Below are 56831 nucleotides of genomic sequence, written 5' to 3' on the forward strand. Positions count from 1 at the left end.
TCAGACTGTTTTTTAATCGATGAATCGAGTGTGTGCAACAGAAATTAAAAGAAGAGAAAATTTTTGGGCATTTTTTACGAGTCCATTTATTCCTGACAGGGGCGGTGAAAGGCGGGTAAAAGCAGCCGCGTTTTCTTCCACGAGTAGGTCCATCCAGCTGAAGCTGGCTTTCAGTTCTTTGCTCTGAAACTGTCGAAAGGCGGCTTCGGGCTTGGGCGTGAAGTTGTTACTGAGTTCGAAGAAGTTGTAGATGTCGATTGGCATATAAAAGCTCCTGTGATGTTAGGAGCTTGATTGTTTTGATAGGGTTTAATCATTCAGGAATGTTCCGTTATGACCGGAAGTGCTGACGAACCATTTTGTTTCCGATCATATTGGTCAGGATGCTGTAGTTTTTATCCTCGTGACGGATACGCCCAGCAACAATAGCCGGGTTAATCTTTAGCTCTCTTGCTAACGATTTGCAATCACGTTCGCTTTTACTTTGACGCACCTTGGCTTTAGACCAAATGCTCTTTTCAATTAAAGCCTCAGCTGCAGCGCTGTCTGCCTCATGTTCACAATCGTCCTTTTCAGCTGAGTCAGTATCATCAAAAAATGCAGTTGTGTCAGACTTTAAATGCAGTGCGACGTGAGCAAGTTCATGCATCAACGTAAACCAGAAGTTATCCAAGCGATCATACCGCAGAGTCATTCCGATGACGGGATAATCTGATTTACTCATCATAGCTGCACCATCAAGATAAGTTTTACCAAAGTGAGGTTCGATAACTAACTTGACCCCCAGATGTGATAAGAATTCCTGAGCAAGTTTTGGCCCTTGAGCTGACCAACTCAGTCTTGCAAGCTCTTTCATCACTTCTGGTGTAATACTGCCAGGAATGTAAGGGCTGTCAGTTTTCGTTTTTTCTGCCTCTTGTAAAACTTTCACTTGCCAGGCAAGCAAGGCGAACTGATCAACCTCTTTGTCTGAAACATAGTGAGCAGATGTCCGGCAAAGAGCAGGTTCAATATAGCTGGAGTCCACACTCCCTAAAAAACGGCGCAGGTGCTCTTCTGCATAGGTTTTTAATTCATTAATCGAGCCAGAAAAGCCCGGAAAGCAGCCTCTTTTCTTCATCTCTGCCAGTGGGAAATTTTCCCAAATGATGCCATTTGATTCAGGTAAAGAGGCACCTCGCTCCTTAATCAGAACATCCGCAGGTATGCCGAGCCCACTGTGCAGTTTGCGAATCATTGTAAGACTCAGATCACGGTTTCCATTCAGTATCTCGGACACCTTACTGGCAGAACCAAAATAAAGCTTCATATCACTTCGGGCCAGACCCTCTTGCTCCATACGAAACTTAATGGCTTCAATAGGGTCTGGCAGGTTTGCAGGAAACTTTTCTGTTTCGTATTTCTCAATAAGGAGGGCCAATACTTCCAGTTCGTTATCTTCTTTTGATCCTTCTTCCGGACAGCTATCCATTAGGAACATCAGGCGCTCCATGGCATCCGCATGATCTTTTTCTGTCTTAATGACTTTGATCTCAGACATCATTCACCTCCTGAAGTTTTGTTTATTATAATCTGCATGAGTGCCGACCCACTCGATTGCAACGCATTGGCGTTAGGGAAGTTCCATTCTGTGAGCCATTTGATGACTTGCTGGTTAAGGCTCTCACACACCAGGTCTGCATCACTTTTGATAACAGAGCGAGCCACTTCTTGATGGACTTCGGCTTGGCTGTGACTGCTGCCGTCGTCAGTGGTCATTGTCTGGCTGAGAATCACCTTGCTGATGGCTTTGTCCATACGCTGGCACAGCACGTCATAGTCTGCGGTCCCGGATCGAGCCGCCTCGATCAGCTCGATAACGTATAAGCTTTGGCCATGCGTATGCCATGGTCGGCCTTTGCGATTTCTCCAAGAGTTGCTTTCCCTGCCATGACAGTATCCTACTTGGTACGGCTGTTAGTGATATTATATTGCGTGTGCTGTATATCCCCATGTTATGTTGCAGCAAGCAGGATCATCACAAATCTCAGGGAACGGTTTTTAATACCCTGAACTCTCTGCCGTTGAGATCCTGAGCGTGTTTCTTGAACTTCCGTTCTACTTTAGTCAGCTCTTGGTCGAAATAGGCCGCCAGATCCAAGTCAAGATTAACACTGGTTTGAACCATGGCATCCGGGAAGAAATCTCTGACCGATGCCCGGTTACTTTTATATCGAAGGTTGTACTTGTTGAGATCAGGCAAGTTGTATTGGCTGGCGGTATTTTTGACATGAGCCTTGAGTCCACCGGAGTATTTTACCAGCCGGTTTCTTCTGCGCAGGAGGTTTCTGGTAGCACGCATGGTTTCAGGAAATTCATAGGCTATGGGAAAATTGCCTCCCCGCAAGAGTTTGGCAATCTTGTAGGAATCAATTTTATCATTCTTTGCTTTTCCGCCGTGAATCGCTTTCATATAGAGGGCATGACCCAGAACAAAATCAATGCCCTGATGACGACACCAGGTAGAGAGCCGATACCAGCAATGCATGCATTCAACGCCCACGACAATATTGTTCTGACAGGGTTCGATAAAAGCCTGAAGAGCCGATGGATCAGCCGCTATTTTCTGATGAACCAACGTGTCGCCTTGCTGGTCAAGAATACAAACGAAGAGCATTCGGGCATAGAGATCAATACCACAGTAATGAGGATGCAAGTTGGTGTAGAATCTCATTGGGTCTTCTCCTTTTTGGTTTCGTTGCCTACCGGCTTACTCAGTAAGCTGGGGAGAAGGCTCATTAAGTATCAAATGCTTCCAGTTCGTTCCGGGTCTTCGCCCCTCCATCCGACGTGCCTGGTGGCTCGATTTAAGCAGGCGGCATTCTGTAAATAAAACTAGCTGTCGTTGTCTCTATGGCTCTGTCTGAGCCTTGTTCCTGTCTCTGTTGCTGTCTCTGTCTCTGTTGCTGTCTGAGTCTCTGTTGCTGTCTGAGTCTCTGTCTCTATTGCTGTCTGAGTCTCTGTCTTTGCCTCGCTTGCTTTATCCATGAGCGTTTGAAAAACTTCTACTGATTTCCACCGATCTGCTTCGCTTAACTCTGAAAAACGCTGAAAGAACAAATCAGTTAACGTTCTGTATAAACTTCTATCAGTATCATTTTTTGGTGGGTAATCGAGTTGTGATTTTACAAATGGAGCTGCACACGCCAGAAGTTCAGGATCCGCCGGCTCGTTTTGTAGTTTGGCTATCATTCTTGCCTGAAACTCTGGTCTGGAAAGTGCCTGTGAAAGAGGTTCTTGCTCAAAACAAATTCTATGATCTCCTGAACTTGCACCATGGTGTACTCGGGATCGCTGCTTGCAAACCGGGCATAATAGATCACGATTTGATCGTAATGTATCTAAACATCCCTCATGAAAATTATGTCCGCAGCAAAGGGCAGTACTTTGCTGACAGCTGTTAATTTCAAGTTGACAAATTGTACATATGTCAGCGTATCCTGTGCCGATTGTTAAACTTAAGTTGAAAACTAAAAAAATAAACAAGCGCATATACAGCTACACCATTTTGATTTTAATCAAGAGAACAAGCATTAAAAAATTTCCCAAGGAATGCATCTACTTCGCAGTCCCTGAGTTTGTGACTAAGTGCCGCTTTGAGATTTGTACTTTATGTACAGAGGGCATTGTCATGTTCGTACAGATCGGACTTCATCTTAGTCCATCAGTTCACAACCTTCATGACAAATGCTGAATCTTACGCCACTTCGGATAGGGCATCCCCTTAATGTTCTCACCACGTTCCAGAAAAGCCAGAGCCTCCAGAGCTTCGTACTTCTCTTTGAACTTCCCAATGGTGCAGTACCAGGCTCTGAAGTTCATGTCCCTTATCATGAATGCTGAGTCCAGATCCGTGGCCTCTATCAATTCATCAAATGTCATTCTGGTTCAAAAGTCAGGCAGAAATCATCAACATCACAGAATACACTGGTTGTAGACATGGGAGCCTCTGGTTAGCTATCTGAGAGCTTTAACCGAAAGGTAGTTAAATTACAGGGGCTTGATTGTCTTTTTTTTGCATCGAACTCACGTTGGTTACCCAGTAATAGCTGCGTCATGCTGCTCAATAGGAAGGTCAAAGAAGGCTATTTTTTTAAGCGATTATTTTGAAAAAATATTTTGCTTCTGATTTGAGATGCTTTTTCTGGCGGGCTTGTGTTTTCGGAGTAAGTATAAAAGGGTTGAGGCCTATAATAGGGCGGGTCTATATTTTTTAACAGCAATGACCCCCATCCTGATGTGGCTATCAGCCGATGACTACAAACAGGCGGTCTATGGCTGTGTCAGCTGATTTTGTGATAGTCTCGATTGTCTACTATGCTCAACGCTCACGCAACAAACGGTAAAGGTAAATGTATGAGCCTTGAGGCAAGAGTTGAGAAACTTGAGGAGCAACATAGACAGATGGACGCTAACATGCACAGTCTGGCGAGGGTTTGCGCAGACACACAAAACATCACACTGACTAACCAGCGTGATATTGCAGACTTAAAGTCAGATATTGCTGGGGTCAGATCTGAGGTTATCAGGGTTAAATCTGATCTTGCGGCGTTGACACAGGCGACACTTGCAGGTTTCAAGAGGGTTGATGAACGTTTTGAAGAACATGATAAGCGCTTTGACGAACACGATAAGCGCTTTGACAAGGTTGATAAACGCTTTGACGAGCACGATAAACGCTTTGACGAGCACGATAAGCGCTTTGACAAGATTGATAAACGCTTTGACGAACACGATAAGCGCTTTGACAAGATTGAAGATACACTCGTCATCATCGTGAACCATCTCAAAAAATAACCACGTCACCTAATAATAAAATCCAGTGGATTGTCTATGGCAGCCGCTGATTTGCGCGTTTCTTTTCTGGGGGGACTGGTCTTGCGGGCGAAGAGCGTTTGCCTTTGCCGGGGTTCGAGATAACAAAAAGGAAGAGAGATTAAAGATAATACCACCGGGCAACTGTCCGGCTTTCTTACTACGAATCACATGACAAAATTTTGAGGGTTGGTGCCCAGGAGAAGACTCGAACTTCCACGCCCTTTCGGACACTAGCACCTGAAGCTAGCGCGTCTACCAATTCCGCCACCTGGGCCTATCACTTATATTGTACGGACTTTGTGTCCGGCCCAATCACTATTGAATGATTGGTGCCCAGGAGAAGACTCGAACTTCCACGCCCTTTCGGACACTAGCACCTGAAGCTAGCGCGTCTACCAATTCCGCCACCTGGGCCCTGCGATCAGCAATGTGCTGCTCAACAAGTGCGGCGAATATTAGGGATATAAGGCAAAAGTGTCAACACCCAGTAGAAAATTAAGGGTTCGGAAAATACGCTATATTGCTTAAAAATGAAAGGCTTACCCAGATCTGGCGGACGTTGAACACGCGTTCTGGGCGTATTGAACAATGATGGCAACTGAATGGTTTTTTGGTGCACACTCAGAATGATAGGGGCTACTCATCATAATGCATTAAAAGACACATCAGATTCTACAGGTTATCTCAGGGAGACATTATGAAAGTGAATGGAAGACAGTTCCGTTTTCTGCAAGAAACACTCAAGAGCTGGTCCCGGGATGGTCTTCTGGATGAAGGCAAAAAAGAAGCCCTGCTGAACTCTCTGGATGTGCAATCCTTTCAATGGCGCATCCTGGCCCAGTACGCTTGCTGGGCGGCGCTATTTTCCATGGTGCTATCACTGTTAGCAGTGGTTACGGATAAGGCTCTGATTGCATGGCTGGAGCGTTTATTTACTCTTCAGGACGGCACCCGAAGCTTGTTTTTCGCTGCATTGTCGGTTGGCATTTATCTGTTTGGCGGTTGGTTCAAGTCACGCCAGACAGGCCGTGTGTTTAGTCAGGAGCTTATTTTTTTCCTGGGCGCTATATCGACAGCGGCTTCCATTTACTACCTGTACAAGGTCTTTTATACAGTTAATGGTCACTATTCGCTGTTATTGCTTCTTGGAGCTGCGATTTATCTGTTAGTCGCGATAGTGCTGGAATCACTGTTGCTCTGGGTATTGGGATTACTGGTATTGGCTTGCTGGTTTTTTTTCGAAACGATTTACTGGACTAGTGATGGTAATCTGCCGCTTTTCGGGAAGAGCTTTCCAGTGCAATTTCTTGTCTTCAGTTTGGTGGTTCTTTTGCTGGGCTACGGCCTGCCAGTCTTTAAACGGACCAGAGCCTTTTTTGATGCGACTCAGTTTTTCTCGTTAACGATACTCTTCGGGTGTTTGTGGGTTTTGTCCATGATAGGTGATTATGACTATACATCTGAGCCCTTCAGTGCGTCACAAATGGAGCTTTGGTTATGGCGACTGGCCATGCTGGCAGCGTCATGTTTGGCTATTTTTGTTGGTTTTCGCAGAGATGACTCTATTCTAAGAATCCTGGGAGTCGGCTTTCTGTTGTTGAATCTGTATACCCTGTTCTTTCAATATGGCTGGGACACAATGCACAAAGCACTGTTCTACGCATTGCTGGCGCTTAGTTTCTGGTTGCTGGGAAGATACTCGGAATGGCTGTGGCTGGGACTGGCAGGAAAGAGGAAGTTTTAAATAAATGAGGTCGTTCTGTTAGCAGAACAACCTCGGGAACTCGAGGGTTTAGCAGGTATCAGCTGTTAACGGCTTCTTTCAGGGATTTACCTGGCTTGAAGGCTACTGTATTGCTGGCAGCGATTTCTATCGGCTCACCGGTTTGTGGGTTTTTGCCTGTGCGTGCGGCTCTGCTGCGTTGCAGGAATGTACCAAAGCCCACAAGACTGACAGTGTCTTCTTCTTTCAGAGCGGAGGTAATGACCTCGATCAAGGCATTGAGTGCCTGGTTGGCTTGTTCTTTTGTCAGATCTGCCTGATCGGCAATAGCGTTGACGAGTTCTGGTTTACGCATGATGTCATGCACTCCTTCTTTTTTTTTTTCTTCCGATGGATAAGCGGTCACCAACAGACTAAAACACTGTAGAGGTGAGAGCAATAGCCTTTCTCGCGAAAAAACCGGGAATCTGTTTATTTCGACAAAATTAGCCGATTTTGACCATTTCAAAGTCCTCTTTGCCGACACCGCAGTCAGGACAGTGCCAGTCTTCTGGAACATCTTCCCAGCGAGTACCTGGCTCAATCCCCTCATCAGGCCAACCTTGTTCCTCGTCATAGATAAAACCGCAAACAATACACTGCCATTTTTTCATGTATGTCTCCAAAGGATCTTAGCCATTTAAAAGTCAGTGACGACAGTCTCAATTTTATACAACGAAAGCCAGTCGGGGAGGAAAAAGGGTTTGAAAAAACGCACTGGAACAACAGTAATATATCGGGCTCTGCCTCTGGCAGGGCCCGATCCTCGATCAGTTCATGGAAGCTTTGATCGACTTGTCCTATTCAGATTTCAGCTGATGATACCACTGCCCCAGAATCTGGCGTTCTTCTTCAGTCATCTCGGTGCGGTTTGCCAGAGGCATGACTTGTGTCTGAACGGCCTGACTATAGATCTTGTCCGCTTTGCTAGCTATGGAATCATAATCATCAAAGATCAAGCCGCCCGGCGCTGCCTGAAAGAGAGGGTCGGTTGGCTTGGCCCCATGACAGGTAGAACAGCGACTGGTGACAATCTCGACAATTTCCTTTTCGTCAAAAGCGGGTGCTTTTGCAACCCCCGACATTGGCGCTGTCTGTGGCCGGATGACAAAAGCCAGGCTCAACATCACTACGGCAGCGGCAGGCCATAGCCAGGTTAATACAGTACCCTGGTTGCGACGGTTAAAGAAGTGTCGGATCAGAATCGCAGCCAGTGACACGGCAGCAAGAATCGCCCAGCTCAAGTCATGACCATAAGTCATCGGGTAATGGCCACTGATCATGATAAACAACAGTGGCAGGGTGAAGTAGTTGTTGTGCCTTGAGCGTAGCAATGCATGTCGGGCAATGGCCGGATCAAAGCTGCTGTCACCGCTCTGGGCTGCATCCACCAGCTTCCTCTGGGACGGGATGATAATCTGGAAGACATTACCCACCATCAGGGTGCCAATCAGTGCACCTACGTGGATATAAGCTGCTCTGTCGCTGAACAGTTGAGTGTATCCCCAGGCTGCAATAACAATCAGTCCAAAGAGTACCGCACTGAACAGTTTCTCATTGGAAAACAATGGAGTCCGACAAAGTAAATCGTATACCAGCCAGCTCACGAACAGGCTGAATGCACTGATTGCGATGGCTGAGGCCGGTGACAGTGGAGAGTCTGACGCAAGCAGATAACTTTCTGCGCCCCAGTAGTAAATAATGGCCAGCAGGGCAAAGCCACTCAGCCAGGTGACATAGGCTTCCCATTTAAACCAGTGCAGGGTTTCCGGCATTTTCTCCGGTGCCAGGTGGTATTTGTTCACTTCATAGAAGCCACCACCGTGCACAGCCCATAACTCCCCTTTAATGCCTTTTTTCTGTTTTGCCTGAGGGGCGTTTTCCAGTCGCCCTTCCAGCCAGTTGAAGTAAAAGGAGGCACCGATCCAGGCAATACCTGCCGTGACGTGCAACCATCGAAAAATCAGGTTCAACCAGTCTTGTATATAGGATTCCATACTCAGTTTCTTCCTCGGGTTTCCTGACCCATGATGATGGCTTTTTCAATGACCCGGTCGTCACCCATCACCATGAGAACACCCAGCAACTCTTCCAGTGTTTTTGTTTTTTCTGTTCTGAATTTCAACAAAGGTGTGGCTTCGGGGTTAAGCACCAGAAAGTCTGCCTCGTTGCCGATCTTGAAACTGCCGATGCGGTCGTCGAGATGCAGGGCTCTGGCCCCCCCCAGCGTGGCCAGGTAGAAAGCTTGAAGAGGAGATATCGTATTCTCACTCAACTGAGATACCTGATAAGCGTCTTTCATCGTGTTCAGCAGACAAAGACTGGTGCCACCACCCACGTCTGTACCCAGCCCGACACGAATATTCTTGTTTTGTGCGTTAGAGAAACTGAATAAACCGCTGCCCAGAAAAAGGTTGGAGCCCGGACAGCAGGCAATGGATGAGTCGCTTTCGGCCATTCGGTCCCAACTTTGCTCGCACAGATGGATGGAGTGGGCAAAGACCGATCGTGAGCCCAGCAGACCATGCTGGTCATAAACATCCAGATAATGTTTGCTGTCAGGAAACAGTTCCTGAACCCATGCTATTTCTTTGGGGTTTTCAGACAGATGGGTATGCAGGTAAAGGCCTTCATGTTCTCTGAGCAGTCTTCCGGCCAGGGTGAGCTGCTCGGAAGAAGAGGTCGGAGCAAAGCGGGGAGTGACGGCATAGGACAATCGGCCTTTGTTGTGCCAGCGATTGATCAGTTTTTTTGAGTCTTCATAACTGCTTTGTGGGGTGTCCAGCAGATAGTCCGGCGCGTTGCGGTCCATCATGACCTTGCCGCCAATCATACGCATATTGCGCTTGTGCGCAGCTTCAAAGAAAGCATCTACCGATTGAGGCGCCACTGTGCCGAACACCAGTGCTGTAGTGGTTCCATTGTTCAGGCATTGATCCAGAAACAATTCTGCAATGTCTCTGGCGTATTCAGGATCTGAAAAGCGGGCTTCAGCAGGAAAAGTATACTGTTCCAGCCAGTCCAGCAGTTGTACTCCGCAGCCTGCCATGACTTCCAGTTGGGGGTAATGCACATGCGTGTCTATAAATCCTGGAACTATCAGCTTGCCAGAGAGGTCTCTGATTTCACAGCCTTCCGGCAGCTGTTTCAATAACGTTTCGGCAGGGCCGCAGGCCTTGATACAACCTGACTCAACCAGTAATCCACCGTCGTCAAAGTATTCCCAGCTTTGTGCTCCCTTATCGGGATCATCCAGAAAGTGGAGTACGCAAGCGCGCCAGAAAACAGGAGGTGTATTGACAGTGCTCGTCATAGCGGGTCTCCCACGGTCAGAGAAAGGTGGGTCGGGATTAGAACCTCGTCACAGTTGTGTCCCGGCCCGGCCCGGTCAACCACCAGATAGGAGATTCCGTTACCGGCTGAGAGTAGCGGATGATGCCAGGTGCCCGGATGGTAATTAATACCTTGAGAGCCATCAGCTGCAAAGCAGCGAATATGATCAAAATCCGGCTCCAGATGGTTGTCAGGGGCGACAACTATCAAAAATGGCTGTTTCTCCAGAGGCATAAAGGTTTGGCTGCCCAGAGGATGACGTTCCAGTAAGTCCAGTCGGTAGGGCTGTTTGATGGCTTGCGTGTGGTAAATGTGAATGGCCACCTCACCTTCGGCATCGGTTTGAACCCGGGTGAGGTCGTTGAACTTACGACAGCGGCCCTGATTGATGATCATGGCGTCACCACAGGCTTCGATCACATCGCCGAAAGGCTTGAAAGCTTCAGCAGACAGGGGCTCTACAGGGAGAGCCCGGGTGGTTAACGTGGTTGGCATAGGCCAATGCCTCTTGGTCTTTATTTTTGTTAGCTCAGGGCTTTTTTTCTCAGCTCAGGGCTTTTTTTCTCAGCTCAGGGCTGTGTAACATTAGTTATGTTTGACAATTATTTTCGTCAAAGAGTGAGAATCAACTCCCTCTGTAAGTCGAATAACCAAAGGGAGAAATCAGCAATGGCACATGGTGATGACGATGATCATTGACTTCAAAAATGACCGAGACTTCCGGATAAAAGCATTTCTGCTCCAGCCGGTTAAAGTAATTCTGAATCGCAAAGTCCAGCTTATAAATGCCTTCAGGAAGGTTTACTTCGTCCGTTGCCAGACTGTTTATTCGTCCGTCATTGTCTGTTGTGCCCTGCCCTACCGCTATCCAGCTGTCTTCAACCTGTTTGTAGAGACTGACAGGAACCTGATCGGCAGGGTGGCCAAGAGCCGTGTCGAGGATATGAGTGCTGATCCCGGTCATAAAATCACTCCTTCTGTGGACAAAGAGGTGCTGTCGAGCATTTTGCGCAGGCGGATACTGGTTATTTTATGCTGTTCTGCCGCTGCCATGGAAAGTTCATCCTCCGGCTCGTTACTCAAGCGTTCCTTAAGCAGCGTCAGCATCTCGCCGGCACTTTTGCCGGTGGCGCAGACAATGAAGATATAGCCAAACTGTCGCTCATACTTTTCATTGCCTTCAGCCAGTGCCAGCAGGGTTTGTTCATTGGCCTCATCGACGCCAGCCTGCTCATGGCCTGCCATGGTTTGAGTGTTACGGTATTTCTCTTTCAGGCTGCTGATATCACCGATTTTCGGGTGAGCATCAAACGCTTCCAGATAATCGGGTTTCTGGCAATGAGACCACACGGCATCGGCAGCAATCAGCAGGCTTTCAATATTGGCGAAGGGTCTTGCAGCCACCATGCACTCAACCCAGTGACTGCTGGCACAACATTGGCGGAAGGTTTCTGTTGCCCGTTCTTCGCTCAGCGTGTTCAGATCGTTCAATGTCATTTTGCCGACTCCGGCTGACCAATGACTCTCAATCTCGATACCCCACCATCAGGGAAAATATTCAGCCGGACATGAGTATAGATTTCCTGAGTATTTTTCAGATTCTCTACAAAAGAGTGATTTCGGTGGGCATGAAGTTTCTGTTCGCTGAGGATTGGGTGCCAGTCCGTCTTGTCATCGGGTACTTCTCCCTCAAAATAACAGCCTTCCAGGCTACCTCTGTCTGGATAGTTCCCTTTGAAGTGCAGGGTATCAATTTCAACCCGGCCAACTTTACCGGGCGAAGCCAGTCTGATGACCATCCAGTCGTGACCGCCAGTGCGTCTTCTGCGGGTTTCCCAGCCATCATGCATATCGGCACCGCGACCCGGACGAAGCAGATTTTGCATTGGGCTGAAGAAAGCATCTGAGCAGCTGACAGGGCGAGCACCGTTCATCAGAGCCGATAGATCAACGGGCTCGTTGGGGAGAAGGTGTTGAGTGTTAAACAGGATTTTTCCATAGACTCTCAGACGGGCAACGCCGCCATCGGGGAAAATGGTCAGGCGAATATGAGTGGCTTCAACAGGCTGATCCAGACGAATCAGGTTGCGATGATCGGCTTCAACCGCCATTCTGGCGCTCATAGTCTGCCACTGGCTTTGCTCGTCGGGATCTGACTCGCTGGCAATGTATTCCAACTGAACGGCCCCGGGTGCATTACCTTTAAAGTGACGGGTATCAACTTCGACCCCTTCCACCATGCCCGGGGTCGCCAGTCTGACGATGACCCAATCATGATCGCCAGTGCGGCGCCGGCGGGATTCCCAGCCATCCATCCATTTACCGTAAGCCGTATATTTCTCCGGGAGAAAAACCGGCTCAGAGTCCAGCAGCAGGTTGTCTTTTTCAGCAAAGAAGTCATCGCTTGCAGACAGTACATCACCACCCAGGGCGCGGGCGGCCAGGTCGACTTTTGTCTGTCGCCACAGTATGGCTTCGTCTGAGCCATCAGCCCCTATAGAGCCATCAGCCATTTTTTTCATAGCATATCCTGATTTTTTGTTGGTTTTATTGGAATTTTATTATCCCCAAGATCAAGGGGGTATTTTTCTCTGAGTTCTGACAAAATGTATCTTGTGATTTTTGTGAACCTGCCAACAAAATGTTGACCAAATAGTCAGACTTTGGGAGTTTATGCCATAGATACTACGGGTCAATCAATATATTGATTTAAACACAGAAAAATAAGTCGGAGTCTGCCATGAATCACAGTGATAACAGCTACCCCAGAGACTTAACAGGGTATGGAAAGACCCCTCCTCACCCGCAATGGCCCGGGCAGTCGCGAATCGCTGTTCAGTTTGTCATTAATTATGAGGAAGGTGGTGAGAATTCTGTGCTTCATGGTGACAAGGGCTCAGAAGCTTTCCTTTCCGAAATTATTGGTGCTCAGTCGTATGAAGGGATGCGCCATATCAGTATGGAGTCTATCTATGACTACGGGGCCAGAGCTGGCTTCTGGCGGCTGCATCGTATCTTCACCCAGAGAAACATTCCTGTGACGGTTTATGCCGTAGCCATGGCTATGCAGCGCAACCCAAAGGTTGTTGAGGCTATGCTGAATGCTGACTGGGAGATAGCCAGTCATGGTTATCGCTGGATTGATTATCAGTTTCACGATCTTGATGAAGAGCGTGAGCATATGCAGAAGGCCATACAAATACACACAGAAATGACCGGCCATAGCCCCTCGGGCTGGTACACAGGTCGCTGCAGTCCCCAGACCGAGCAGCTGGTGGCAGAAGAGGGAAGCTTTCTTTACCATGCCGACAGTTATGCAGACGATCTGCCCTATTGGGATACCCGATTTAACCAGCCGCAGCTAGTCGTACCTTATACACTGGACTGCAATGATATGCGTTTTGCCACTGCTCAGGGTTTTAACTCTGGCGATCAGTTTTTCAGTTATCTGAAAGATGCGTTTGATGTGCTCTATGATGAGGGTGCCGATCAGCCAAAGATGATGTCAGTAGGTTTGCATTGTCGTCTGGTTGGCAGACCGGGTCGCGCGGCTGCGCTGATGCGTTTTCTGGATTATGTGCAGTCGAAGGAAAAAGTATGGCTATGCACCAGGGAGCAGATTGCCCGCCACTGGCATGAACATCACCCCTGCAATGAGGTGGATGCCAGCAAGCGTCCAAAAGCTTTCAGCTGATCAGGGACAGAACTTCTGGTAGCTGAGGCCAGCAACGAATCGTCAATCTCTTGCTGTTTAAGCTCTCCCTAATTGCTCCTGGAGCATTGGTTTAGTCAGAATGCAGTGATATACGGCTTTGCCCGGTTCCTATTTTTACCCATATTTCTACTTCACTGCTTTATCGTGTCTGCTATGCTGTTCTTCTCGTTAATTTTTAGGGAGTACAGCATGAGCTTGAGTGCTGAACAAACGCCGGAAACAGAGCTTGACCATATTCGAGACACCTTGACGGGTATTGTCAGCTATGCCAGCAAAACCCGTGCTGAAATGCACCGGAGGTTTGACCAACAAGAAAAACGCTTTGACGAACAAGAAAAGCGCTTTGAAGAACGCTTTGACCAACAAGAAAAACGCTTTGACGAACAAGAAAAGCGCTTTGAAGAACGCTTTGACCAACAAGAAAAACGCTTTGACGAACAAGAAAAGCGCTTTGAAGAACGCTTTGACCAACAAGAAAAACGCTTTGACGAACAAGAGAAGCGCTTTGAAGTACGCTTTGACCAACAAGAAAAACGCTTTGACGAACAAGAAAAGCGCTTTGACGAACGCTTTGACCAACAAGAAAAACGTTTAGACCAGCAGGAAAAACGCTTTGAAAAACGCTTTGATTGTCAAGATAAAGAGATTGCGGAAATCAAAGAAACCTTAAAGCTCATCCTGTCCAGACTGCCCAGCTAAACGCCGCATACCAAATGGTTCCAAAGGATTGCCTCGACGGTCAGCCTTTGGACCAAAGGGGTCTATGATCCTGTGAATTTGGCGTGCATGTATCATCGTCTGCGGTTGTGCTGGAAATGCAGAATTCACCGAGTCGGCACTTAGCATTATTAAACGGACAGTAGATTCTGCCCCAAGCGTGTGAGCAACCGACTTCAATACGCCAGCCTTTGCTTTCTAAGTATTTCAATGCTGCTTCTATTTTTTTGTTCGGATGCTTTTTTCTTGGCATGGTTTGATCCTGGTTAACTTGGCGGTGATCCTTCAGGTTGTCATATTTATTCAAAGGCAAGCCGAACAGTCTGGTATAAAATCTCACTCTCGCCATTCAAGGGAGTGAATATTATTTATCTGCTCTGTCAGTGCTTTGAGTTTTTATACAGGCTCAACACCTGCTTCAAGACTGCGTCGAAAATATTCCGGATGGGGCCGAAGCTATGGAACGGGCAGAAGGCATTTGTTATGCCTATACTATCGATCCAGCATATAGTATTTAAAACTGAATATTGGAATGATTACTAAACTTGTTGCTCTATTACTTCTGGCGGTTACCTCTAAAATTTTTGCTCAACCTGATGGCTGTCTTGAACAAAACGCTTCAGATTTACAAAAAGCTGGGGCAACGTGTCATCACATGTCCGTGGAAACTGCAGAGGCATTAGTATGTATAAAAATTGATAGATCTAAAAAAAGAGACAAGACTTTTACTGGGTTACTTCAGGATGGTTTTGAGAAGAGAACGGTATTAAAGTATCTTCCATTTGAAATAAAAGATGAACTTTTTAACTGCATCAATGGGAATGAAAGGGATAATGATTTAGCAAAGAAAATGGGTGAAAATACGCTGGGAAAGATGATATCTTTTAACATTAAAACACATAATGGCAATCACGATTACAAACCTTCAAATTTATGGCAGGAACGATTCATAAAATGTATAAATCAAGGATTACAAAATATTTTTGATAATTTCCCCCCAGAGTTAGGAAATCGTTTGCCAGGAAATAAAACTTTTAGCGATTATTATAAAGGTGTAAAAACGCCAACAACCTGCTTTCAATTCGTGAATTTAATGGAGGTTAATTCACAATCATACCATGACGAACTTTACCTTCAACTTACAGCTCTGGAAAACTCAGACATAAAGGATCATTTCATTACTATTGCAATTTTAAACAATAACAAACTTGTTCATACATTCATTCATATTGGAGATAATGTTTGTATAAGTAAAATAGGAGGTAGTAGTATTTATTTTCATACTGTTGAAGATATATTAAGTCATTACCAAGAGTATTATAAAACCCCTTTGAGTTTAGCGATTGCAAATATAAAAACTTTACAGTAGCCGTATGGTAAATAGTGCCTGCCCGAAAACCCACAAATAATCCGGTTCAGCAGACAACAACCAAAATTTTTTGATTAAAATTCAGTCCACACATTTGTGGGTGCTACTTTTTGGTTGATTTATGATTATTTATAGTGTGTAGAATTCACTTCTATCATTTAAATTTTTGCATTCTTCATCCATGATTACGGGCGACCTCGTTCCATACCTGCTAACTGATTGAATAGAGGAGCAATGTCATGTAACTCTGAGTCCGGGAACACCTGGAAGTTGTTTTTACCGGATAGTAGAATGCCTCTCTTTTGCTCCCTTCCTTTCCTTGACCTCGGTAAGGGCTTTCACTCAGTTGGTATAGCCCAACTTGGTTGCGATGGACAGCGAGGTGGCGCCATCCAAAGTCGTGGCGGCGTTGAGATCTGCCCCGGCGTGGATCAGGATTTACGGGCAATCGGTATTTGATTAAACAATCAGCCCTCTCAAAAGCTCAGAAGATGGAAACTCCTCAAAGCCGTGTTTAAAGGATAACGCAGTCCCCTTCATTTGTTCTCTTCGCTGCCTTGGCCCTGATAAGGGCCTCTGCGCAGTCGTGGTTGTCCATCTCGATTGCGATGGACAGCGGGGTGGCGCCATCCCTGGTTCTGGCCGCGTTGCGATCCGCCCCGGCTTCGATCAGGAGTTTTACGCAGCCGGATCTATTTTCCTGGGCAGCGAGGAACAGCGGGGTGGTACCATCCGGCAAGACGGCGTTGAGATCTGCCCCATGTTTGATCAGGAGTTTCACGGAACCTTCACCGCCCCTACAGGCTGCAATGTGTAGCAGCGTGTTGCCATCCCTGTGCCGGCTGTTGAGGTCTGCCCCGTCTTTGATCAAGAGTTCCATGCACTTGACATAGCCTTTCGAAACAGCGAGGAACAGCGGGGTAACGCCATCCGGCATCTTGGGGATGTTGCGATCTGCCCCTTTCTTGAGCAGGAGTTTCACGCAGTCGATTTTGCTCTGCTGGGCAGCAAAGTACAGTGGGGTGGCGCCCATCCGGGTTCGGGCGTTGATATTCGCCCCAGCCTTGAGCAGGCGTTCCACGCAGTGGGTCTTGCCCATCTGGGCAGCCATCATCAGCGCAGTGACCCAGTCCTCAGTCCGAGCGATATTGACGTCCGCCCCGGCCTTGATCAGGCGGTCAACGATCACCGGATCCCCCTCATTGGATGCCAACATTAAGGGAGTATCCTTATGCATGACGGCATTGACATTGACTCCTTCTGCCAGCGCCCCAAAGACCTGTTCCCGATCCCCGTTTACACAGGCATGATAAAACCTCATAGTGGGGAAAAATTTAACCTGGTGAGATTCACCAGTGTTCAAATTCGTCACAGGGAACGGGTCTTGCCGACAATACGAGCACTCGCGGCGATCTATGGCTACGTTAAGAAATAGCTGCGTCATACAGTCCGAATGGTAGCCGTGACCACATTGGGTTCGCAATTCAGTTTTGACGTCCACAGCCGCCACAGCGCGACCATGGAATTTTTCCAAACAAATAGGACATTCATCGTTTATCGACGTTACGTCAGGTCCGGGCCCCTTGGGGAAAGGGGAGTCAGCAATGGCATCCACAAGTAAAACCTCCTTGTTATTTTATTCAATGAGTTATACGAATGAGTTTTAGACACAAAAAAAGTACGATAATTCAGTTTTATGGCTAATAAATTTGCTGTGACTTAATAATCACGATCAAAAACTCAGACGATGGGAACACCTGAAAGCCCTGTTTACTGGATAACACTCCGACTTTCTTTTGTTCCCTTCCTTACATGATCAGCATTAAGAGGTTCTCTTGATCCCTGACTGCTGATATAAAATGGAAGGTATCAAACCTGAGGCTCCGTGCTTGCTAACTGATTGAATAGGGGGGCAGCATCATGTCCAGAACCACTCTGACCATATCACCTGAAATTGCTGCTTACCTTACTGATGCGGGTATGCGTGATCATCCCGTATTGAGTGAGCTGCGAGCACGGATGGCAGACTTTACCGAAGGCTACATGCAGATTTCGCCTGAGCAGGGCGCTTTCATGCAAATGCTGGTCAAGATCAGTGGTGCAAGAAAGGGAATAGAGATCGGCACTTTCACTGGTTACAGTGCTTTGGCGACAGTATTGGCCATGCCAGAAGACGGACACCTGACTTGTCTGGATGTTTCTGAGGAATGGACAAATATTGCCAGAGAGCACTGGCAGAAAGGAGGTGTGTCAGAGAAAATAACCTTGAAAATTCAGCCTGCTCTGGACAGCCTTTCCGAAATGGCAGATCAGGAGGGTTCATTCGACTGGGTGTTCATCGATGCTGACAAAGAAAATTATCTGAACTACTACCAGCGTAGTATTGAGTTACTGAAATCCGGTGGGCTGGTTTTGGTGGACAACGCTCTCTGGGGTGGCACGGTCTTAAATCCTCAGGATGCAGAAGCCAGAGCCATTGATGAATGCAACCGTTTTATTCAACAGGATAACAGGGTAGATATGGTCTTACTGCCCGTGAGCGACGGATTGATGATCGCTCGCAAACGATAACTTTTCAGCGTGATGGCGCTTTGGAGCATGGGGACCAGAATTTTGTAACAGCCTCTTAGGGCGGGGAATACGTCAGGACGTTTTTCTGGCAATTATCAGAAACTCCCGGTTTCCATCACCCCCTTTAATCGGACTGTCAAAATACTGGGTTGTTTTCAGACCCTGCTCTTCGAGACAGTTGCGAATAGACGACTCGACTTCAGGATAAAGGCTTTCATCCCGAACAATGCCGCCTTTGCCAAGGCCGGCTTTTCCCACTTCAAATTGCGGTTTGACCAGGCTGATCAAAAAACCTTCCTTTTTAATCAGGGTGGCCAGCGAAGGAATAATCCTGGTCTGGGAAATAAAAGAAACATCCATCACCGCCAGATCAAACCCGGCTCGACCTGCGGTATGCTCTAACAGCTCCGGGCTCAGTTGGCGGGCATTAATACCTTCCAGACAGACTACCCGCGGTTCCTTTCGCAATTTCTCTGCCAGTTGATCATGTCCTACTTCAATACCGACCACTTTTGCAGCGCCTGACTGCAAGGCACAGTCAGTAAAACCTCCTGTTGACTGGCCTATATCAATTACGGTCATTCCCGAAATATCAAGACCCACTCTCGCCAAAGCACTGGCCAGCTTGAGGCCACCACGGGAAACAAATCGGTCCGACTCATCCAGAGCGACCTTTAGCTCTGCGTCTCCGGTCAATTTCTCGCTGGGTTTCTTTATGGCCTGCCAGTTGCCGGAATGCAACACTTTCACCTTTCCTTCAGCAATAAACTTTTGAGCCTGGGTGCGAGAAGCAGCAAGGGCTTTGTCTACCAGCAGGCGATCTACTCTTTCCATTTTGATAACCGCATTGGGAAATAGGGAGAGTATAAGTACCTGTTAACATGAAATCATATTTTCTTGCTTATTCTGCGCCCACCTTTTAGCGAAACTCGCGAAAATCTCCAACATAGAGCGCCAGATTCTCCATCGTTTTCGCGCAGTGAACAGGGTGGAGTGGGTCGGGTCGCAATATGATTTCTGAACCGGTTAGGGGGGAACCATTCTCTCATTCGAATGTCCATATTTATAGATGCCATCTGACGATGGAAGTCATTCAACCAATGAATAAGGAGTTTCGTATGATTAATCAGCCCCCTATACTGCCGATTTCCCCTGCTGTCTCTGGCACTGCGCCTTCAGCAGTGGATCCTGCTCAAAAGCACGATGATCTGTCCAAGCAGATTGCAGCCCTTCCTGAACCTGAAGTTAGCAAGCACATCCCTTTAACAGAACATAATCTGGATGAGTTTAAAAAGGCGTTGGAAAAGTATTGCGTGACTCCCGCGGAGGCAATGAATCACCCACTGGCATGGATTGTTGGCACCATGGAGGGTTCCGCAACCGCTCTCAGTAAGGCGACTTTGAACCCGATTCCCTTCACCTCATGGCGTCTTCCTCTTCTTCCTTTGGTTTCATTGAAATGTCTGGGCATGAAAAAAACGTTGGCGCTATATACTGCTATTGGCGCAGTCGGAGGCTTTTACGGCAGGGTTAAAGCTGCTTCTGAAATTTATCAAAAGACACCTGAAGATAACCTGACAGAAAAAATAACACGCCTTGGGAAGGCGTGTTCCGAGTTGAAGGATCAAATGCTGCACGCACGGCTTGATCGGTTGAGAGCACAAAATAAGTTGCGTCAACTGGCACCTATGTTGAGCGTTCGAGATCGTGAAAAGCTATGTGATGAAATCAAACTTTCGCTGAATAAATGCCTTGAAATGACGATGCCGACAGAAATCCGGTTTTATGAGGAACAACTGGAAAAGCAGGCACCCATCATTCTTGAGCTTAAAGAAAGGATCGGTTTTTTAGAGCGGCAAATGAGCAAAGGCAAGGATGTGAAGCTGGAATTGCTGCGTACAATGTTTGATTTAGATGCCGAGAGCGATGCGTTCGATCGCGTGCAAAAACTACTGGACAGTGCAAAGGTCACCCCGGTTCAGGATGTGGCTGGACACGCCGGGAAGCTCGATAAGCTGGCGTCTGCCATGACTGAAGGTTCTATGCTTCCCAAGACACTTGAAGCTCAAAGGCAATTTCTGGAAGCCGATAGCAAACTCAATAAATTGCAGTCTGATTTTATACAAAAACAGAAAGAGTTTATTAACGCGCTTGTCGAAGAGCAAAGGTTTCTTTTGGCACGCGGCCGGGGTATGACGACGAAGAAGGAAGATAAAGAGGCATCTCGTGCAGCTGCTTCCGGTAGTGCATATAGCCAATCTCAGACCACCGGGGTTAATGATTCAAGTTCAGTATAAACCCTCCCACCACCAAGCTTTCAGGCTTGGTGGTGGTCGTTTATTAATCTTTTTAGCGCCTGCCAGGGAATACCTTCCCGTTTTCGGGCAAGACTGCCTCGAGAGCCATTTTTGACGGCCAGAATCTCTCCGGCAATGGCAATGGCGATCTCTGCGGGTTCTCTGCCTCCCACTGCGTTCAGTCCGACCGGACACCTCATGTGTTCAATCCGGGCGGGGTTGAAGCCCTTGTGCTCAAGGCGTTGACGAAACCTCCGGGCTTTAGTCTCAGATCCTATGACGCCCAGCCAGCCAATGTCTGATCGCTTCAGTGTTTGCTCAGCAATCGCATAATCCAGCTGGTGGTTATGGGTGACGACCAGAACAAAGGCGTTTTCAGGCAGGGCCGCCACTTCTTCATTGGGCTGTTCACTGAGGATACAGGTCACATTCTCAGGCAGAGTCCGGGGGAAAAGCTCTGCCCGATTATCAATCCAGGTGATACGGCAATTCAGGGGTGAAAGAACATGAATGAGTGCTTTGCCAATATGTCCGGCCCCGAACAGAGCGATATGGAAGTTACAGCCTGCTATGGGCTCCAGCATCACGCTGACACTGCCCCCGCAACACTGACCGAGCCGGGGACCCAGTGGGAAGTGTTCCATAACAGGTGCCTGCTGATCTGATGCTATCAGCTCTCTGGCCCGCTCAATCAGCAGAAACTCAAGATGCCCACCACCCACAGTGTCAAAGCTTTTTTCGTCTGTGACCAGCATTTTACTGCCTGATTTTCTGGGCGCAGAACCGGCTGATCCCAGAATGGTCACAAGCACACCCGGCTGGCCGGAACGTTTGAGTTCTGACAGCGCGTCAATCCATTCCATAGACGACCTCCTCTTTGTTCAGAGGTTCTGTTTGAAATCGCTCTTTTATTTCCGAAATGGCTTTCAGCACTCTTTCCGGAGTCGCTGGAACATCAATGTCCGGGCTGACGGTGTAGTCTGAAAGGCTCGACACAGCATCACGTATTGCAGACCACACCGAGATGCCCAGCATCAGCGGAGGTTCGCCGGTCGCTTTGGAATGATAAATCGTATGCTCAGGATTATCCTGCTCAAACAACTCAACATTAAAGATAGCCGGGAGATCTTCAATCGTCGGAATCTTGTAAGTCGCCGGATTGTTACTCAGTAACCTTCCCTGCTCGTCCCAGACTGTCTCTTCACTGGTCATCCAGCCCATACCCTGGATAAAACCGCCCTCAATCTGGCCACGGTCAATGGCGGGGTTCAGTGATCTGCCAACGTCGTGCAATAGGTCAGCTCGTTCCACCCGGTATTCTCCGGTCAGGGTATCCACCACGACTTCGGATACGGAAGCACCGCAGGCGAAATAATAGAAAGGGCGACCCTTGGCGGTTTCTCGGTCGTAGTGAATCTCCGGCGTGCTGTAAAAGCCTGAGCTGGAAAGTGAAATTCGGTTAAAGTAGGCGGCCTGAATCAGTTCAACAAAGGGAATGGTCCGTTCTTTCATGGTGACATGACCATCAGCAAACTCAATATCTTCAGGTTTTTCACGGTAATGTTCAGCCGCGAAAGTTATCAGGCGATCACGGATTTTCTGGCAGGCATCCTGTGCAGCCTTGCCGTTCAGGTCACTGCCGCTGGAGGCCGCTGTCGGAGAGGTATTGGGCACTTTGTCGGTTCGGGTAGAGGTCACCTGCACCTGATCCAGACCGACGCCAAATTCATGGGCAACCACCTGGGCCACTTTAACGTAAAGGCCCTGCCCCATCTCGGTGCCCCCGTGGTTCACCTGAATACTACCGTCGGTATAGATATGGACCAGAGCACCAGCCTGGTTGAGATGTTTGGCCGTAAAAGAGATGCCAAACTTCACTGGGGTCATGGACAGGCCTTTCTTTAGTACCGGGCTGTCTCGGTTGAACGCAGTAATCTCCTGCCTGCGCTTTCGGTATTCAGAGCTCTCTTCCAGTTTTGCCATCAGTTCCGGAAGCACATTATGCTCAAAGGTCTGGTGATAATGAGTGACATTTCTTTCGCCAACGCCGTAAAGGTTATTGAGGCGAACATCCAGTGGGTCCAGACCGGTGGCACGAGCAATGTCGTCCATCGCCCGTTCTATCACCAGCATGCCCTGAGGTCCTCCAAAACCTCTGAATGCGGTGTTGGAAGCCGTGTTGGTTTTGCAACGGTGGCCTGTGACTATGGCATTATCGAGATAGTAAGCATTGTCGGAATGAAACATGGCCCGATCAACGATAGCGTCTGTCAGGTCGGGGGAATAACCGCCATCACCTGCGACCTCTATATCTATCCCCCTGAGAGCGCCGTTGTTGTCAAAGCCTGCCCGGTAACGGTGTCTGAAAGGGTGGCGCTTGCCAGTGGATATCATGTCCTGCGAGCGATCGACCCGAAATTTTACGGGTTGTCCGGTTTTACAGGCCAGAAGTGCTGCGATACAGGCTGGGCCAGCAGCCTGGGTTTCTTTTCCACCAAAGCCTCCCCCCATGCGTCGAACATCAGCTACGACTTTATGCAAAGGAATGCCCAGAACTTCTGCCACCAGTTTTTGTACTTCAGAAGGGTGCTGGCTGGAAGTGTAAACATGGTATTGGTTGTCTTCCAAAGGGACGACGCTGGCAATCTGCCCTTCCAGGTAAAAATGTTCCTGGGCACCGTTGCTCATGGAACCTTCGAGTTGTCTGGGCGCCTCGGCAATCGCACGATGAGCGTCGCCTTTATGCATCACATGCTCAGGTCTGAGAAATGATTCTTCCTGCATGGCCTGATCAATGCCCAGTACCGGCTTTAACACCTTGTATTCGATGTTGGCTTTTCTGGCCGCTTTTTTGGCGGCCAGATGAGACGTAGCCGCTACTGCAAAGACCGGCTGACCGACATAGTCGACCTTGCCATCAGCCAGCAACATATCGCCAGGGTAAACCGGGCCAATATCCTTGTGTCCGGGAATGTCCTCAGCGGTGACGACCATGACCACACCGGGGCTGTTTTTGACCGCTTCAAGATCCATGCTGATGATTTCGGCATGAGCCTGGGCAGACAGTCCAAATCCGGCATGAAGCTGGCCTGCCATTTCGGGTCGATCATCGATATAGGTGGCTCTGCCGCTGACATGCAGGTGAGCACTGTCGTGTTTGGCCGTGTTCGGGGAAGACTGGGCGGTGGTGATGTCCGGTAACTTACGCATGAGCAATGATCCTTGCAGTTTGTCCGGACATTTCCAGAAAGTATCTTTCCAGCAGGTTGCAAGCTGCCTGCAGCCGATAGTCGCTGCTACCCCTGACATCGGACAATGGTGTGAATTCTGAACGAATAGCTTTCTGTGCCGCCAGCAGAGTGGTGGCGCTGGCCTGATTGCCCGTCAGAGCTGTTTCGCAGGCCTTAGCCCGTTTGGGTATTTCTGCCATACCTCCGAATGCGACCCTGGCTCGGGTAATAATTCCGTTGTCGTCCAGTTCCAGATTGATGGCAGCCAGAACGGCGGATATGTCATCGCCATATCGTTTGCTCAGTTTGTAAACCCTGAGTTGGTGGGGATTGAGTGGGATGCGTATGCGGGCAATAAATTCGCTTTCTTCGAGCAGGGTCTTTTTGTAGCCCAGGAAAAAATCTTCCAGAGGAAGGGATCTGTTCCTGTTTCCTGTACGCAGTTCGACCTCTGCATCCAGAGCCAGTAACACAGGAGGTGTGTCGCCAATGGGAGAGGCATTACCGATGTTGCCACCCATTGTGCCCACGTTTCGAATCTGCTGTGAGCCCAGACGCGAAAGCATTGTGGCAAAGTCGGGGAAGTGTTTGGCCAAAAGAGGTTCCAGCTGACGGTAGGTTGCAGCCGATCCAATGATCATTTCCTGATCATTACAGGTGATTTCTTTTAGCTCATGGACCGAGGCCACTGAGACCAGCGAAGGTAAATCCTTCATTTGTTGAGTCACTTCCAGCCCAAGGTCAGTGCCACCGGCCAATATTCTGGCCTGTGGGTGCTTCAGCAAATAGTCAGCCAGCTCTTGCTCGGAATTCGGCATGAACACACCGGTTGCCGTATCATCTAACCGGGCTTTCAGGGCGATGAGTTTCTGAACTGTCTCCTGTTCGCGACGCTTGAAACGGTCAGAGGGTGTCAGGCTGGCAATCTCATCGGCAGCATCGACGATAGGCTGGTAGCCGGTGCAACGGCAAAGGTTTCCACCCAGAGCTTCAGCAACCTCAGGTCTGTTGGCGGGTTTCTCATGATGAAAGGCAAACAGAGACATGATAATACCGGGCGTACAGAAACCGCATTGAGAGCCATGATGATCCACCATGGCTTGTTGCACAGGATGCAGTTTTTCCCCTTCAGCAAGATCTTCAACGGTGATCAGCTGCTTGCCGTTGAGTGCTGGTAGCAGAGCAATACAGGCGTTAATGGTCTGATAATTCAGACGGTCGTTCTCTGGCTCGGCAATTACCACGGTGCAGGCGCCGCAGTCACCTGAACAGCAGCCCTCCTTGGTGCCGGTTTTTCTATCCGGATTATGACTGCGATTACCCCTCAGGTAGTCGAGTATGGTGGTATCGGAGGGTATGTCCCTGAGTTCAACCAGAGTCTCGTTGAGCAGAAATCGAATCACGACGACTGACTCCTTTGTTCTAATTCTTAATAGGAAAAAACATTCTGCATAGTCGTTTTTATGTTTTTGATTAATGTAGAATATTTTTCTTTGCTCACATTTGCGACTTGTAATTTGACTATTTGGTCAGGAAAATAGCAAGCAGAAACATCGACAGACTGGTATAAAAAAGCGGGCTGGTGTTAAAAAGATAGGCGTCTGAACTCAGCTGTCTTGAAATGAATAATGCTATGAAAAAGGCCTCATATACCTTTGGGTCATGTTTTGTGAACTCTGGGTAAGCTCAGTATCATCAGTTTTGATCGGTTGGTTGGATTATTGCATCGATAAGAACAACAAATATAAGGAGTCTGGAATGGATAACGCTGAAATGGCACCCTCTGTGGGTGGGGAGAAGAGTGGATCACTGCTCGACCGTCTCTTCGAACTCAAAGCCAAAAACACGACGGTAAAAACTGAACTGATGGCAGGTCTTACGACCTTTATTACCATGTGTTATGTGGTGTTCGTCATACCGGGAATGCTGGGTGATGCCGGCATGGATAAAGGGGCTCTGTTCACTGCCACCTGTTTGGTTGCAGGTCTCAGTACCATTGCCATTGGTCTTTATGCTAATTGGCCTGTGGGACTGGCTCCTGGTATGGGGTTGAATGCTTTCTTTGCCTATGCAGTGGTGCTCGGCATGGGTTATAGCTGGCAAGAAGCCATGGGTGCTGTATTTTGGGGCGGCATAGGCTTCATGCTGTTGAGCCTGTTCAAAGTCAGGGCATGGATTGTAGACAGCATTCCTGTTGGTCTCAGAGTCGGAATCACCAGCGGTATTGGTCTTTTCCTGGCACTGATTGGCCTTAAAAATGCCGGTATTGTGGTGGCCAGCCCGGGCACCATAGTGACGTTGGGGGACATCACTCAGTTTGGCCCCATGATGGCCTGTCTCAGTTTGTTTCTTATTCTGGGTCTGGCCTTCCGTGGTCTCAAAGCCGCTGTGCTGATCGCTATCGCCGTTGTGACCGCCATTGCTCTGCTGGCTGGTGATGTTGCTTTTACTGGTGTCGCTTCAGCGCCGCCCAGCGTGATGCCCATCGTCGGTGAGCTGGACATTATGGGCGCTCTGAACCCTGAAATGCTGGGTGTCATTATTGCCTTCATGTTCGTCAATCTGTTTGATACCACGGGTACCCTGATTGCTGTGGGTGACAAGGCGGGCCTGGCAGACAAAAATGGCAAGATGCACAACATGAACAGAGCCATGGTGACTGACGGTACAGCTTCCTGGGCGGGAGCGTTGATGGGTACACCGACTGTGACTTCCTATGTTGAAAGTGCTTCAGGCGTGGCCGCAGGAGGTCGCACAGGTCTGACAGCGGTCACCATCGGTGTGCTGTTTTTGCTATGTGCTTTCTTCTCTCCCCTGGCTGGCATGGTACCCGCTTATGCAACAGCGGGAGCCTTGATTTATGTTGCCGTTCTGATGGTAGGTAGCCTGGCCAATATTGACTGGAATGATCTGACAGAAGCCGGACCGGTCATGATGACAGCGATCATGATGCCACTGAGCTTCTCTATTGCTAATGGTATCGCTCTGGGGTTCATCGCTTACCCGGTGATTAAAGTTCTGGCTGGACGTTCCAGCGATGTCAGTATCAGTGTCTGGGTATTAGCAGTGCTCTTTGCCCTAAAATTTGTCTTCTTTGGCGTCTGAGCCTGTCTGGCTTGCTCATTTAAGGTGAGCAAGCCTGTTAACTCTCTTCAGGCAAAAATTCTCAATCACGTTTTGATACCGTGCCCCTAATCCGTTCGTCTATCCTCACTGCTCTGATCCATAGAAAACAAAGGACAGAACCATTAAAAGTCTACTCTTGCACGTATTGGTTATTGTGCCTTTCGTCTGCCCGGCTGAGCCACAGACTTACCATTTTATCGTTGAGGTTAACCAGAATGGGGCTTCGACGAGCATAACCAGCACAAACGGATATTCAGGGTCAGGCATGCCACCCGATGACAAACCAGGCAGGCGAAACAAACTTCAGATCATCACCTTGATGTACGGAACGGGCTGCGGTAACCATTCCCGGACAACGGGGCCAGAGGATCATGGTCAGTCATTCAATGTACATTCAGAAAAATCGAATTATCTATACGACAATGACCATAATGATGAAGATTCGGGCCGACCCAACGACTCCCGACATAGCCTTGACGAAAACTGCCATGAGCAGCCCTGCTGTAATCGACAAGGACGCTGTATCTTTGCTCCCCCCACAAGTACCCGGTGTCGTTCAACCTCAGATGACTCTTTAGCTTGCAGAACAGATGTCTATTTGCAAACAGGCGATCAGGAATCTGGCCCGGTAAGTCATCCTGCTGAAGGCCCGATCGTTGTCTCAGGAGCCGACAGTACAACCGGTCCATCATCAACATTAAATCCGCCTCCTGCGAAAAAACAAAGGAAGGCAGGCTCCAAAAAATACCGATGTGATTACCCCGGCTGTGAAAAATCATTTAGCTCTCAAGCCTCATTGAAATGTCACAAAAGGCAATATCATACCCCAGAGCAAACCTGCCCTGAGTGTCAAAAGACTCTGCCAAACGCTCAAGCCCTTTCGGTTCACAAAAGCAAAGATCACACAGGAGAGCAGACCTGCCCTGAGTGCCAGAAGACCCTGCCAAACGCGAGAGCCTTGTCGGCTCACAAAAGTCTATATCACACCGGAGAGCAAACCTGCCCTGAGTGCCAGAAGACCCTGCCAAACGCTCAAGCCCTGTCGAATCACAAAAGAAAAGATCACACCCCAGAGCAAGCCTGCCCTGAGTGCGATAAGACCCTGCCAAATGTTCAAGCCTTGTCGGATCACAAAAGAAGAAATCACACCCCGGAGCAAACCTGCCCTGAGTGCCAGAAGATCCTGCCAAACGCGAAAGCCCTTTCGGTTCACAAAAGAAAAGATCACACCCCGTGGCAAACCTGTCCTGAGTGCCAGAAGACCCTGCCAAGCGCTCACGCCCTGTCGTTTCACAAAAGTCACTATCACCGCGGAGAACAAACCTGCCCAGAGTGCGGGAAGACCCTGCCAAACGCTCAAGCCCTGTCGGTTCACAAAAGAAGATATCACACAGGAGAGCAAACCTGCCCTGTGTGCGAGAAGACCCTGCCAAACGCTCAGGCCCTGTCGTTTCACAAAAATCGCTATCACTGCGGAGAACAAACCTGCCCTGAGTGCGGGAAGACCCTGCCAAACTCACAAGCCCTGTCGGTTCACAAAAGAAGATATCACACAGGTGAGCAAACCTGCCCTGAGTGCCAGAAGACCCTGCCAAACGCGAAAGCCCTGTCGAATCACAAAAGAAAATATCATACCGGAGAGCAAACCTGCCCTGAGTGCGAGAAGACCCTGCCAAACGCTCAAGCCCTGTCGGTTCACAAAAGAAGATATCACACAGGAGAGCAAACCTGCCCTGTGTGCGAGAAGACCCTGCCAAACGCTCAGTCCTTTTCGACTCATAAAAGTCGCTATCACATCGGAGAACAAACCTGCCCTGAGTGCAGGAAGGCCTTGCCAAACTCACAAGCCCTGTCGGATCACAAAAGAAAAGATCATACCGGAGAGCAAACCTGCCCTGATTGCCAGAAGATCCTGCCAAACATTCAAGCCCTGTCGAATCACAAAAGGCAACACCGAAAACGAAAGCTTGATGATACAAAGTCAAGTGATTGATTTCTGCTTGTCACAGGCTCAGGAGGGTAAGGCACTGCAAACGTCAGGTCGTGATCTGAAGTGCCATGTTCACGTCCATCTGTCTATCCCCTGCATCATGAAAGGCTCGCCCTTGGCAGGCTGGTTGCGCTGGTATTTTATTTCGAATATCTCCAAAAAAATTGAACAATTGGTCAAGTAATTGCAATACTCCTTCTGAATAACAAAAAAAACGGCAGGAGTACCCATGAATACCGAGGTTCATAATCCCGAACTCATTCACCAGCTAAACGACAAGCCACCATTACCTAGAGCTTTTTTCAGTGCTTTGCAACATATGATCGCCAGCTTTATGGGTGTTGTGACACCAACTCTGGTCATCGGTGGGGTGCTGGGCCTGGGAGAACATATTCCTTATCTGGTCAGTATGGCGTTAATCGCATCAGGGATAGGTACCTTTATCCAGGCCAGACGTTTTGGTCCTCTGGGCTCTGGTTTGCTGAGTATTCAAGGGACCAGTTTTGCTTTTTTAAGTTCCCTGATTGCTGCCGGCTTTGTTGTTAAGAGTCGGGGAGGCAGCAATGAAGAGATTATAGCTTTAATGACAGGGCTCTGTTTTTTCGGGGCATTTATCGAGATTATCCTGAGCCGTTTTTTCCATAAACTGCGCAAGATCATAACGCCAACCATCACCGGAATTGTCATTTCACTGATTGGTCTCAGCCTGGTTAAGGTGGCTGTGACTGATATGGCCGGTGGCTTCAATGCGCCTGATTTTGGTGCACTGAGCAACCTTGCAGTGAGCATCACAGTGTTGGCGACTGTGATCTTTTTTAATCGCAGTTCCCGTCCCATGGTTCGTCTCTCGGCGATTTTCCTCGGCTTGCTGGTAGGCAGCCTGATGACACTTTATTCCGGTAAAATGACTCTGGAGGGATTAACGGACTCGGCATTATTTACTATTCCAGTGCCTTTTAAATATGGAATGACCTTCGATTGGGAGTTATTCATTCCGATTGCTCTCATTTATGTGATTACGACCATTGAATCGACTGGTGATCTCACTGCAACAGCAAAGCTCTCAGGAGAACCTATTAAGGGTGATGAATACGTTGAGCGTATTCGTGGCGGAATTTTGGCTGATGGCGTGAACTCTCTGACCGCAGCCTGCCTGAACAGCTTTCCAACGACGACGTTCAGTCAGAACAATGGTGTGATTCAAATGACCGGCGTCGCCAGCCGATTTGTTGGCTATATTATTGCCGGACTGTTTTTTGTGATGGGACTTTTCCCGATACTCGGGGCCATCCTGGTGCAGATTCCCAAACCTGTTCTGGGTGGGGCCACATTGGTTATGTTTGGCACAGTGGCTGCTTCAGGTATTCGCATACTGGCTTCAGAGTCGCTTGATCGTCGGCAGGTAATGATTATTGCTGTGTCCATAGGCATGGGGCTGGGTGTCACAATTGTGCCTGAGGTGCTGAGTCAGATGCCGGAACTGGTCAAAAACATTTTCGGCTCGTCGATCACCACCGGAGGTTTGACTGCTATTTTGCTGTCGCTGGTTTTGCCTGAAGAATCCGGGCTGGCATCCAGCGATCAGAGAAAAGTGGTGAAAAATATTAATGCGTCTTCAGGATCCATCAAAGAAGAAACCGCTTTCTGAGAACTCCATCATACCTCAGGACACCAGTTTTTTGGCTGAAAGCTGGTGGGCAGCCATGATAGCGTGTTGATCAAGATGAAGCAGTGCTTCATTTTTAATCAGCCACTTTCCTGCACACATCACGGCAGCTGCTTTATGGCCTCCACAAAGAACTAATGCTGCCAATGGGTCATGGCTGCCGCTGAAACGCAACTCATCCAGGCTGAAAAGAGCAAGGTCGGCCTGCTTCCCTACTGCCAGTTCTCCAATATCCTCCCTACCAAGTGCTTTCGCTGAACCTTTTGTCGCCCAGTACAAGGCATCAAGATGAGTGACTTCATCTGCGGCGTAACGCAGACGGTTGATCAGCAAAGCCTGACGGACTTCCTGCATCATATTCGAGCCGTCGTTAGAAGCAGAGCCATCCACACCCAGTCCGACATGGACGCCTGCAGAATCGAGTTCTTTGGTTCGGCAGACGCCCGATGCAAGAAGCATATTTGAGGTAGGACAGTGACAGACGGCCAAACCCGCCTGCCCCATTCTTTTGATTTCATCCTCATTGAAGTGAATGCCATGAGCCAGCCAGACATCGTCAGCCAGCCAGCCCACAGATTCAAGATAATCCAGTGGACGCAGACCAAATCGTCGAATGCAGAAGCTGTCTTCATCAAGAGTTTCAGCCAGATGAGTATGCAATCGAACACTGTGTTTACGGGCGAGCCCGGCGGTCTCTTTCATCAGCTCTGTGCTGACTGAAAAAGGTGAACATGGCGCCAGAGCAATCTGAATCTTTGCTCCCTCTTCTGGCTGATGGTAACGATGAATTAGACGTTCTGAATCGTTTAGTATTTGTGTTTCCGTTTGGACGGTTGATTGGGGAGGAAGGCCGCCATCCTTTTCTCCAAGACTCATCGAACCCCGAGTCAACATTACCCGTCCGCCAACACTATCAGCGGCCTTCACCTGGATATCAATGGCTTCGGTGAGTGTTTCTGGAAAAAGGTAGTGATGATCCGCCACTGTTGTACAACCGGATTGCAACAGTTCTGTCAGTCCCAGCTGAGTGGCATTAAAGAGCATCTCTGGCTTCAGTTTTGCCCAGACCGGATAAAGTGTTTGCAGCCAGGGAAAGAGTTTTTTATTCAGTGCTGGAGGAAAAGCACGGGTCAGGGTTTGATAAAGGTGGTGGTGGGCATTGATCAGGCCGGGAATCAGAATCTGTCCGGAAGCGTCGTAGCTTTGATCAAACGGGGTTTTCGGGGATTGTCCCGAAGGGACCAGCTCCGTGAGCTTGCCAGAGCTTTCATCAATAACCACACCGTTGCCAGCGTTCTGATTGTTGGCGGTAAAAGTAGCCAAGGGGTGTTTTATCCAGACTTTCATTATCTGCCTTTTGTTATGAGCAGGCGGCCTGGATGGGGTCATAAATTGCCACATACCATAGACCACCATTACAGCGGTTTATAGCAGTGACTTTCGTGTTAATCTGCCGGTTTTGTTTTATGTTGCGACTGTACAAGATTTTTGACGTTTCTCAAACCTTCAAACCGCAACCACGAAGAACAATGTCACAGATAGTGTCAGCGGCTTTATCGTAGGTTGAAGCAGGCAGTTTCTTCTTATCCATGATCATGCAAATCTGCTTTTCATAATCAGCGTAATGCTGAGTCGATCCCCAAATCATAAAAATCAGGTGCATGGGCTCGACCCGGGCCATTTTGCCTTCATCCATCCAGTGCTGAAAAATTTCTGTTTTGTTTTTAAACCATTGCTGGGCAGAGGCCTTCATGGAAGGAGACAGTTGCTGGCAGCCATGAATGATCTCGCTGGCAAAAATCCGGCTGGCGGTGGGGTATTTTCTGGAAACTTCGATCTTTGAACGGATATAGCGCTCAAGGGATTCTGCAGGGTCATCTTTCGGGTGAAAGCCGTTCAGTTTGTCGTTCCAGAGACTCAGAATGTTGCTAAGTACTTCGTCATAAATTTCCTGCTTGTTACTGAAGTAATACAACACAGTCGGTTTCGGCAAATCGGCCAGGTCAGCTATTCGCTGGATTGTCGCTCCCCCGAAGCCATGTCGGGCAAATTCCTGTTCGGCTGCTTGCAAAATCAGCCGAACCCTCTCGGCTCTGATGCGACCGGTTTTTTGGGACATACGTTTTACGACAGCCATGTGCGGATCCTGAATTATAGTTTTCGATCATCCCTTAGGGATGATTTATACCATTGGCAGGAAGCATAGAAAAGAATCGGCTAGTGTCCATAAATGTGAATCATAAAGAAAGTGAGTAAAACCATAAATTGTTGGGGTATCGTTGTGCTTTTCAACTTAAAGTCATTCTCAATTCCATAAATTTAGCCAATAATAGCAGCCTGTGTTTAACCGTGAAGTGACTATCCTGTCATTGCTTTTCATGGTTCAGGATGAGCTGCCCTCAGTCTGAGAGGCGTCTGTGCAGTTCTTGAGAATTAGGTTTTGAAGCAGGAGTGAGGGTGCCTTTTATTGATTTTTCAGGCTTGCCCTGGAAGCCAAGACATTATCTGAAACAGCAGATTCCAGAGCCCTGGAGAGACTGGTTGCTGGACAGAGGCTCCCTGACGCAGCGTCTGAAGCAGGCGTACAATGGCGACTTCAGTGTTCAGGTTATTCGTCAAGGAACCTTTATGCCGACCTATTCGGAGCTGAAGTTTCTCAATCACTATGAGCAGTCAAAGGTTACGCCCACTCCTGATGAGATGGCAGGATCATTCAACAGCAGACACTGCAGCAAAATGGCTTCTATCAGGGAAGTTCTGTTGATTTGTGGTGGCAGACCCAGGGTGTTTGCGCGAAGTGTATTGCCTCACAGCAGTCTTATTGGCACTAACAGGGGACTGCTGCAACTGGGCAATAAACCTCTGGGGGAGTTTTTATTTAACCATCCTGGTATGCGACGGGGGCCATTTGAGGTAGCGGAACTGCCGGCACGACAGTTTAATCCTCATCTGGTGGAAAAATACTCAGATGAAACAGCCTGGGGAAGACGGTCGTTATTTTATTTGCACGAAAAGTCTATTTCTGTTTGTGAAATCTTTTTGCCAGATCTGCCTGAAAAGACAGAGGAGTGAGAATCGGCCCTAACCTGATAAACTGGCGATATAATTCAAGGCCGTGAGCGGCAGAAACCTCAGCGATGACAAGAAAAGTACCGATAAACAGCCAAACACTATGATGCATTTCAGGAAACCCATGGTGGTATCAGCAGGGACCGAAGTGGTTCTGCAGCGATTCCCCCGTTTAAAAGACTTTTTACAGCTGGCCAGGCTCAATCGGCCCATTGGTATTTATCTGTTGCTCTGGCCTACACTTTGGGCGCTCTGGGTTGCAGCAGAAGGTGTGCCGAGTCTGGCGAATCTGGTGATTTTTTCGATCGGCGTTGTTTTGATGCGCAGTGCGGGTTGTGTCATTAACGACTTTGCTGACAGGAAAGTGGACGGTCATGTTGAACGAACACGTAATCGACCACTGGTGACGGGTAAAATTCAGGAAAAAGAAGCACTGATGTATTTTGTCGGCATGGTGCTTCTGGCTTTTATTCTCGTCCTCTTTACGAATGCTCTTACCATCCAGCTTTCTTTTGCCGGGCTATTGCTGGCATCGGCTTACCCTTTCGCAAAAAGACATACTCATCTGCCTCAGGTGGTTCTGGGGGCTGCTTTTGGTTGGTCGATACCCATGGCTTTTGCGGCTCAGAGCGGAGCCCTGGGAAACATCGTCTGGCTGATGTTTCTGGCCAATCTTTTCTGGACGGTGGCTTACGATACTCAATACGCCATGGTGGATCGAGACGATGATCTGAAAGTAGGCATCAAGTCCACTGCTATTCTGTTTGGTGAGATGGATAACCTGATCGTAGGTAGCCTGCAAGTGCTTACTCTGCTAACTCTCGCCATGGTAGGCCATCAGCTGGAGTTGGGCGTTCTGTACTTTCTCTCACTGATCGCTGTTGCAGCCCTTTTCGTTTATCAGCAATGGTTAACTCGTCGTCGTGAGCGTGAGGCCTGCTTTAAGGCATTTCTTAACAACCACTGGGCTGGAGCCATTGTCTTTGTCGGGTTTGTGGTGAGCTATCTTTGATATGCAATGCGGTTTGAAATCCTAGTGGTATGTACCGGCATAAATGGCTAAAAACCATGTCCTGCGAGCTCTTAAGCAATATTTTTGTTTTCAGAGTCTGGTGGCAGTCTGGGGTGTGTCATCTGTCTGTAACATTTCAAAGGTGTAATGTCCGGTGTATAGTGCGGTTGATCAAAGTAATGAGAAGCAGCTCTGAGCGATCAAAACAGCTCTGAGCGATCAAAAAGACATTACCCTTCCGGTAAAGACCCAACGAGCTGCTGCTGACAGATGCCAGAAAGTCACCGCCGAAATCGAATCGACAGATAACAGGTAGAGATTAATGCCAGGAAAGACCATTCTGATCGTAGATGACGAAGCACCGATTCGCGAAATGGTGACTGTTGCTCTGGAAATGGCAGGGTATGATTGTCTTGAGGCAGCTGATGCGAAAGAAGCGCACTCTCTGATCGTGGATAACAAACCAGATTTGATCCTGCTGGACTGGATGTTGCCCGATGTCTCCGGCATAGAACTGGCTCGTCGTCTAAAGCGCAACGAGCTGACTTCTGAAATCCCCATCGTCATGTTGACGGCCAAAGGTGAAGAAGACCACAAAATCCAGGGACTCGAGACCGGAGCCGATGACTATATCACAAAGCCTTTTTCTCCCCGTGAATTGGCTGCTCGTTTAAAAGCAGTTCTTCGCCGTACAGGTGGGTTTGATAATCAGTCTCCCATTGTCATCAACGGGTTGGAACTGGACCCGGTCAGCCACAGGGTCTCCATTGATGGCTCGCCTGCTGAAATAGGACCTACCGAGTACCGTTTGCTGCAGTTTTTCCTGACGCACCAGGAGCGCGCCTATACCCGTGGGCAGTTGTTGGATCAGGTCTGGGGTGGCAATGTTTATGTTGAAGAGCGAACCGTAGATGTACACATACGACGTTTGCGAAAAGCGTTGGGTGATAATTACGAAGCTTTTGTGCAAACTGTTCGTGGTACCGGATATCGTTTCTCAACCAGGGTGTAAACTTTCTATGCTCGTTGGTCAGGCCCCTGGTCGGGAGTAATATGACAACAATTTCAAAAACCCGTTTGCTGAGCCGTATGGTTGCTTACTTGGTTGTTGGGTTTTCCCTGGGCTGGCTAATTGGAGAACCTTTTTTAGGGCTCTGTGTGGTGATGGGAGGTTATTTTGTCTGGAGCTTCCGCCAACTTTTCAAACTACTGGTCTGGCTGAATGATCCCAAGGCCAGGAGCAAAGAACCCCCTGAGAGTAAAGGGTTCTGGGGTGAAATTTTTGATGGTATCTATCGATTACAGAAACAGCACAGTCGCTCCCGGCAAAAGCTGGCCGGAGTGATTGAGCGCGTTCAGGAATCAACTGCTGCGCTTAATGACGGTGTTGTGATGATCGATAATCAGAGTAACCTGGAATGGTGGAATCCTGCTGCTGAAAGCTTGATGGGTCTGAAGACGCCTGACGATAAAGGGCAATTGATTACCAACCTGTTGCGTGATCCAAGGTTTGCTGACTACTTTGAGCAGGGTGGTTATCAAAAAGCTCTTGAGATTCCCTCTCCTGTCAATCCGGATTATCAACTGCAATTTAATATAACGGTGTATGGCAAAGGCAATCGTCTGATGACCGTGAGAGATGTCACGCGTTTGAATCAGCTGGAGGTCATGAGAAAAGACTTTGTTGCTAATGTTTCTCATGAATTGAGAACACCGCTGACAGTTGTGTCCGGGTACCTTGAAACCATGCTGGACAGTCTGGGCCCCGATTCAGGCCTGCCTCCTGTTTGGGAGAAAGCGCTAAACAGGATGCAGGAACAGTCACTGAGAATGCAGAATCTGGTGGCAGACTTGCTGTTGCTGTCCAAGCTGGAGTCGGCCGAAGCTCAGGCAGATGAAAACGGGGTGCATCTTAAAACCATGCTGAACAGCATTGTTGAAGACGGGTGTGCACTCAGTGGCGAAAACCAGCATCAGATTTCACTGGACTGTCCTGAAGATGTCTTTTTGGCTGGCAGTAGCAGTGAGTTACGCAGTGCCTTCTCGAATCTGGTCTTTAATGCTGTGCGCTATACACCGCAAGGTGGCAAGATACATTTGCGCTGGTGGCAGGATAAGGAAGGCGGACATATGATGGTGAAAGATAACGGTGTCGGTATTGACCCCATGCATATTCCCAGGTTGACTGAACGTTTTTACCGGATTGATAAAAGCCGTAGCCAGAGTACCGGAGGAACAGGACTCGGGTTGGCTATCGTCAAGCACGTCATGCTAAGACATGGAGGCAAACTCACTATCAGCAGTCATCCGGGGAAAGGCAGCCGTTTTGTTTGCCATTTCCCGGCAAAATGCCTTGAGCTGGAACACTCATGAAAAAAGCATAAAAGGAGTGGTAGCTCCTTTTATGCTTTTTAGCAGACCACCAAAAAACGATTAATCTTCTGATGGTCTCGTCATTCGAATGGTTTGTTTCTCAGAGTCTGTTACCCTGACTATTGAATGATGTCTGTATTCAAGAAACAGCGGACTGGAGGCGAGTCTGAAATCCTGAAAACGGTCGACTTATTCTTCTTCAACCACGCAGTCCAGACGCTTCTTGCCGGTGCGGTCCAGGTAGCTCTGGAAGTCACGTGGCAGACGGCCTGTGGTAGAGCCATCCCACTGAACGGTGTCTCCCGCTTCAGTTCGGTATTCAAAAGTAAATCTCTGGACATTACGACGACGTTTTGGAGCCGCTACTTCCAGGTGGTCCAGATCATCCATTGAAATGCCACGCTCAGCCATGATTTGCTTAACGGCTTCAATGCTTTTCAGTTTGGCTTGACGCTCTTCGTCAATTTTATTGCGGGCTTCAACTTTCTCCTGCAGTACGTCCTGCATTCTGGAGATGATACGCTCAAGATCTTCAACATGAACATCTTTAAACAGAGAGCGGATCCGTGCTTTACTGCTCAGGCGGTGATGAATTTCTTCAAAAACGTTCATTCAAGGAACTCCCAATTCAGGCCAAATCGGTGGGGTATTAATGATTTTCAACGATGAAAGTGCCTATTTATACAGGAAGCTTTAAATTGATGGAAGCATTTAATGTGCTTTTATGACCTATTCAAATAGATTTAATAACATTTTATGAGTTGATAGGGGCGATTGTACAATAGATAAACAGTTTTGGGTCAATCAGACGTGCTAATGAATTGAATGGTTTTGACTTGATATTGCTTATTTCTTAAAGAACCAGATAGCTAGCTGTGCATTTGGCTCTTTAAGAGTATCGTTATCGATTAAATCTCAGGCTATGGACGTAATCCCCTTTTTTTGCATCGAACAGGAGGTGCATATCCCACTGCCATGACAGTGGGGTATGGGTTATCAATGGATAGGGTACAGGCAGGATTAGATTACTTTTTAATTCTTATTAGTTTTAAATATTAAAAAGAATCTTGTTTGTCTCTCATATCTTTTAGCGAGACTTTTCGGAATCTTTCTTATCTGGACATTGATAGCTTTTGCTGACCTTGTTATCAATGTTAACCGACTCCAGTTTGACATCAAATTGCCAGAGACGATGTACATGCCTGAGTAATTCTTCAGTGCTATTGTCCAACGGGCGTCCCTGATGCTGGTAATGTCTCAGGGTCAGGGTACGGTCGCCACGAACGTCGACGTCAAATACCTGGATATTGGGTTCTCGGTTCCCAAGGTTGTATTGGGCAGCCAGTGACTCCCTTACTTCTTTATATCCGGTGCTGTTATGAATCGCATCGACTTCCAGATAGGATTTGCTGTCGTCATCGAGAATCGAGAAGAGTCTGAGGTCTCTCATGACCTTGGGAGACAGGAATTGTAAAATAAAGCTTTCATCCTTGAAGTTCTGCATCGCAAAGTGCACGGTTTCCAGCCAGTCACTGCCGGCAATGTCCGGGAACCAGTGCTTGTCTTCATCGGTAGGATTTTCACAGATTCTGCGAATATCCTGGAACATACTAAAGCCCAGTGTGTAGGGGTTAATGCCGCTGTAGTGTGGGCTATCAAAAGGAGGCTGGTACACGACGCTGGAGTGAGAGTGCAGGAACTCCAGCATAAAGCCATCGGTGACTTTTCCTTCCTCATAAAGCTCATGGAGAAGATGGTAGTGCCAGAAGCAGGCCCAGCCTTCGTTCATGACCTGGGTTTGGCGTTGAGGGTAATAGTATTGGGACACTTTCCTGACGATTCGCAGCAGTTCACGCTGCCAGGTTTCCAGCAGTGGTGCATTTTTTTCCAGAAAGTAGAGAATGTTTTCTTCCGGGTCTTTGGGAAAGCGTTGAACTTTTTTCTCTTCTTTCTCTTCAGCTTTTGGAATGGTGCTCCAGATGTCGTTCAGGGTTCTCTGAATGTATTCTGCTCTTTCCTGCTGGCGCTCTTTTTCCTGTTCTGCTGATAGTGGTCTTGGGCGCTTATAGCGATTCACACCCTGATTCATAAGAGCATGGGCAGCGTCCAGAACATCTTCAACCGCTTCAACGCCATATTTTTCTTCGCACTCAGCAACATAACGTTTGGCAAACATCAGGTAGTCAATGATGGACTCGGCATCGGTCCAGGTCTGGAACAGATAGTTACTCTTGAAAAAAGAGTTATGACCATAACTGGCATGGGCCAGAACCAGAGCCTGCATGGTCATGGTGTTTTCTTCCATGAGATAAGCAATGCAGGGGTTGGAGTTGATCACAATTTCATAAGCCAGCCCCATGCGGCCACGCTGATAATTCTGCTGGGTATGGAGAAACTGTTTGCCAAAGCTCCAGTGGCTGTACATTAATGGCATACCTGTGGAAGAGTAGGCATCCATCATCTGTTCGGCACTGATGACCTCAATCTGATTCGGGTAAGTGTCCAGCCGGAACTTGTCAGCCAGACGTGCCAGCTCACGGTCGTATTCCTGAATGAGATCAAAAGTCCATTCTGAACCCGTGGAGATGGGTTGTTTCTCTTTAGCCGCTTTCCCCTTGCTCATGGCCGTCACCTCACTCATGACTGATTTATCGCTTATACGGTTTCTTTTTTCTCAAACAGGCGACGGAACACCGGATAAATGTCATTCGGTGTTTTGATTTGCTGCATGGCAAACTGATCGGCGAACTGTTCAGCTATGCTTTCGTATTCACGCCACAGGTTCTGGTGAGCCCGGTCGGTGATTTCGACGTAGGAAAAATATTGAACCTTTGACATGATCTGTTCAGTCAGAATTTTGGAGCAAACGCTGGAATCCCCTTCCCAGTTATCGCCATCGGAAGCCTGAGCAACATAAATGTTCCAGTCCACCGGATTGTAACGGTTATTGATAATGTCGCGGGTCATTTCCAAGGCACTGGACACAATGGTTCCGCCGGTTTCCCGGGAATAAAAGAAGTCATCCTCATCGACTTCCTTCGCGGCAGTGTGGTGCCTAATAAAGACGACTTCGATCTGTTTGTAATTACGTTGCAGGAACAGATAGAGCAGGATGAAAAAGCGCTTGGCCATGTCTTTGATTTCCTGTGTCATGGAGCCGGAGACATCCATGACACAAAACATCACAGCCTTGTTACTGGGGCTGGGAACTTTGATCAGGTTGTTGTACTTGAGATCAAAGTCATCAATAAAGGGCAGCTTTTTCAGCTTGCCATTGAGCTCTTTAATCTTCTCACGAAGTTCTTCAACCAATTGAGTATTGGTCTCCTCCGGACTGACTTCCAGCTCACGAAGCTGTCGCCTTAACGCTCTTACTTCTTTGCGGGCACCACCACCCAGGGCAATTCTTCGAGCATGAGCTGATCTCAGGGAGCGAACAATGTTCAAGCGATCAGGAGAACCTTCACTGGTGTAACCTGCGTGCTTCATTTTGAACTCAGTGGCATCCTGAAGCTGCTTTCGAACCAGGTTTGGCAGCTCAAGGTCGTCAAACATGTGATTCAGAAACTCTTCATGGTTGATCTGGAAGCTGAACTCATCCATACCTTCGCCAGAGTTACCGGCTTTGCCTCGACCTGAACCCTGGCCAGAACCACCGGATGGACGTTTGATTCTGTCGCCTGAAACAAACTCCTTATTACCGGGATGAACCTGTTTGTAGCGGCCACCCTGACCATGCTGAAAACGGGGTTCGGACAGATCCTTGGTGGGAATGGTGACCTGGCTGCCTGATTCCACATCCGTAATGGAGCGTTTGTTAACCGCTTCAGAAACCGCTTTTTTAATGTGCTTCCGGTATCTGTCCAGGAAACGCTGTCGATTGACAGTACTTTTGTTTTTCCCGTTCAGACGTCGATCAATAATAATGCTCATTCGCACGCTCCCTGTCTGTTATGACACAGAACATTTCATGATTTCTATGTCGCCAGTTTTGAACGGCCTGTTCAAAACCTTGTTATTCCAATACCTGTTTTTCCATGACTTTTTTGTTTACAGCTTTCTTCGCTCATGGCTGTTTTCGCTCATGGCTGTATTAGTTATCGGAATAGGGTGACATTTTGCCACCGTTTTTTGTTTATTTTGGCTCCGTAAGCCAGCTTCTGACATTCATCAGTCACTGTCGGAGCGATCTCGAAATCATTTTTTGATCACTTTTTCTGCCCGTCCACGGACGTTGACCGGAGATCTAAATGATCAAAGAATAATTCCATTAAACAGGGCCTGCGACAGCGTCGCAGGCCTGACATTTTACTGCGACTTTCTAACCCTGATATACCATTCAGCCAGCAGTCTCACCTGCTTCTCGGTATAGCCTCTTTCAACCATGCGTTTCACAAACTCGTTGTGTTTGCGCTGGTCTTCGTTACTGCTCTTGGCATTGAATGAAATGACAGGCAGAAGGTCTTCAGTATTTGAGAACATTTTCTTCTCGATCACGGTGCGCATTTTCTCGTAGCTGGACCAGCTTGGGTTTTTTCCCTGATTGTTGGCCCGGGCTCTGAGCACAAAGTTCACCACTTCATTACGGAAGTCTTTCGGATTAGCAATGCTGGCGGCCTTCTCAATCTTTTCCAGCTCTTCGTTGATTGAAGCTCGATCGAGTATGTCTCCGGTTTCCGGATCACGGTATTCCTGATCCTGAATCCAGAAGTCAGCGTAGGTGATGTAGCGGTCGAAGATATTTTGCCCGTACTCAGAGTATGACTCGAGGTAAGCAGTTTGAATTTCCTTGCCCAGGAACTCGATGTATTTCGGCGCCAGGAATTCCTTAACATAACGCAGATAGCGTTCATGGATTTCTTTCGGGAATTGCTGCTGTTCTATCTGCTGTTCCAGTACATAGAGCATGTGAACCGGGTTTGCTGCCACTTCGGTAGGGTCAAAGTTAAAGACTTTTGAGAGAATTTTGAAAGCAAAACGGGTTGAGAGTCCTTCCATGCCCTCGTCCACGCCAGCAGCATCTTTGTATTCCTGAAGCGGCTTGGCATTAGGGTCGGTGTCCTTCAAGCTTTCACCGTCATAGACTCGCATCTTCGAATAAACGTTGGAGTTTTCGGGTTCCTTGACTCGAGACAGAACCGAGAACTGGGCCAGCATCTTCAGCGTATCGGGTGCGCAGGGCGCTTCTCTCAGGGAGCTGCTGGAAAGCAGTTTCTCATAAATCAGAATCTCTTCTTTCACCCTTGTGCAATAGGGCACTTTGACAATGTTAACCCGGTCAATAAAGGCTTCGTTGGTTTTATTATTCTTGAAGGTTTGCCATTCTGATTCGTTGGAGTGAGCAAGGATGACACCGTTGAAAGGAATCGCGCCCATCCCTTCGGTACTGTTGTAATTACCTTCCTGAGTGGCAGTCAGCAGCGGGTGGAGGACTTTAATGGGGGCCTTGAACATCTCCACGAATTCCATCAGCCCCTGGTTGGCACGGCAGAGTGCGCCGGAGAAGCTGTAAGCATCCGGATCATCCTGCGAATACTCTTCCAGCTGACGGATATCCACCTTACCCACCAGGCTGGAAATATCCTGGTTGTTTTCATCACCGGGTTCGGTCTTGGCTATGGCTACCTGGTTAAGAATGCTGGGGTGGAGTTTGACAATCTTGAACTTGGTAATGTCACCACCAAACTCGTTAAGACGCTTCACTGCCCAGGGTGACATGATGCCACCCAGATAACGTTTAGGAATGCCGTATTCCTGAGTCAGAATGTCACCATCCTCTTCTGCATTGAACAGATTCAAGGGTGATTCAAAAACCGGTGAACCCTTGATGGCATAAAAAGGTTGCTTTTGCATCAGGGCTTTCAGTTTTTCCGCCAGAGAGGATTTACCGCCACCTACCGGACCCAGCAAATAAAGAATCTGTTTCTTTTCTTCCAGTCCCTGGGCCGCATGCTTGAAGTAGGAAACAATTTGTTCAATGGCTTCTTCCATGCCATAGAATTCTTCAAAGGCAGGATAACGCTTGATCAGTTTGTTGGAAAAAATACGACTGAGGCGAGAGTCCCGGGAGGTGTCTGTCATCTGTGGTTCGCCAATGGCCATCAGCATTCTTTCTGCTGCATTGGCATAGGCTCCGGGGTCATCTTTACAGAGGTCGAGGTACTCCTGAATGGTGAGCTCTTCCTGCTGCGTGGATTGGAATCGCTCCTGGTAGTGGTTAAATATATCCATATTGTGCCCTGCCCTGTCTGATGTTCGGATTCAACAGCCGTATCGGGAGGCGCCCCTTTTTTTCGACTGTCTCAAGATCAGTACATTGGCCACTCTTATGATTGAAGAGAGTCAGTATAGAAAGTGGCCCGGGCTGGCAGCCGTCCATTGGCTGACATCATGGAAAGCTCAACTAAAACCTGGAAGCCTGATCAGGAATTTTTTTATTCCCGGTCAGTCTCCTGTTCGTTGACTCAAACACAATGGCAGGAAAAGTCCAACCCATTAGATTTTATAATGTGGAGTTTTTAATCAATCTGCAATAGCTGTCGTCGGGTTTAGTACAGAAAATAGCGATTTTTTTTCTGCACTCAAAAAAATGCACTGAGCTTTTGTGGTTTGTGACAGTTTTGCCACCTTTGCATAAATTAAAATTATACGACTTAGTTCATGTAAAAGATTTGCAGCCAAATACTTCTGAATCAGGAGCTGATAACTGCCTTAATGGCACCGCACTTTGTAGTTAGGGAAATTTTCATTCATAGCTTCGCCGAGGGGCTATATTTCCTATTCACCCAATTTTTCCGGGAAATTATTATGAAAAAGTCATTCAATCTCTTTCCGTTACTTTTGTGTTTGTTTTATTCGACGGCACAGGCCAGCCTCCCCCCACAAAATGATTTTGATTTCCTTGAGCCTTTTAATAACAACGCACTGGTTGCAAACGGGCCTGAGTTAACGAAAAGCATTGCCGGGCTCTCTGTGTCTACCCTGCTGAACCTGGGTATCTGGTGGGGTGTTTGTAAAACAGCGGGAACAGTCACCGGGCTTTCAAACACAGATAATCTGGCTGAAACGGATACAGGGGAGCTGGAGAATTCGCAAACGGATTTCTGTCTGCAGCTGGCGTCCGTGATGACTGCCGCCGAAGTGGCGCTGGCCGGGCAGGTGTCTCCCTGGCCCATGGAGCGCTGGTGGAAACCTCTGTATTCTGCCGGTGCAGGAATGGCAGCTTATGTCGCTATTGCCCAAACAAGGGAGCTCGTACCTGTCCCAGTCCCAGTCTTGACCTACTTTGCGTCAGCAGCGGTAACAAGAACTATAGCCAGCACTATGTCGGTGTTAATTCTAAGAAAAATGAACGCAAGGGATATTACAACTGAATGGTATGCGACTGGGAAATACGTATTATCTGCGCTTAGTATGGTTATTGCAGGCAGTGTCGCCTACGAAGCTATGGTCCATAAAGGCTTGAATCCAACAAAAGGGGGTCTTGCTTCTGTTGTCAGCGCAGCGATTTTAGTGACCCTCTCGAGAATTATTTCAGGGTTAATAATTGATGTGGACGGACAGATAAAGACCAGAGCCCTGGGCCGAGTCGTAGCCGAAACCATATACTTAGCTGCAGTTACAGCCTTGGTCTCAGCCGGAGCCACAGCCGTAAACATTATCGGAGCTGAAACCGGAGCTCAATCCGGAGTTCCATCTCTATCCGGATCCGTAGCTTCAATCGGAGCTTTAGTCGGAGCTTTAGTCGGATCCGTAGCCGGACTCCGAGAAGGAGCCGAAGTCAAAGACGAATCTGAACCCGGAGTGCTAGTCGGAGTTGTAGCCACAGCCCTGGGTGGAGTCGGAACCTTGCTTATGTTGGGACGCTCGCAGATAACCTCAAACAACCCGGTTATCCAGGCCGGTGTCACTATGGCGCCCGCGTTGGCTTTCGCTGTTATCAATAGTTTTTCAAACTACGCTGTTTATGGCTATCCACTGGAACAAAGCTTTTCAGAGACCGGCTGGACTCAGTGGAAAAAGTTCTATGCGCCCCTGGATTATTTCTCGACTCTGTTTAAATGACAGACCTCACTGTCTGCGACTGAATCAGCGGTGAACTCTGGCAGCTAATGGCTGTTTCAGTGGCTGTGCTCAAGGCGCAGCTTGTTGGAAGCATTTGATAGCTGCTTTATTTGCACCGCGCCTTGTAGTTAAGGATATCGTCATTCATAGCTTCGCCGAGGGGCTATATTTCCTATTCACCCAATTTTTCCGGGAAATTATTATGAAAAAGTCATTCAATCTCTTTCCGTTACTTTTGTGTTTGTTTTATTCGACGGCACAGGCCAGCCTCCCCCCACAAAATGATTTTGATTTCCTTGAGCCTTTTAATAACAACGCACTGGTTGCAAACGGGCCTGAGTTAACGAAAAGCATTGCCGGGCTCTCTGTGTCTACCCTGCTGAACCTGGGTATCTGGTGGGGTGTTTGTAAAACAGCGGGAACAGTCACCGGGCTTTCAAACACAGATAATCTGGCTGAAACGGATACAGGGGAGCTGGAGAATTCGCAAACGGATTTCTGTCTGCAGCTGGCGTCCGTGATGACTGCCGCCGAAGTGGCGCTGGCCGGGCAGGTGTCTCCCTGGCCCATGGAGCGCTGGTGGAAACCTCTGTATTCTGCCGGTGCAGGAATGGCAGCTTATGTCGCTATTGCCCAAACAAGGGAGTTCGTACCTGTCCCCCCAGTCTTGACCTACTTTGCGTCAGCAGCGGTAACAAGAACTATAGCCAGCACTATGTCGGTGTTAATTCTAAGAAAAATGAACGCAAGGGATATTACAACTGAATGGTATGTGGCTGGGCAATACCCAATATTATCTGCGCTTAGTATAGTTATTGCAGGCAGTGTCGCCTACGAAGCTATGGTCCATAAAGGCATCAGTTTAACAAGAAGGATTCTTGCTTCTGTTGTCAGCACAGCGACTTTAGTTACTCTCTCGAGAATTATTTCAGGGTTAATAATTGATGTGGACGGACAGACAAACACCAGAGTCCCGGCCCGAGTCACAGCCGAAATCATATACTTAGCCTCAGTCACAGCCGTGGTCTCAGCCGTAAACTTAATCGGAGCTGAAACCGCAGCTCAATCCGAAGCTCCATCTCTATCCGGATCCGTAGCTTCAATCGGAGCTTTAGTCGGAGCTTTAGTCGGATCCGTAGCCGGACTCAGAGAAGGAGCCGAAGTCAAAGACGAATCTGAACCCGGAGTGCTAGTCGGAGTTGTAGCCACAGCCCTGGGTGGATTCGGAACCTTGCTTATGTTGGGACGCTCGCAGATAACCTCAAACAACCCGGTTATCCAGGCCGGTGTCACTATGGCGCCCGCGTTGGCTTTCGCTGTTATCAATAGTTTTTCAAACTACGCTGTTTATGGCTATCCACTGGAACAAAGCTTTTCAGAGACCAGCTGGACTCAGTGGAAAAAGTTCTATGCGCCCCTGGATTATTTCTCGACTCTGTTTAAATGACAGACCTGACTGTCAGCGACTGAATCAGCGGTGAACTCTGGCAGCTAATGGCTGTTTCAGTGGCTGTGCCCAAGGCGCAGCTTGTTGGAAGCATCTGATAGCTGCTTTATTTGTACCGCGCCTTGTAGTTGAGGATATCGTCATTCATCGCTCCATTCAGGATCTATATTTCCTGTTCAGTCACTGTATCCGGGAAATCACCATGAAAAAGTTATTCAACCTGTTTCCGTTATTTTTGTGGTTGCTTTATTCGACGGCACAGGCCAGCCCCACCTCACAAAATGATTTTGATTTTCTTGAGCCTTTTAATGACACTGCACTGGTGGCGAATGGGCTTGAGTTGACAGGAAGCATTGCTGGAGTTTCTTTGTCTACCCTGCTCAATCTGGGTGTATGGTGGGGTGTCTGTAAAACAGCGGGAATATTCTCCGGGCTTTCAAGAACCTATGATCTGGCTGAATCGGATACAAAGGAGCTGGAGGCGTTGAAAACGGATTTCTGTTGGCAACTGGCACCCGTGATGACCACCGCCGAAGTGGCGCTGGCTGGGCATGTGTCTCCCTGGCCCCTGAAGCAGTGGTGGTGGAAACCCCAGTATTTTATCGGTGCCGGAATGGCAGGTTATGCCGCTGTTGCGAAAACGAGGGAGCTCGTACCTGTCGCAGTGTTGACCTACTTTGCGTCAGAAGCGATATCAAGAACTGGAACGGGAGCTATTTCGGCGCTAATCCTGAGAAAAATGGGCGCAAGGGATATTTCAACTGAATCGTATGCGGTTTGGCAATACCCAATGTTGTCGTTAATTAATGGGGTTATCGTGGGGACTGTCGGTTATGAGGCCATGATCTATAAAGGCCATAGTCCAGTAAAAGCGACGCTTGCTTCCGTGTTCAGCGCATTGATTGTGGGTACCCTCTCGGGAGTTTTATCACTGTTAACAGTTGATGCGGGCAAAGGACAGACACCGTGCGGAGTCTTGGCCGCAGCCGTAGGTTGGTCCGGAGGCGCAGCGGCACTTGTACCCACAGCCGTAACCAAAGGCGGAACCGGAACCATAGCAGGAGCTGTAACCAAAGCTGGAGCTATAGTCACTGCCATAGCCGGAGCCGGGGCCGGAGCCTTGGCAGGAGCAGGAGCAGGAGCTGGATTTGTAGTCGTAACCTTCACCGGAGGCTCAGCCGCAGTTCTGGGTGGAGTCGGAGCCTTGCTTATATTGGTCAGTTCGAAGAAAATCTCAGACAACCGGGATGTCCAGGCCCTTCTCACTTTTGCGCCTGCGTTGGTTTTCGCTGTTATCAATAGTCTTTCAAACTACGCTGTTTATGGCCATCCACTGGAAGAAGGCTTTTCAGAGACCGTCTGGACTCAGTGGAAAAAGTTCTATGCGCCCCTGGATTATCTCTCGACTCTGTTTAACTGACAGATTCAACTTTCATGTTTTTCAAATAAATAATCGGCTTTTACCCATTGGCAAAAGCCGATATAAGATCATTCGGATAATTTCTGAAGCATACAATGCAAGAAACGGGTGGCTTCTCCACCAGTAACTGCCCGATGATCAAAGGTCAGGGAGATAGTGACACTTTTTTCATCATGGTATAAATTAAAATTATACGACTAATTCCATATAAAAGATTTGCAGCCAAATACACTGGCTCATGGAGCCGACTTATTCCCGCATTTTATAGTTAAAGATATTGTCATTCATCGCTCCGTTTATGATCTATATTCCCTGTTCAGTCACTGTATCCGGGAAATCACCATGAAAAAGTTATTCAACCTGTTTCCGTTACTTTTGTGTTTGTTTTATTCGACGACACGGGCCAGCCCCCCTTCACAAAATGATTTTGATTTTATTAAGCCTTTTAATGACACCGCTCTGGTGGCAAACGGGCTTGAGTTAGCGGGAGGCATTGCCGGAGTCTCTGTGTCTACCCTGCTCAACCTGGGTATATGGTGGGGTGTCTGTAAAACAGCGGGTATAGTCACCGGGCTTTCAGAAACCTATGGTCTGGCTGCATCGGATACAAAGGAGCTGGAAGAGTTGAAAACGGATTTCTGTTGGCAACTGGCTCCCGTGATCTCTACCGCCGAAGTGGCACTGGCCGGGCATGTGTCTTCCTGGCCCCTGGAACAGCACTGGTGGAAACTCCTTTATTTTGCCGGTGCAGGAATGGACATTTATGGCTCTATGACGGAAACGAGGAAGCACATACCTGTCGGAGTCTTGACTTACCTTGCTTCAGAAGCGCTATCAAGAACCGGAGCCAGCGCTATTTCGGTACCAATGCTAAGAAAAATGAGGTTCGTAAGAGATATTACAACTAAAAGGTATGTGTCTGGGGAATACGCAATATTGTCTGTGATTAATGGGGTTATGGTTGGTGCTGTCACTTATGAAGCCTTGATCCATAAAGGCATCAGGCCAGCAAAAGCGAGTCTTGCTGCTGTTGTCAGTGCAGCGATTGTGGGAGCTCTCTCGGGAATCAGTTCAGAGCTAATAGTGGATGTGGACGAACAGACAAAGGCCGGAGTCGGAGTCGGAATCGGAATCGGAACCGGAGCCGGAGTTCTGGCTGGAGCCCTGGCTGGAGGCGTAGCTGGATCTGTATCGGGAGCTGGAATCGGAGCTGGAATCGGAGCCGGAACCGGAGCCGGAGTTCTGGCTGGAATCTTATCCGGAGCCGTATCCGGATCCGTAGTTGGAGCCGGAGTCGTAGCCGCGGTCGGAGTCGGACTTGGAGGTGTAATCGGAGCCTTAGCCGGAGCAGAAATCGGATCAAGTGCCGGTTCAGGAGTCGGGTCAGGAGTCGGTTCAGGAGCAGGATTAGGATCTTTTATCGGAACCCAATCCGGAGCCTTAGCCGGAGCTGGAGCTGGAATCGTAGTCGGAATCGGAAGCGGAATCGGAAGCGGAATCGGAATCACACTGGGAGTCGGATTCACAGCCACAGCCCTGTACGGAGTCGGAACCTTGCTTATGTTGGCCAGTTCCAAGTCCACCTCAGACCACCTGTGTACCAAAGCCGGTGTCACTTTGGTACCTGCGTTGACTTTCGCTGTTATCAACAGTCTTTCAAACTACGCTGTTTATGGCTATCCACTGGAACAAAGCTTTTCAGAGACCGCCTGGACTCAGTGGAAAAAGTTCTATGCGCCCCTTGATTATCTCTCAACTCTGTTTAACTGACAGATTCAACTTTCATGTTTTTCAAATAAATAATCGGCTTTTACCCATTGGCAAAAGCCGATATAAGATCATTCGGATAATTTCTGAAGCATACAATGCAAAAAGCGAGTCGCTTCACCACCAGTAACCGCTCGATGATCAAAGGTCAGGGAGATAGGAAGAACCCGGTGATTCTGAATCTGGCCGTCTTTGCTCACTACCCGGGTTCTCAGTCGGCCGATACCAATGATGCACACCATGGGGGGCACAACGATAGGTGTAGCGAACTGACCCGCGAAGACACCAAAGTTGCTGAGAGTGATGGTGGCACCCTGCATTTCTGATGGCGGAAGGCTGCGTTCCTCAACTGCTTTTCGAAATTTGTTAATGCTGTTTCTCAGCGAAACGGCATCCTGTTTTTCTGCGTCTCTGATGACCGGTACAAACAAGCCCTCTTCACTGTCAACCGCCAGTCCCAGGTGAACAGAAGGAAAGACTTCACGACTCATCATCGTTTCATCAAACCAGGCGTTCAGTGCAGGCTCTTCCTTGCAGGCAGAAGTAATGGCTTGAATCAGTCGAACGGTAATGTCTGCCCCTTTCGGCCAGTGCTCAATATCCACATCATCAAACAGAGTGACAGGTACCACCTCGGCATGAGACTGCGACATGGTTCGAGCCATGTGTTTTCTGACTCCTTTGAGAGGCTCAGGGTTTTTCAGAGGGTAGCTGTGACGAACGGAGTCTCTGCCAACACTTTTCGGATCGATGGATACACCGAGTTTGGCGGCCAGCTCACTGATGTGACCTTTGGTTGCAGCAGCAGGGGCGCTTGCTGAGTCAGGTGGTGTACCAATAAAAAAGCTGTCATCGGAGCTGTCATCATGAGCGGCGGTTGTCAGCTCGCCGACTACCGTGCCGGCATCTTCCTGATCACTGATAAACTCCAACAGAGGTGCTCCGGTCATGATGGTGTCGCCGGGTTTGCCACAGAGTTTTGCCACAACACCACTGATGGGTGAAGGCACGTCGACAATCGCTTTGGCGGTTTCGACCGAGACAATAATCTGGTCTTCTGTGACGGAGTCGCCTTTCTCAATATGCCATTCAACAATATCGGCTTCGGGAATGCCTTCACCCAGGTCGGGCAGGTTGAAAAATTTCATATTGTTGTCCTGTCCTGCTGATATCAGTGATACGCCAGTGTTTTCAAAGATGCCTTAATGATGTCATCAGGCTGGGGAAGATAATGACTTTCCATCCGGTAATAGGGCATGGTCGTATCATATCCTGTCACCCGTTCGATCGGTGCTTTCAGATCCATTAGAGCCTCCGAGGCCAGCTCGGCAGCAATTTCAGCACCGACGCCAAAGCTTCGGCAGGCTTCGTGAGTAATCACGCAACGACCTGTTTTGCGGACCGAAGTCAGAATGGTTTCCATATCAAGAGGCTTTATCGTGGCGACATCAATCACTTCGACTGAAACGCCATATTGTTCCAAAGTTTTGGCTGCCTGAAGGGTTTCACTCACGGAAGCTCCCCAGCTGATCAGAGTCAGGTCGGAGCCTTCCCTGAGTGTGAAGCACTTGTCCAGCGGTAACAGAGGTGTCTCTTCAGAGACGTCCTGTTTGACTGCTCGATAGATGCGCTTGGGCTCCAGGAACAGAACCGGATCAGGGTCATTAATCGCAGAGCGTAACAGTCCGTAAGCCCTGACCGGTGATGATGGAATGACTACTCTGATGCCGGGAATATGGGCAAACAGGGCTTCTGTACTTTCAGAATGATGCTCGGGAGCGCGGATACCCCCACCAAAAGGCGCTCTGACCACCATTGGGCAGCTCAGGCGTCCACGGGTACGGTTTCGCATTCGGGCAGCATGACACATTAACTGTTCCATGGCAGGAAAGATGAATCCCATGAATTGGATTTCTGCAACAGGCTTCAGGCCCTGAGTTGCCATTCCAATACTGATACCGGCGATCATGGCTTCAGCCAGGGGCGTGTCCATGACCCTTTTCAGACCGTACTTGTCTCTCAGGCCCTGAGTCGCGCGGAAAACACCACCGTTCACACCGATGTCTTCACCCAGTACGACGACCTCAGGGTCTTGTTTCATGGCGTGATCCAAAGCCAGATTGACGGCTTCAACCATGGTGATTTTCTCTGCGGTGTTGTCCACAGCCGATCGGATCAGGTTTTCAGATACTGAGCTATTCATCAATGCGTTCCTCCTTCGGCTTTAGCCATGGCGGCCTGCTTTTGCTTCTCCAGTTGCGGGGGCATATTGGCGTAGGTGTAATCAAAGAGGTCGCTAATAGCAGGGAGTGGCGTTTCCAGATAGGTTTTGACTTCTTTCTCGACCAGAGCGGCGGCTTCCTGCTTCAGTTCCTGTTCTTTCTGCTCATCCCATTGACCACGGTGATACAGGAAGTTTCTGAGTCGCTTTATCGGTTCCTTATTCCAGGCATCTTGCAGCTCTTCACTATTACGATAGCGACTGGCGTCGTCTGCTGTAGTGTGATCACTCAAGCGATAGCTGACGGCTTCAATCACGGTGGCACCTTTGCCGCCCCTGGCACGACTCATGGCTTCACTGACGACTTCGTGCAGAGCAACAACATCGTTACCGTCGACTTGTACAGAAGGCAGCCCGGCAGCCAAGCCTTTTTGAGCCAGAGTCGGTGCTCCGGACTGAATGTTGCGAGGAACAGAAATAGCCCACTGGTTGTTGTTGATGATAAATACCAGGGGCAGCTGCCAGACACCGGCAAGATTCAGAGCCTCTGTAAAGTCTCCTTTGGACGTGGCGCCATCGCCCAGAGACACCACAGCCACCTGAGGTTCGTGTCGAATTTTAATCGCGGTAGCCACCCCCGCAGCATGGCCCGCCTGAGTAGCAATGGGCACACAGTTCGGGAAATCATGACCCCAGGCTGGACCGGCGCTGCCTCGCTCATCTCCACCCCAATAGAGCATGACATCGGAGAGCGAAACCCCGCGTGACATTAGGCCGGGTAGGTCGCGGTAGTAAGGAATCAGTACGTCTTTTTTCTCCATCAGAGAACAAAAAACGGTGCTGATCGCCTCCTGCCCGAGGCAGGATGGGTAGGTTCCCATCTGGCCGGTTCTTTGCAGGGCGACGGCCTTGGCATCTCCTGCTCTGGCTATGACCATTGTGCGATAGTAATGAATCAGGGTGTCCTTATCCTCAATCCATTCAGGCAAGCTGTGAAGGACCTCCCCCTCCTCATCAAGGTACTGGTAGAACGGAATCTGACAGGAATCTTTGGTTTTCATAAGGCGCGCTCCAGCATTTTTTACTGTGGGACTCTTTTGATCACCGGGGTAAAAAGAAATGCGCATACCCATGGCTGTGATAAGTAATGGCTGCAAGCAGTCGTCAGGCGCTCAGTTGTCCGGATTGCTCTTCATATAGCAAAGCTTCTGCCATGTGATCGGCAATCAGACTGCTGGGAGTCCGGTGTTGCTGTTCATAGCGAAACACCCTCAGCAGAGTATCCTCTATGGCGTTGATACGATGATTCATTTCGTTCTGTGATTGACCTTGGTGTGTCATCGCAACGAAGATGAGTCCACCGGCGTTGATCAGGTAGTCAGGTGCATAGAGGATTCCCTTGTCAAACAGCCACTGACCACACTCGGGAGTCAGCAGTTGATTGTTGGCCGAGCCTGCTACAGCAGCGCATTGCAACTGATTGATAGTGTTTTCGTTGAGAATGCCTCCCAGGCCACAGGGGCTGAAAATGTCACAGGGAACTGAATAGATTTCCTCAGCACTTACGGCAGTTGCCTTCAATTCCTCAACGCACTGCTGAACTTTTTTTTCATTAATATCTGTGACAATCAGTTTGGCGCCGTCCTGATGCAGTAACTGGCAGAGGGCATAGCCCACATTACCGAGACCCTGAACAGCGATTGTTCTGCCTTTTAGTGAAGAGCCCAATTCCGGATGAGCTTTCAGCGAAGCCTGAATGCCTTTGTAAACACCGAGAGCGGTTGAAGGAGCAGGATTACCACTCGAAGAAGTGCAGGAAACGTGTTGAGTTTGAGAGGCGATGGTATCCATGTCAGAGACTCTTGAGCCGCTGTCCATTGCAGTGATGTAGCGGCCTCCGAGTTCGTCTATGAATTGGCCAAAAGCTTTGAACAGCTGCTCCCGATCGTAGCGGCCTTCCGGCTCCATGATGACGGATTTGCCGCCGCCGAGATCCAGACCGGCAAGAGCCGCTTTATAGCTCATGCCTTTGGCAAGACGGATAGCATCGGTCACGGCATCTTCAGTTGAGGTGTAGGGTATTATACGACAACCGCCGAGGGCTGGTCCTCTTCGGGTGTTATGGATTGCAACGATCGCTCTGAGACCTGAGGCTTCATCGTATTTCAGATGAATGTCATTGAGCCGGGCCTCTTTTATCTGTCTGAACATAACGGGATCTCTCCGCATGTGTCAGAGCTGATAATGCTCTGTTTTGCTTATTGTTATTTTTTTAGTTGCCAAGGGTCAGGGTGATGGCCCAAAGCGGCGGTGATAGAGGCTTTTAGCCTCTTCATCGATTACAATACTTCGGCAGGGGTATTGTCAACTGGAGAATTATGAAAGAGGTTGTTCCTATAGGTCACGAATCAGGCGGTTAAAACTGTCCCTGGTTTTGGCAGATTAATGACTCACAGAAGATGAAAAGAGATTGATGATCACGGTTCCGGTTAAAATAAAGCCAATGCCAATCAATGCATAGATATCCAGCTTTTGCCCATATATCAGCCATGACAAAGCTGAGACTAAAACAATTCCTGCACCACACCAGATCGCGTAAGCCACACCCAGTGACAGAGTTTGAACCGTAATTGACAAAAGATAGAAAGCCAGACCGTAGCCAACTAATACCGCCATTGTTGGTAAGGGGGAGGTAAATTGATTGGTCTTGGGTAGCCAGGACGTTGCAAAAACTTCCAACACAATCGCTAAGGTTAACGTCAGAGCAGGTGAGAGGGATAACAACATATCAGGCCGTACTTATACTGTAAATTGTCGGATTATAGGGTAATAAAATGTCAGCAATATTTCCCATCTGAGCGGGTCGAATATAAAACCCGCCAGCAGATGGAAAGAGGCTATTTTATAACAGAAGCGAGTGGGCACAGGCAGGAGAATTTTGTCATTTTGCTGAAAAGGCGGTATCTTGAAATTTCGCTCTACGAAAGAGAGGACATGTCATGACAGATACTGTACTTGAGAAGCGGCGGTATCCACGCAAGGTTCTGGCTGAGCCCGCACAGGTTGTGGACAATGACAGTGGTCAGTTACTGGGAGTTCTGGAAGATGTATCCAGAGGCGGATTCAGTATTACGACGGATCAACCTATCCGGTTGGAAGACGTCAGGAATATTACCATGGTATTGCCCGGTCTCAATGACACCGCACATCATGTAACGCTGGTGGCCAAATGTGTCTGGTGTCAGTCTGGCAATAAGCAGGGCGATCACACCAGGGACTTTGCCGCAGGATTCCAGCTTCACGATATTGAAGAGCAGGATGCAGTGGCCCTGAATTATTTCATCAGGGACTATTGAGTTAATCGGGAATTGGGAGATTCAGTGTTTCTTTCAGCTCTTCCATGACGATGTAGCTTTTGGACTCCCTCACTCCCGGAAGCTTTAGCAATATGTCGCCCAGTAATTCCCGGTAAGAAGCCATTTCTGAAATACGGGCCTTGATCAGGTAGTCAAAGTTACCGGATACCAGATGGCATTCCAGCACATTTGGCAGAGCGACAACCGCCCGTCGAAATTCGTCAAAAATATCTGCTGATTTGGTATACAGGCTGATTTCAACATAGACCAGTAAACCTGCCTGAAGATACTGGGGATTCAGTCGGGCACTATAGCCCTGAATAATGCCTTCACGCTCGAGACGCTTGACCCTTTCCATGCAGGGTGTGGTACTCAGTCCCACCCGGTCTGCCAGATCCACGTAGGAAATACGGCCGTTTTCCTGGAGTGTTCGAAGAATATTACGATCAATCCTGTCCAGTTGCCGGACGACTTCTTTTCGACTTCTCATTTCAGCAATCGTCTGATTCAGGTAATTTTGGGCATGGTGCAAATGACCGGATTGTCACAAGTGTCTGTACACTCTGATGCCCTTTAGACCGTGGCTTCTGGCCGTCATAAAAGTGCTTCAGCCACGGGTTAAGAAGAGTATGGCACGGGCAGAAAATATACAAGGGCTGAATCGGTTCTGCAATGTAAAGGATTGGACAGATACTTCGGTCATTCATATTTTCTGGCCAAAAGGATAGCTATTTTTTTAAATTGACTCAGACAGCCTCCTTACACTGAACCGGCTGAGTGTATGAGACGGAAACCCGGCTAATGTTACAGAACAGCTGGTAGGGGATGGTACCGGCATGTCTTGCAATTTCAGTCACTGGCAGGCCTTTACCCCAGAGCAAGGCAGAGTCTCCCACTTTCGCATCCGCCATTTCTGACAGATCAACCGTGAGCATATCCATAGAGACTCGACCCGTCAGTGGCACTGGCTGGCCATTGACGAGTACAGGTGTGCCATTAGGAGCGAGAGGGTAGCCATCGGCATAACCCATGGCTATGACACCCAAACGAGTCGTTTTGTTGGTGACTGCTGTACCGGCATAACCTACCTGGCTGCCAGCAGGAACCTCCTTGATATTGATGATGGCTGAATGAACTTCCATCACAGGCTTGAGCCTGTATTCAATATCATGAGAACGATCGAAAGGAGAGGCGCCGTAAAGCATAAGACCCGGTCGGCTCCAGTCGGTTCTGGCACCAGCGCAATGAATAAGACCAGCTGAATTGGCAATACTTCTCTCACCGGGTAATCCAAGGGTATGCTGCTCAAAAACTTCAAGCTGCTGCAGGGTGTAGCCATTGTCTGTTTCGTCGGCACAGGCCAGATGAGTCATCAACAGAATCTCGCTGATCCAGGGCAGTTGCTCAAGCCTTGTCCAGGCATCGCGATAGTGACCGGGAAGAATACCTACCCTGTGCATGCCAGAGTC

Annotated in this window: 53 protein-coding genes, 2 tRNA genes and 1 pseudogene (1 of these 56 only partly in view); 21 read left to right on the forward strand and 35 right to left on the reverse strand. The window is 48.5% G+C overall.

What is annotated here, in order from left to right; genetic code table 11:
• Window positions 1-12: 12 nt before the first annotated feature.
• From KBW69_RS06225 to KBW69_RS06250, 6 genes are all read right to left on the reverse strand, one after another.
• On the reverse strand, window positions 13-264 hold the full coding sequence (locus KBW69_RS06225; protein ID WP_257255584.1) for a hypothetical protein: 252 nt from the start codon (window positions 262-264) through the stop codon (window positions 13-15).
• A 67-nt stretch (window positions 265-331) separates the two neighbouring features.
• Entirely contained in the window at window positions 332-1543 is a 1212-nt protein-coding gene (locus tag KBW69_RS06230) for an ImmA/IrrE family metallo-endopeptidase (RefSeq protein WP_257280313.1), read from the reverse strand.
• Window positions 1540-1857 carry a DUF935 family protein gene (locus tag KBW69_RS06235; RefSeq protein WP_373690675.1) on the reverse strand — a complete coding sequence of 106 codons (318 nt, stop codon included), beginning with the start codon at window positions 1855-1857 and terminating at the stop codon, window positions 1540-1542. The genes KBW69_RS06230 and KBW69_RS06235 overlap by 4 nt, the downstream gene beginning before the upstream one ends.
• Before the next feature lie 169 nt (window positions 1858-2026).
• On the reverse strand, window positions 2027-2713 hold the full coding sequence (locus KBW69_RS06240; protein ID WP_257275254.1) for a transposase: 687 nt from the start codon (window positions 2711-2713) through the stop codon (window positions 2027-2029).
• Between the two features lie 161 nt (window positions 2714-2874).
• Window positions 2875-3531, reverse strand: coding sequence for an RING-H2 finger protein (locus tag KBW69_RS06245; RefSeq protein WP_257280314.1), 657 nt, complete (start codon window positions 3529-3531; stop codon window positions 2875-2877).
• 186 nt (window positions 3532-3717) lie between these two features.
• Entirely contained in the window at window positions 3718-3921 is a 204-nt protein-coding gene (locus tag KBW69_RS06250; RefSeq protein WP_257254977.1) for a hypothetical protein, read from the reverse strand.
• Window positions 3922-4395: 474 nt separating this feature from the next.
• On the opposite strand from KBW69_RS06250, the gene KBW69_RS06255 reads away from it, so the two are divergent.
• A complete protein-coding gene (locus KBW69_RS06255) occupies window positions 4396-4836 on the forward strand; it encodes a hypothetical protein (RefSeq protein WP_257254978.1) in 441 nt (146 codons plus the stop codon).
• A gap of 208 nt (window positions 4837-5044) precedes the next feature.
• On the opposite strand, the gene KBW69_RS06260 is transcribed toward KBW69_RS06255, so the two are convergent.
• Both KBW69_RS06260 and KBW69_RS06265 read right to left on the reverse strand, forming a co-directional pair.
• Window positions 5045-5131, reverse strand: a tRNA-Leu gene (locus KBW69_RS06260).
• 53 nt (window positions 5132-5184) lie between these two features.
• A tRNA-Leu gene (locus KBW69_RS06265) sits at window positions 5185-5271 on the reverse strand.
• A gap of 283 nt (window positions 5272-5554) precedes the next feature.
• Here KBW69_RS06265 and KBW69_RS06270 point away from each other — a divergent pair.
• Window positions 5555-6601 carry a hypothetical protein gene (locus KBW69_RS06270; RefSeq protein ID WP_257254521.1) on the forward strand — a complete coding sequence of 349 codons (1047 nt, stop codon included), beginning with the start codon at window positions 5555-5557 and terminating at the stop codon, window positions 6599-6601.
• A gap of 58 nt (window positions 6602-6659) precedes the next feature.
• On the opposite strand, the gene KBW69_RS06275 is transcribed toward KBW69_RS06270, so the two are convergent.
• The 8 genes from KBW69_RS06275 to alc form a co-directional block, all read right to left on the reverse strand.
• Window positions 6660-6935, reverse strand: a complete 276-nt coding sequence (locus tag KBW69_RS06275) for an HU family DNA-binding protein (protein ID WP_257254520.1) — start codon at window positions 6933-6935, stop codon at window positions 6660-6662.
• Between the two features lie 130 nt (window positions 6936-7065).
• Window positions 7066-7233: a rubredoxin gene (locus KBW69_RS06280; protein WP_257254519.1), complete on the reverse strand. Its 168-nt coding sequence runs from the start codon at window positions 7231-7233 to the stop codon at window positions 7066-7068.
• Between the two features lie 186 nt (window positions 7234-7419).
• The gene (locus tag KBW69_RS06285; RefSeq protein ID WP_257280315.1) at window positions 7420-8616 is read right to left on the reverse strand and encodes a urate hydroxylase PuuD; all 1197 of its coding nucleotides are present in this window, start codon (window positions 8614-8616) and stop codon (window positions 7420-7422) included.
• A 2-nt stretch (window positions 8617-8618) separates the two neighbouring features.
• The gene (gene guaD, locus KBW69_RS06290) at window positions 8619-9932 is read right to left on the reverse strand and encodes a guanine deaminase (RefSeq protein ID WP_257274146.1); all 1314 of its coding nucleotides are present in this window, start codon (window positions 9930-9932) and stop codon (window positions 8619-8621) included.
• Window positions 9929-10447 (reverse strand): ureidoglycolate lyase, encoded by a 519-nt coding sequence (locus KBW69_RS06295; protein WP_257254517.1) that lies wholly within the window; start codon window positions 10445-10447, stop codon window positions 9929-9931. The genes guaD and KBW69_RS06295 overlap by 4 nt, the downstream gene beginning before the upstream one ends.
• A gap of 130 nt (window positions 10448-10577) precedes the next feature.
• The gene (gene uraH / locus KBW69_RS06300; RefSeq protein ID WP_257280316.1) at window positions 10578-10916 is read right to left on the reverse strand and encodes a hydroxyisourate hydrolase; all 339 of its coding nucleotides are present in this window, start codon (window positions 10914-10916) and stop codon (window positions 10578-10580) included.
• Window positions 10913-11449, reverse strand: a complete 537-nt coding sequence (gene uraD / locus KBW69_RS06305) for a 2-oxo-4-hydroxy-4-carboxy-5-ureidoimidazoline decarboxylase (RefSeq protein ID WP_257254515.1) — start codon at window positions 11447-11449, stop codon at window positions 10913-10915. The genes uraH and uraD overlap by 4 nt, the downstream gene beginning before the upstream one ends.
• Window positions 11446-12474 carry an allantoicase gene (gene alc / locus KBW69_RS06310; protein WP_257280317.1) on the reverse strand — a complete coding sequence of 343 codons (1029 nt, stop codon included), beginning with the start codon at window positions 12472-12474 and terminating at the stop codon, window positions 11446-11448. Before alc ends, uraD begins: the two co-directional genes overlap by 4 nt.
• 218 nt (window positions 12475-12692) lie before the next feature.
• Between alc and puuE the strand changes: the two genes are divergently transcribed.
• From puuE to KBW69_RS06330, 4 genes are all read left to right on the forward strand, one after another.
• Window positions 12693-13646: an allantoinase PuuE gene (puuE, locus tag KBW69_RS06315; RefSeq protein WP_257254513.1), complete on the forward strand. Its 954-nt coding sequence runs from the start codon at window positions 12693-12695 to the stop codon at window positions 13644-13646.
• 210 nt (window positions 13647-13856) lie between these two features.
• Complete coding sequence (locus KBW69_RS06320; RefSeq protein WP_257280318.1) at window positions 13857-14366, forward strand: hypothetical protein; 510 nt, start codon at window positions 13857-13859, stop codon at window positions 14364-14366.
• Between the two features lie 550 nt (window positions 14367-14916).
• Window positions 14917-15753: a hypothetical protein gene (locus tag KBW69_RS06325; RefSeq protein ID WP_257253503.1), complete on the forward strand. Its 837-nt coding sequence runs from the start codon at window positions 14917-14919 to the stop codon at window positions 15751-15753.
• A gap of 234 nt (window positions 15754-15987) precedes the next feature.
• Window positions 15988-16212 (forward strand): hypothetical protein, encoded by a 225-nt coding sequence (locus KBW69_RS06330; protein WP_257280319.1) that lies wholly within the window; start codon window positions 15988-15990, stop codon window positions 16210-16212.
• Window positions 16213-16267: 55 nt separating this feature from the next.
• Here the strand turns inward: KBW69_RS06330 and KBW69_RS06335 are convergent, their stop codons facing one another.
• Window positions 16268-17368 (reverse strand): ankyrin repeat domain-containing protein, encoded by a 1101-nt coding sequence (locus tag KBW69_RS06335; protein ID WP_257280320.1) that lies wholly within the window; start codon window positions 17366-17368, stop codon window positions 16268-16270.
• A 305-nt stretch (window positions 17369-17673) separates the two neighbouring features.
• Between KBW69_RS06335 and KBW69_RS06340 the strand changes: the two genes are divergently transcribed.
• Window positions 17674-18324, forward strand: a complete 651-nt coding sequence (locus tag KBW69_RS06340) for an O-methyltransferase (RefSeq protein WP_257280321.1) — start codon at window positions 17674-17676, stop codon at window positions 18322-18324.
• Between the two features lie 72 nt (window positions 18325-18396).
• On the opposite strand, the gene KBW69_RS06345 is transcribed toward KBW69_RS06340, so the two are convergent.
• The gene (locus KBW69_RS06345; RefSeq protein ID WP_257253498.1) at window positions 18397-19158 is read right to left on the reverse strand and encodes a TlyA family RNA methyltransferase; all 762 of its coding nucleotides are present in this window, start codon (window positions 19156-19158) and stop codon (window positions 18397-18399) included.
• Between the two features lie 284 nt (window positions 19159-19442).
• On the opposite strand from KBW69_RS06345, the gene KBW69_RS06350 reads away from it, so the two are divergent.
• Complete coding sequence (locus tag KBW69_RS06350; RefSeq protein ID WP_257280322.1) at window positions 19443-20621, forward strand: hypothetical protein; 1179 nt, start codon at window positions 19443-19445, stop codon at window positions 20619-20621.
• 20 nt (window positions 20622-20641) lie between these two features.
• Here KBW69_RS06350 and xdhC read toward each other — a convergent pair whose 3' ends face one another.
• From xdhC to xdhA, 3 genes are read right to left on the reverse strand one after another with little or no spacing between them, the layout of a single operon-like run.
• Window positions 20642-21484, reverse strand: a complete 843-nt coding sequence (gene xdhC / locus KBW69_RS06355; protein WP_257253495.1) for a xanthine dehydrogenase accessory protein XdhC — start codon at window positions 21482-21484, stop codon at window positions 20642-20644.
• Window positions 21471-23831 carry a xanthine dehydrogenase molybdopterin binding subunit gene (xdhB, locus tag KBW69_RS06360; RefSeq protein ID WP_257253493.1) on the reverse strand — a complete coding sequence of 787 codons (2361 nt, stop codon included), beginning with the start codon at window positions 23829-23831 and terminating at the stop codon, window positions 21471-21473. The genes xdhC and xdhB overlap by 14 nt, the downstream gene beginning before the upstream one ends.
• Window positions 23824-25254: a xanthine dehydrogenase small subunit gene (xdhA, locus tag KBW69_RS06365; protein WP_257280323.1), complete on the reverse strand. Its 1431-nt coding sequence runs from the start codon at window positions 25252-25254 to the stop codon at window positions 23824-23826. Before xdhA ends, xdhB begins: the two co-directional genes overlap by 8 nt.
• 355 nt (window positions 25255-25609) lie before the next feature.
• Here xdhA and KBW69_RS06370 point away from each other — a divergent pair, with 355 nt between their 5' ends.
• From KBW69_RS06370 to KBW69_RS06385, 4 genes are all read left to right on the forward strand, one after another.
• Window positions 25610-26956 (forward strand): NCS2 family permease, encoded by a 1347-nt coding sequence (locus KBW69_RS06370; RefSeq protein WP_306670810.1) that lies wholly within the window; start codon window positions 25610-25612, stop codon window positions 26954-26956.
• Window positions 26957-27113: 157 nt separating this feature from the next.
• On the forward strand, window positions 27114-28970 hold the full coding sequence (locus tag KBW69_RS06375) for a C2H2-type zinc finger protein (RefSeq protein ID WP_257280324.1): 1857 nt from the start codon (window positions 27114-27116) through the stop codon (window positions 28968-28970).
• Window positions 28948-29151, forward strand: a complete 204-nt coding sequence (locus KBW69_RS06380) for a hypothetical protein (RefSeq protein WP_257280325.1) — start codon at window positions 28948-28950, stop codon at window positions 29149-29151. Before KBW69_RS06375 ends, KBW69_RS06380 begins: the two co-directional genes overlap by 23 nt.
• Window positions 29152-29196: 45 nt before the next feature.
• The gene (locus tag KBW69_RS06385) at window positions 29197-30615 is read left to right on the forward strand and encodes a uracil-xanthine permease family protein (RefSeq protein ID WP_257254237.1); all 1419 of its coding nucleotides are present in this window, start codon (window positions 29197-29199) and stop codon (window positions 30613-30615) included.
• A gap of 15 nt (window positions 30616-30630) precedes the next feature.
• On the opposite strand, the gene KBW69_RS06390 is transcribed toward KBW69_RS06385, so the two are convergent.
• Complete coding sequence (locus tag KBW69_RS06390) at window positions 30631-31980, reverse strand: 8-oxoguanine deaminase (protein WP_257280326.1); 1350 nt, start codon at window positions 31978-31980, stop codon at window positions 30631-30633.
• A gap of 151 nt (window positions 31981-32131) precedes the next feature.
• Entirely contained in the window at window positions 32132-32770 is a 639-nt protein-coding gene (locus KBW69_RS06395; protein ID WP_257280327.1) for a TetR/AcrR family transcriptional regulator, read from the reverse strand.
• A gap of 320 nt (window positions 32771-33090) precedes the next feature.
• On the opposite strand from KBW69_RS06395, the gene KBW69_RS06400 reads away from it, so the two are divergent.
• The 4 genes from KBW69_RS06400 (at window position 33091) to phoR (ending at window position 37087) form a co-directional block, all read left to right on the forward strand.
• A complete protein-coding gene (locus KBW69_RS06400; RefSeq protein WP_257280328.1) occupies window positions 33091-33705 on the forward strand; it encodes a chorismate lyase in 615 nt (204 codons plus the stop codon).
• 121 nt (window positions 33706-33826) lie between these two features.
• Window positions 33827-34714: a 4-hydroxybenzoate octaprenyltransferase gene (gene ubiA, locus KBW69_RS06405; protein ID WP_257280394.1), complete on the forward strand. Its 888-nt coding sequence runs from the start codon at window positions 33827-33829 to the stop codon at window positions 34712-34714.
• Window positions 34715-35036: 322 nt separating this feature from the next.
• Window positions 35037-35726: a phosphate regulon transcriptional regulator PhoB gene (phoB, locus tag KBW69_RS06410; protein ID WP_257280329.1), complete on the forward strand. Its 690-nt coding sequence runs from the start codon at window positions 35037-35039 to the stop codon at window positions 35724-35726.
• Between the two features lie 41 nt (window positions 35727-35767).
• A complete protein-coding gene (gene phoR, locus KBW69_RS06415; RefSeq protein WP_257280330.1) occupies window positions 35768-37087 on the forward strand; it encodes a phosphate regulon sensor histidine kinase PhoR in 1320 nt (439 codons plus the stop codon).
• Window positions 37088-37276: 189 nt separating this feature from the next.
• Here the strand turns inward: phoR and KBW69_RS06420 are convergent, their stop codons facing one another.
• From KBW69_RS06420 to KBW69_RS06435, 4 genes are all read right to left on the reverse strand, one after another.
• Window positions 37277-37699: an H-NS histone family protein gene (locus tag KBW69_RS06420; RefSeq protein WP_257255491.1), complete on the reverse strand. Its 423-nt coding sequence runs from the start codon at window positions 37697-37699 to the stop codon at window positions 37277-37279.
• A gap of 475 nt (window positions 37700-38174) precedes the next feature.
• On the reverse strand, window positions 38175-39710 hold the full coding sequence (locus tag KBW69_RS06425) for a SpoVR family protein (RefSeq protein WP_257274228.1): 1536 nt from the start codon (window positions 39708-39710) through the stop codon (window positions 38175-38177).
• A 32-nt stretch (window positions 39711-39742) separates the two neighbouring features.
• Window positions 39743-41020 (reverse strand): YeaH/YhbH family protein, encoded by a 1278-nt coding sequence (locus KBW69_RS06430; RefSeq protein WP_257280331.1) that lies wholly within the window; start codon window positions 41018-41020, stop codon window positions 39743-39745.
• Between the two features lie 375 nt (window positions 41021-41395).
• Complete coding sequence (locus KBW69_RS06435) at window positions 41396-43318, reverse strand: PrkA family serine protein kinase (RefSeq protein ID WP_257280332.1); 1923 nt, start codon at window positions 43316-43318, stop codon at window positions 41396-41398.
• Window positions 43319-43894: 576 nt separating this feature from the next.
• Between KBW69_RS06435 and KBW69_RS06440 the strand changes: the two genes are divergently transcribed.
• From KBW69_RS06440 to KBW69_RS06450, 3 genes are all read left to right on the forward strand, one after another.
• The gene (locus KBW69_RS06440; protein WP_257280333.1) at window positions 43895-45151 is read left to right on the forward strand and encodes a hypothetical protein; all 1257 of its coding nucleotides are present in this window, start codon (window positions 43895-43897) and stop codon (window positions 45149-45151) included.
• 202 nt (window positions 45152-45353) lie between these two features.
• Window positions 45354-46598, forward strand: coding sequence for a hypothetical protein (locus KBW69_RS06445; protein ID WP_257280334.1), 1245 nt, complete (start codon window positions 45354-45356; stop codon window positions 46596-46598).
• Window positions 46599-46800: 202 nt separating this feature from the next.
• Entirely contained in the window at window positions 46801-48018 is a 1218-nt protein-coding gene (locus tag KBW69_RS06450) for a hypothetical protein (protein ID WP_257280335.1), read from the forward strand.
• A gap of 68 nt (window positions 48019-48086) precedes the next feature.
• On the opposite strand, the pseudogene KBW69_RS23660 reads toward KBW69_RS06450, so the two are convergent.
• Window positions 48087-48176: pseudogene (locus tag KBW69_RS23660) on the reverse strand (hypothetical protein); the annotation flags it as partial.
• A gap of 184 nt (window positions 48177-48360) precedes the next feature.
• On the opposite strand from KBW69_RS23660, the gene KBW69_RS06455 reads away from it, so the two are divergent.
• Window positions 48361-49788: a hypothetical protein gene (locus tag KBW69_RS06455; protein WP_257280336.1), complete on the forward strand. Its 1428-nt coding sequence runs from the start codon at window positions 48361-48363 to the stop codon at window positions 49786-49788.
• 68 nt (window positions 49789-49856) lie between these two features.
• Here KBW69_RS06455 and KBW69_RS06460 read toward each other — a convergent pair whose 3' ends face one another.
• The 5 genes from KBW69_RS06460 to KBW69_RS06480 all read right to left on the reverse strand — a co-directional run bounded on the left by KBW69_RS06460 (window position 49857) and on the right by KBW69_RS06480 (window position 54793).
• Window positions 49857-50933, reverse strand: coding sequence for a dihydrolipoamide acetyltransferase family protein (locus KBW69_RS06460; RefSeq protein ID WP_257280337.1), 1077 nt, complete (start codon window positions 50931-50933; stop codon window positions 49857-49859).
• Window positions 50934-50956: 23 nt separating this feature from the next.
• The gene (locus KBW69_RS06465; RefSeq protein WP_257280338.1) at window positions 50957-51988 is read right to left on the reverse strand and encodes an alpha-ketoacid dehydrogenase subunit beta; all 1032 of its coding nucleotides are present in this window, start codon (window positions 51986-51988) and stop codon (window positions 50957-50959) included.
• Window positions 51988-53067 carry a pyruvate dehydrogenase (acetyl-transferring) E1 component subunit alpha gene (gene pdhA / locus KBW69_RS06470; RefSeq protein WP_257280339.1) on the reverse strand — a complete coding sequence of 360 codons (1080 nt, stop codon included), beginning with the start codon at window positions 53065-53067 and terminating at the stop codon, window positions 51988-51990. The genes KBW69_RS06465 and pdhA overlap by 1 nt, the downstream gene beginning before the upstream one ends.
• Window positions 53068-53170: 103 nt before the next feature.
• Window positions 53171-54217, reverse strand: coding sequence for a Glu/Leu/Phe/Val dehydrogenase dimerization domain-containing protein (locus KBW69_RS06475; RefSeq protein WP_257280340.1), 1047 nt, complete (start codon window positions 54215-54217; stop codon window positions 53171-53173).
• A 231-nt stretch (window positions 54218-54448) separates the two neighbouring features.
• Window positions 54449-54793: a multidrug efflux SMR transporter gene (locus tag KBW69_RS06480; RefSeq protein ID WP_257254315.1), complete on the reverse strand. Its 345-nt coding sequence runs from the start codon at window positions 54791-54793 to the stop codon at window positions 54449-54451.
• A 212-nt stretch (window positions 54794-55005) separates the two neighbouring features.
• Between KBW69_RS06480 and KBW69_RS06485 the strand changes: the two genes are divergently transcribed.
• The gene (locus tag KBW69_RS06485; protein WP_257280341.1) at window positions 55006-55362 is read left to right on the forward strand and encodes a PilZ domain-containing protein; all 357 of its coding nucleotides are present in this window, start codon (window positions 55006-55008) and stop codon (window positions 55360-55362) included.
• Window position 55363: 1 nt separating this feature from the next.
• On the opposite strand, the gene lrp is transcribed toward KBW69_RS06485, so the two are convergent.
• Both lrp and alr read right to left on the reverse strand, forming a co-directional pair.
• Window positions 55364-55852 (reverse strand): leucine-responsive transcriptional regulator Lrp, encoded by a 489-nt coding sequence (gene lrp, locus KBW69_RS06490; protein ID WP_257280342.1) that lies wholly within the window; start codon window positions 55850-55852, stop codon window positions 55364-55366.
• Between the two features lie 256 nt (window positions 55853-56108).
• Window positions 56109-56831, reverse strand: partial view of an alanine racemase gene (alr, locus tag KBW69_RS06495; RefSeq protein WP_257274639.1) — the 3' portion only. It continues 375 nt past the right edge of the window; only the last 723 of its 1098 coding nucleotides appear in the window; the start codon falls outside the window, past its right edge; it ends in the stop codon at window positions 56109-56111.

The sequence above is a fragment of the Endozoicomonas sp. ISHI1 genome, from assembly GCF_024606225.1.
GTDB lineage: Bacteria > Pseudomonadota > Gammaproteobacteria > Pseudomonadales > Endozoicomonadaceae > Endozoicomonas_A.

Bases quoted from the DNA above. Each gene is read 5' to 3' on its own strand.
- uraH (WP_257280316.1), bottom strand. From the start codon at position 10,916: ATGACCGGGATCAGCACTCATATCCTCGACACGGCTCTTGGCCACCCT.
- alc (WP_257280317.1), bottom strand. From the start codon at position 12,474: ATGAAAAAAATGGCTGATGGCTCTATAGGGGCTGATGGCTCAGACGAA.
- KBW69_RS06345 (WP_257253498.1), bottom strand. From the start codon at position 19,158: ATGGAAAGAGTAGATCGCCTGCTGGTAGACAAAGCCCTTGCTGCTTCT.
- KBW69_RS06480 (WP_257254315.1), bottom strand. From the start codon at position 54,793: ATGTTGTTATCCCTCTCACCTGCTCTGACGTTAACCTTAGCGATTGTG.
- KBW69_RS06430 (WP_257280331.1), bottom strand. From the start codon at position 41,020: ATGAGCATTATTATTGATCGACGTCTGAACGGGAAAAACAAAAGTACT.
- phoB (WP_257280329.1), top strand. From the start codon at position 35,037: ATGCCAGGAAAGACCATTCTGATCGTAGATGACGAAGCACCGATTCGC.
- KBW69_RS06420 (WP_257255491.1), bottom strand. From the start codon at position 37,699: ATGAACGTTTTTGAAGAAATTCATCACCGCCTGAGCAGTAAAGCACGG.
- KBW69_RS06435 (WP_257280332.1), bottom strand. From the start codon at position 43,318: ATGGATATATTTAACCACTACCAGGAGCGATTCCAATCCACGCAGCAG.
- KBW69_RS06330 (WP_257280319.1), top strand. From the start codon at position 15,988: ATGTCATGTAACTCTGAGTCCGGGAACACCTGGAAGTTGTTTTTACCG.
- KBW69_RS06485 (WP_257280341.1), top strand. From the start codon at position 55,006: ATGACAGATACTGTACTTGAGAAGCGGCGGTATCCACGCAAGGTTCTG.
- puuE (WP_257254513.1), top strand. From the start codon at position 12,693: ATGAATCACAGTGATAACAGCTACCCCAGAGACTTAACAGGGTATGGA.
- KBW69_RS06460 (WP_257280337.1), bottom strand. From the start codon at position 50,933: ATGAAATTTTTCAACCTGCCCGACCTGGGTGAAGGCATTCCCGAAGCC.
- KBW69_RS06450 (WP_257280335.1), top strand. From the start codon at position 46,801: ATGAAAAAGTTATTCAACCTGTTTCCGTTATTTTTGTGGTTGCTTTAT.
- KBW69_RS06280 (WP_257254519.1), bottom strand. From the start codon at position 7,233: ATGAAAAAATGGCAGTGTATTGTTTGCGGTTTTATCTATGACGAGGAA.
- KBW69_RS06390 (WP_257280326.1), bottom strand. From the start codon at position 31,980: ATGAAAGTCTGGATAAAACACCCCTTGGCTACTTTTACCGCCAACAAT.
- KBW69_RS06455 (WP_257280336.1), top strand. From the start codon at position 48,361: ATGAAAAAGTTATTCAACCTGTTTCCGTTACTTTTGTGTTTGTTTTAT.
- KBW69_RS06425 (WP_257274228.1), bottom strand. From the start codon at position 39,710: ATGAGCAAGGGGAAAGCGGCTAAAGAGAAACAACCCATCTCCACGGGT.
- KBW69_RS06320 (WP_257280318.1), top strand. From the start codon at position 13,857: ATGAGCTTGAGTGCTGAACAAACGCCGGAAACAGAGCTTGACCATATT.
- KBW69_RS06440 (WP_257280333.1), top strand. From the start codon at position 43,895: ATGAAAAAGTCATTCAATCTCTTTCCGTTACTTTTGTGTTTGTTTTAT.
- xdhC (WP_257253495.1), bottom strand. From the start codon at position 21,484: ATGGAATGGATTGACGCGCTGTCAGAACTCAAACGTTCCGGCCAGCCG.
- KBW69_RS06275 (WP_257254520.1), bottom strand. From the start codon at position 6,935: ATGCGTAAACCAGAACTCGTCAACGCTATTGCCGATCAGGCAGATCTG.
- KBW69_RS06270 (WP_257254521.1), top strand. From the start codon at position 5,555: ATGAAAGTGAATGGAAGACAGTTCCGTTTTCTGCAAGAAACACTCAAG.
- lrp (WP_257280342.1), bottom strand. From the start codon at position 55,852: ATGAGAAGTCGAAAAGAAGTCGTCCGGCAACTGGACAGGATTGATCGT.
- uraD (WP_257254515.1), bottom strand. From the start codon at position 11,449: ATGACATTGAACGATCTGAACACGCTGAGCGAAGAACGGGCAACAGAA.
- KBW69_RS06395 (WP_257280327.1), bottom strand. From the start codon at position 32,770: ATGGCTGTCGTAAAACGTATGTCCCAAAAAACCGGTCGCATCAGAGCC.
- pdhA (WP_257280339.1), bottom strand. From the start codon at position 53,067: ATGAAAACCAAAGATTCCTGTCAGATTCCGTTCTACCAGTACCTTGAT.
- KBW69_RS06340 (WP_257280321.1), top strand. From the start codon at position 17,674: ATGTCCAGAACCACTCTGACCATATCACCTGAAATTGCTGCTTACCTT.
- KBW69_RS06230 (WP_257280313.1), bottom strand. From the start codon at position 1,543: ATGATGTCTGAGATCAAAGTCATTAAGACAGAAAAAGATCATGCGGAT.
- guaD (WP_257274146.1), bottom strand. From the start codon at position 9,932: ATGACGAGCACTGTCAATACACCTCCTGTTTTCTGGCGCGCTTGCGTA.
- KBW69_RS06380 (WP_257280325.1), top strand. From the start codon at position 28,948: ATGATACAAAGTCAAGTGATTGATTTCTGCTTGTCACAGGCTCAGGAG.
- KBW69_RS06445 (WP_257280334.1), top strand. From the start codon at position 45,354: ATGAAAAAGTCATTCAATCTCTTTCCGTTACTTTTGTGTTTGTTTTAT.
- KBW69_RS06295 (WP_257254517.1), bottom strand. From the start codon at position 10,447: ATGCCAACCACGTTAACCACCCGGGCTCTCCCTGTAGAGCCCCTGTCT.
- KBW69_RS06350 (WP_257280322.1), top strand. From the start codon at position 19,443: ATGATTAATCAGCCCCCTATACTGCCGATTTCCCCTGCTGTCTCTGGC.
- KBW69_RS06245 (WP_257280314.1), bottom strand. From the start codon at position 3,531: ATGCGCTTGTTTATTTTTTTAGTTTTCAACTTAAGTTTAACAATCGGC.
- KBW69_RS06475 (WP_257280340.1), bottom strand. From the start codon at position 54,217: ATGTTCAGACAGATAAAAGAGGCCCGGCTCAATGACATTCATCTGAAA.
- xdhB (WP_257253493.1), bottom strand. From the start codon at position 23,831: ATGCGTAAGTTACCGGACATCACCACCGCCCAGTCTTCCCCGAACACG.
- KBW69_RS06385 (WP_257254237.1), top strand. From the start codon at position 29,197: ATGAATACCGAGGTTCATAATCCCGAACTCATTCACCAGCTAAACGAC.
- KBW69_RS06240 (WP_257275254.1), bottom strand. From the start codon at position 2,713: ATGAGATTCTACACCAACTTGCATCCTCATTACTGTGGTATTGATCTC.
- ubiA (WP_257280394.1), top strand. From the start codon at position 33,827: ATGGTGGTATCAGCAGGGACCGAAGTGGTTCTGCAGCGATTCCCCCGT.
- KBW69_RS06465 (WP_257280338.1), bottom strand. From the start codon at position 51,988: ATGAATAGCTCAGTATCTGAAAACCTGATCCGATCGGCTGTGGACAAC.
- KBW69_RS06370 (WP_306670810.1), top strand. From the start codon at position 25,610: ATGGATAACGCTGAAATGGCACCCTCTGTGGGTGGGGAGAAGAGTGGA.
- KBW69_RS06225 (WP_257255584.1), bottom strand. From the start codon at position 264: ATGCCAATCGACATCTACAACTTCTTCGAACTCAGTAACAACTTCACG.
- KBW69_RS06250 (WP_257254977.1), bottom strand. From the start codon at position 3,921: ATGACATTTGATGAATTGATAGAGGCCACGGATCTGGACTCAGCATTC.
- KBW69_RS06285 (WP_257280315.1), bottom strand. From the start codon at position 8,616: ATGGAATCCTATATACAAGACTGGTTGAACCTGATTTTTCGATGGTTG.
- KBW69_RS06255 (WP_257254978.1), top strand. From the start codon at position 4,396: ATGAGCCTTGAGGCAAGAGTTGAGAAACTTGAGGAGCAACATAGACAG.
- KBW69_RS06325 (WP_257253503.1), top strand. From the start codon at position 14,917: ATGATTACTAAACTTGTTGCTCTATTACTTCTGGCGGTTACCTCTAAA.
- phoR (WP_257280330.1), top strand. From the start codon at position 35,768: ATGACAACAATTTCAAAAACCCGTTTGCTGAGCCGTATGGTTGCTTAC.